This is a genomic window from Cupriavidus sp. YAF13, from assembly GCF_052113425.1.
Classification (GTDB): Bacteria; Pseudomonadota; Gammaproteobacteria; order Burkholderiales; family Burkholderiaceae; genus Cupriavidus.
On sequence record NZ_JBFRDD010000030.1, the window covers coordinates 1 to 56784 of the forward strand.

A 56784-nucleotide genomic window follows, 5' to 3' on the forward strand; every position below is an offset into this window, starting at 1 on the left:
GCCTTAAGGCGATACTCAGACATGGGTCCCTCTTTTCCGCTCTTTTCGTGAAATCCCGAGGCGCCCCATACGGCCTTGGCACACCTTCACGGCTCGCTTCGCATCGCGCTGAGGTGTTTCCCGCCCCTAGGCGGGAAACACGGCCGACCCAGTGGGGATCAAAACCAGTGGGGGTCAAAACACGATTTGGTGTAGCCGTGATTGCCGCCCCCAGGCGGCAATCACCCACCCGCGATGCGCAGCGAGCCGTCTGGGTTTTCATCTCCCGTTATGGGGCGCCTCGTCGGAAGGCAAAAGGAGCGGAAACGAGGGGGCCATGTTTGAGCATCGCCTTAAGGCGATGTGAGTTTGGCCCCCGGCCGCTCTTTTTGTCTTCCGACGAGGAGGCTTTCGCCCCATCCGGGTCGCTTCTTTGCCTACTTTCTTGGCGAGACAAGAAAGTAGGTCGCCGCCCCGAAGGGGAGGTGAAACTGCAGTTGCCCTTGACGTTAAGCAGTTGCAGCTGAAGTTGCAGTTGCAGTTCAAAGACCACAACCGCCCCCTCTCTCCCCTTACCGAACAATAGGCTTATAGCGAATCCGCTTAGGCTTAGCCCCCTCCTCACCCAGGCGCCGCTTCTTGTCCGCCTCATATTCCTGGTAATTGCCGGGGAAGAATTCCACATGCGACTCGCCTTCGAAGGCCAGGATGTGGGTGGCGATCCGGTCCAGGAACCAGCGATCGTGGGAGATCACCATCACGCAACCGGCGAACTCCAGCAGCGCGTCTTCCAGCGCGCGCAGCGTTTCCACGTCGAGGTCATTGGACGGTTCATCGAGCAGCAGCACATTGCCGCCGGAGATCAACGTCTTGGCCAGGTGCAGGCGTCCGCGCTCGCCGCCCGAGAGCGTGCCCACGTGCTTCTGCTGGTCCGAGCCCTTGAAGTTGAAGCGGCCGATGTAAGCACGCGACGGCGTTTCGTAGCGGCCGACCGTCAGCACGTCGGCGCCGCCGGAGATCTCTTCGAACACGGTCTTGCTGCCGTCGAGCGCATCGCGGCTCTGGTCCACGTAGGCCATCTTCACGGTCGGGCCGACCTTGATCTCGCCGCTGTCCGGCTGTTCCTTGCCGGTGAGCATGCGGAAGAAGGTCGACTTGCCGGCGCCGTTGGGGCCTATGATGCCGACGATGGCGCCGGGCGGCACCTTGAAGCTGAGGTCGTCGATCAGCAGGCGGTCGCCATAGGCCTTGCTCACGCCGTTGAACTCGATCACCTCGTTGCCCAGGCGCTCACCCGCGGGGATGAAGATTTCCTGGGTTTCGTTGCGCTTCTGGTATTCCTGGCTATTCAGTTCGTCAAAGCGCGCGAGACGTGCCTTGGACTTGGCCTGACGCCCCTTGGGGTTCTGCCGCACCCATTCCAGTTCCTTGTGCAACGCCTTCTGGCGGGCCGACTCGCTCGACTCTTCCTGCTTCAGGCGGGCTTCTTTCTGATCCAGCCAGGAGCTGTAGTTGCCCTTCCAGGGAATGCCGTGGCCACGGTCCAGTTCCAGGATCCACTCGGCCGCGTTGTCGAGGAAGTAGCGATCGTGGGTCACCGCCACCACGGTGCCGGGGAAGCGCGTGAGGAACTGCTCCAGCCATTCCACCGATTCCGCATCCAGGTGGTTGGTGGGTTCGTCGAGCAGCAGCATGTCGGGGCGCGACAGCAGCAGGCGGCACAGTGCCACGCGGCGCTTCTCGCCACCCGACAGGTTGCCCACCTTGGCGTCCCAGGCCGGCAGGCGCAGCGCATCAGCCGCGATCTCCAGCTGCAGCTCGGCGTTGTTGCCGTCGCTGGCCGCCAGGATGGCTTCGTACTTGGCCTGCTCCGCGGCCAGCGCGTCGAAATCCGCGTCCGGCTCGGCATAGGCCGCATAGATCTCGTCGAGCTTCTTGCGGGCTTCGAACACGCCGCCCAGCGCGGCTTCCACCGACTCGCGCACGGTTTGCTCGGGATCGAGCTGCGGCTCCTGCGGCAGGTAGCCAATGTTCAGGTTGGGCATGGGCGTGGCTTCGCCCTCGATTTCCTTGTCGAGGCCCGCCATGATCTTCAGGACGGTCGACTTGCCCGAGCCGTTCAGGCCCAGCACGCCGATCTTGGCGCCCGGGAAGAAGGACAGGGAAATGTCCTTGAGAATGTGACGCTTGGGCGGGACGATCTTGCCCACGCGGTTCATGGTGAAAACGTACTGTGCCATGCGGATCCGGGTGAAATTGGGGGGAATCGGCCAAGTGTAGCAAAGCCGGTCAGCACAAGGCCCGTCAGCACGCCTTCCTGGCGCGTGGCACGGCGCCCGGCGTGACGGCTGCGCGCTTGCGCGCACGGGTCAGGCTGGAGGTCAGGCGGCGGTAAGCGATGTCCGTATGCCGCTGCATGACCACGCGCGCCAGCTCCGGATCCTTGCGGCGCAGTGCCGCCAGGACTTCGCGATGCTCGGCGATGGCCTGGGCCCAGACCTCCGGCGTCTCGAAGTGGCTGTTCAGCTGATCGAACAGCGGCCCGAGGCGCAAGTCGAAGAGCCGGCGCACCACGCCCACCAGCACGCTGTTGCCGGTGGCTTGCGCCACCCGCACATGGAACAAGCGGTCCGCATCGAGCGGCTTGATGCCGGCGGCGGCTTCGGCGGCCATCTGCGCGATGGCCTCCTCGATCGCATCGAACTGGGCCTTGCGCCCGCTCCGGGCCGCCAGCGCGGCGACCTCGCCTTCCACCAGGGCTCGTGCGCGGATCAGCTCGAGCGGCCCTTCCTCGCCGGACAGGTCGAAGCCCGCGTCGACGGATGACGGCGGCTCGCACACATAGATGCCGGAGCCCATGCGCACTTCGATATAGCCCTCAACCTCGAGCGCGATCAACGCCTCGCGCAGCGATGGGCGGCTCACGCCGAGCTGCACCGACAAATCCCGCTCCGCTGGCAGGCGCGAGCCCGCCGGAAATTCGCCGGCCTGGATCAGCGTGCGCAACTGTGCGCTGATCTGGCGGTACAGGCGTTGCGGTTCGATCGAATGGATAGGCATGTGCAGCCCGAGCGAGCGTCTGGCGAAATTGGATTGACCATTTGTCCAGCCGGCTGGAGTCTAGGCAGCGCGCCAGCGAATGTCCAGGCGGATTCATCGCGCGCTGCAGCATGCCCGGCGGCATCGGTAAAGACCACTAATTGGTAATACCAGTTTACCTGTCCGGACTCGTGAACTAGACTCCGCTCACTCGGCATGCATGCGGCAAGGCAGTGCAATCGGTCGTGGGCATCCGTATCTGCAGCGCACAAGAAAGCGGGCATCAGCACACGTAGCGCTTACGCGCCAGCCGTCGCTACGCGGCCCCCGCAATGACGCAGGAGACCCGAGTGAACGACGACAAGCCGACGCCCCTCACGCGTCGCAGCCAGGCCTGGTTTGGCCGCCTCGACCGCGATGGCTTCATCTATCGCTCGTGGCTCAAGAACCGCGGCATTCCTCACGACCAGTTCGATGGCCGTCCGGTCATCGGCATCTGCAACACCTACTCCGAACTCACACCCTGCAACTCGCATTTCCGCACACTGGCCGAACAGGTCAAGATCGGCGTGTGGGAAGCCGGCGGCTTCCCGCTTGAATTCCCGGTGATGTCGCTGGGCGAGACCATGCTGCGCCCCACCGCCATGCTGTTCCGGAACCTGGCCAGCATGGACGTGGAAGAATCGATTCGCGGCAACCCGATCGATGGCGTGGTGCTGCTGATGGGCTGCGACAAGACCACGCCCGCGCTGATGATGGGCGCGGCCTCGTGCGACCTGCCCACCATCGGCGTCTCCGGCGGCCCCATGCTGAGCGGCAAGTTCCGCGGCGGCGAACTGGGCTCCGGCACCGATGTGTGGAAGATGTCGGAGGAAGTGCGGGCCGGCCAGATGTCGCAGGAGGACTTCTTCGAGGCCGAGAGCTGCATGCACCGCTCGCACGGCCACTGCATGACGATGGGCACCGCGTCGACCATGGCCAGCATGGTGGAAGCGCTGGGCATGAGCTTGCCCGGCAACGCGGCGATTCCCGCCGTGGATGGCCGCCGCAATGTGCTGGCACGCGCGTCGGGGCGCCGCATCGTGGAGATGGTGAAGGACAACTTGGTGATGTCGAAGATCCTGACCCGCGATGCGTTCGAGAACGCCATCCGCGTCAACGCGGCCATCGGCGGCTCGACCAATGCCGTGATCCACCTGCTGGCCATCGCCGGGCGCATCGGCGTCGAGCTCAAGCTGCAAGACTGGGATGCGCTGGGCCACGAGCTGCCGTGCCTGCTCGACCTGCAGCCATCCGGGCGCCACCTGATGGAAGACTTCTACTACGCGGGCGGCCTGCCCGCGGTGATCCGCGAGCTGGAATCGGTGCTTGCGCGCGACACGCTCACCGTCAACGGCAAGACGTTGTGGGACAACTGCAAGGACGCGCCCAACTGGAACCGCGAAGTCATCCACGCCTTCGGCGCGCCCTTCAAGGCCAACGCCGGCATCGCTGTGCTGCGCGGCAACCTGTGCCCCGATGGCGCGGTGATCAAGCCGTCGGCCGCCACGCCGGCACTGCTCAAGCACACCGGCCGCGCCGTGGTATTCGAGAACAGCGAGCACATGCACAAGCGGCTCGACGATGAATCGCTCGACGTCGACGAGACCTGCGTGCTGGTGCTGAAGAACTGCGGCCCGCGCGGCTACCCCGGCATGGCCGAAGCCGGCAATATGCCGCTGCCGCCCAAGGTGCTGCGCAAGGGCATCACCGACATGGTCCGTGTATCGGATGCACGCATGAGCGGCACGGCCTACGGCACGGTGGTGTTGCATGTGGCGCCCGAGGCAGCGGCCGGCGGCCCGCTGGCACTGGTGAAGGACGGCGACATGGTGGAGCTCGACGTGGCCGCGCGCAAGCTGCACCTGCATGTCGATGAGGCGGAGCTGCAGCGCCGCCGCGCCGCGTGGCAGGCGCCCGCGCTGCCGATGGAACGCGGCTGGACGCGCCTGTATGTCGAGCATGTGCAGCAGGCCAACCTGGGCGCCGACATGGATTTCCTGGTGGGCAAGAGCGGCGCCGCGGTGCCCAAGGACAACCACTGAGACACGCTGCCGACCCACGAATCACTACGGCAATCCAATCGCGACGAACTGCCGCCCCCGGCACGAACGGGCATAAGCGGCTCACGGAGACACCACGCATGGCATCGGTCCAGATTCGCGGCATCCAGAAATACTTCGGCAGCACGCAGGTCATCCGCGGCGTGGACATCGATATTGCCGATGGCCAGTTCACCGTGCTGGTGGGGCCATCGGGCTGCGGCAAGTCCACGCTGCTGCGCATGATCGCCGGACTGGAGGAGATCACCACCGGCGAGATCGCCATCGGTAACCGCGTGGTCAACCGCCTGCCGCCAAAGGAGCGCGATATCGCCATGGTGTTCCAGAACTATGCGCTATACCCGCATATGACGGTCTACGACAACATGGCCTTCTCGCTCAAGCTCGCCAAGGGCGACAAGGACGAGATCCGGCGCAAAGTGGCCAAGGCATCCGCCATCCTCGGCCTGGACAGTTTGCTGGAACGCTACCCGCGCCAGCTCTCGGGCGGCCAGCGCCAGCGCGTGGCCATGGGCCGCGCCATCGTGCGCGATCCGCAGGTGTTCCTGTTCGACGAGCCGCTCTCCAACCTGGACGCCAAGCTGCGCGTGCAGATGCGCGCGGAGATCAAGGAACTGCACCAGCGCCTGCGCACCACCTCGGTCTATGTCACGCACGACCAGATCGAGGCCATGACCATGGGCGACCTGATCGTGGTGATGCGCGACGGCCGCGTGGAGCAGCGCGGCAAGCCGCTGGAGCTTTACGACCATCCCGACAACCTCTTCGTGGCTGGCTTTATCGGCTCCCCGGCGATGAACTTCCTGCCCGGCGTGCTGCGCCGCAGCGGCGGCGATCCCGCAGTCGAGTTTCCAGATGGCACGCGCCTGCCGGCGCCTGCGCGCTTCGATGCCGCTGCCGGCACCGACGGCCAGCGCGTGATCTACGGCGTGCGGCCCGAGCACCTGATCCTGGGCACGCCGGGCCAGGGCCTGCAAACGCGCGTGTCAGTGGTCGAGCCCACCGGCGCCAACACCGAGATCTATTCCCGCTTCTGCGAGGCGGAGTTCATCTCGATCTTCCGCGAGCGCCATGACTTCGCCGCGGGCGACATCCTGAACCTGGTGCCCGACCACCAGCACACGCATCTGTTCGATGCCGACTCGGGCCAGACGCTATTGCAGCGCGGCCCGGCGGCACCGGCGGACGATCCGGGAAGCAGGCATGACCAGCACGGGGCGGAGCCCCTGACCACGGAGGAGACAAAGCGATGAGCACACCGAGCAACTTCACGAGACGCGATTTCCTGGTGTCCACGGCGGCCGTTGCCGCCACCACGGCGATCGGCGGCCATGCCTTCGCCGCGCCGGCTGCACTGCAGTACAAGCCGGAGGCCGGCGCCAAGCTGCGCGTGCTGCGCTGGAAGCGTTTCGTGCAGGGCGACGAGGACCTGTGGAACGCCAACACGAAGAAGTTCACCGAGCTGACCGGCGTCGAGGTACGCGTCGACAACGAAGGCTGGGAAGACGTGCGGCCCAAGGCCGCCGTCGCGGCCAGCGTCGGCAGCGGGCCGGACGTCATCGTTGGCTGGTTCGATGACCCGCAGCAGTACCCCGACAAGCTGGTCGACCTGACCGACCTGGCCACCTACCTGGGCAGCAAATACGGCGGCTGGTACGACGTGTGCCGCAAGTACGGCACGCACAACGGCAAGTGGATCGGCCTGCCGCTGGGCGTGGTCGGCAATGCGCTGGTCTATCGCGAAAGCCACGTCAAAGCCGCTGGCTTCGACACCATCCCCAAGGACCTTGCCGGCTTCCTCAAGCTGTGCCAGGGCCTCAAGGCCAAGAACACGCCCTGCGGATTCGCGCTCGGCAAGGCCGTGGGCGACGGCAACAACTGGGCACACTGGCTGCTGTGGTCGCACGGCGGCATGCTGGTCGACACCAAGGGCAAGGTGGTGGTCAACTCGCCCGAGACGTGGGCCGCGCTGGAATATGCCAAACAGCTCTACGCCACCTTCGTGCCCGGCACGCTGTCGTGGCAGGACCCGTCCAACAACAAGGCCTTCCTCGACGGCCAGATCAGCCTGACTGCCAACGGCATCTCGGTCTACTACGCGGCCAAGAATTCGAAGGAGCCCAAGCTGCAGGAAATGGCGCGCGACATCCAGCACGCGCACTTCCCCATCGGCACGCCCGGCAGGCCCACCGAGCTGATGCAGATCACGCAGATGATGCTGTTCAGGTATTCCAAGTTCCCGAATGCGGCCAAGGCCTACCTGCAGTTCATGATGGAGCCGGAGCAGTACAACCCGTGGATGGAAGCCGCCATCGGTTACGTCAGCCAGCCGCTCAAGGCCTATGAGGCCAACCCGATCTGGACGGCCGACCCCAAGCACACCGTGTATCGCGACTCCGCCGCGCTGATGCTCGACAACGGCCACGCCGGGCCRCTGGGCACGGCCTCCGCCGCGGCCATGGCGGACTACATCGTGGTCGACATGGTGGCCGAAGCGGCCAGCGGCTCCAAGACACCGAAGGAAGCGGCGGCGCGCGCGGCGGAGCGGGCGCAGCGGTACTACAAGACGTAGTGGCCAATTAATGGCCAACTAATGGCCAACTAATGGCCAACGCCTGAAGCGAGATGAGGGCGCGGCGGCACCGCCGCGCCCGCCGAGCCGAACCCTGCGAGGTGCGCCATGCGAGGTGAACCATGATTTCCCGCCTGTTGAACAACCGCCATGCGCTGGGGCTGCTGTTCATGCTGCCCACCGCGCTCTTGCTGCTGGTTTTCCTGACGTACCCGCTCGGCCTCGGCGTATGGCTCGGCTTCACCAACACCAAGATCGGCGGCACCGGCGAATGGATCGGGCTGTCCAACTACAGCTACCTGGCGGGCGACTCGCTGACGCAGCTGGCACTGTTCAATACGATCTTCTACACCGTGGTGGCCAGCGTGGTGAAATTCGCGCTGGGCCTGTGGCTGGCGCTGCTGCTCAACAAGAACCTGCCGTTCAAATCCTTCTTCCGCGCCATTGTGCTGCTGCCATGGATCGTGCCGACCGCGCTGTCGGCACTGGCATTCTGGTGGATCTACGACGCGCAGTTCTCCATCATCAGCTGGACGCTGGTCAAGCTAGGGCTGATCGATCGCTATATCGACTTCCTGGGCGACCCATGGCTGGCGCGCTTGTCTACCATCGCGGCCAATGTCTGGCGCGGCATTCCCTTTGTCGCCATCTCGCTGCTGGCTGGCTTGCAGACGATCTCGCCCACGTTGTACGAGGCCGCATCCATCGACGGCGTGACGCCATGGCAGCAGTTCCGCTATGTCACGCTGCCGCTGCTGACGCCGATCATCGCGGTGGTGATGACCTTCTCGGTGCTGTTCACGTTCACCGACTTCCAGCTGATCTATGTGCTCACGCGCGGCGGCCCGCTCAACGCCACGCACCTGATGGCCACGCTGTCGTTCCAGCGCGCGATTCCCGGCGGCTCGCTGGGCGAAGGCGCGGCGATCGCCACGATGATGGTGCCCTTCCTTCTGGCCGCCATCCTGTTCTCATACTTCGGCCTGCAGCGGCGCGGCTGGCAACAGGGAGGCGACAAATGAAAGCGACGGCCGCAGCGGAGCAGCAAGACACCGCGCAGGGGATGGACTACCTGCAATCGATGCCGCGGCGCTGGGTGACCATCTACATCCCGCTAGGCATCTTCGTCTTCGTGCTGCTGTTCCCCTTCTACTGGATGGCGATCACTGCCTTCAAGCCGGACGGCGAACTCCTGATGCGCAGCGCCAACCCGTTCTGGGTGATGGCGCCCACGCTCGCCCACTTCAAGAAGCTGCTGTTCGACACCCCCTACCCGGAGTGGCTGCTCAATACCGTGATCGTCTCCACGATCTCCACCTTTGCCTCGCTGGCCGCCAGCGTGCTGGCCGCGTATGCCATCGAGCGGCTGCGCTTCCAGGGCGCGAAACAGGTAGGCCTGGCCATCTTCCTGGCCTACCTGATCCCGCCCTCGATCCTGTTCATCCCGCTGGCATCGATCGTGTTCCAGCTCGGCCTGTTCGATACGCGCTGGGCGCTGATCCTCACCTACCCCACCTTCCTGATCCCGTTCTGCACCTGGCTGCTGATGGGCTACTTCCGCTCCATTCCCTACGAGCTGGAAGAATGCGCGCTGATCGACGGCGCCACGCGCTGGGAGATCCTGGTCAAGATCATCCTGCCGCTGGCCGTGCCGGGGCTGATCTCGGCCGGCATCTTTGCCTTCACGCTCTCGTGGAACGAGTTCATCTACGCGCTGACCTTCATCTCCTCGTCGGAGGTGAAGACGGTGCCGGTGGGAATCGTCACCGAACTGATCGAAGGCGACGTCTACCACTGGGGCGCGCTGATGGCGGGTGCCTTGCTGGGTTCGCTGCCGGTGGCGCTGGTGTACTCGTTCTTTGTGGAGTACTACGTGTCGGGCATGACGGGCGCGGTGAAGGAATAGCCGGAATAGCCGCATGGCGGCAGCCAGGACGCGTGGGGCCATGGCAGGCTAAAATGCGAAGTTATCCTGCCGTGAGCCCGCGCGCCCGGCAATGTCGCATTCGAACCACTCCGCCTCCAAGCCCGATCCCATGAGCAAACCCGCCCGCACCCTCACCTTCAAGTGCAAGAAGTGCACCAAGCCAGTCACGCTATTCCTGCAGAAGGTGTCCGCCTGCTCGCACATCACGCCGTACCAGGGCTTTTGCAAGTGCGGTGAAATGGTGCGCCACGCCACCGGCGACAAGGACGCCGTGGAGTCCTTCGTCAGCTCGGTCGACGGCAGCTGGGCCCACCATCACCACCATCACCATTGAGCACCCGTAGCACCCCCGCGCCCACCAGCGAGACGTGGCGCCCCGGCGTGAAGGATCCGCTGCGCTTTCTCGCCGCATATCCCGACGGCGTGCTCGACCAGGTGCGCCAGATGGTGGCCGCCAATCGCCTGGGCGAGCACCTGGCGAAGAAATATCCCGCGCGGCACACCGTACAGACCGACCGCGCGCTGTACGACTTCACCGCCGAGCTGAAGCAGGAATTCCTGCGCACCGCGCCGCCGATCCATAAAGTCGCGTTCGACGCCAAGATCGACGTGGTCCATCGCGCGCTCGGGCTGCACACCGCCATCTCGCGCGTGCAAGGCGGCAAGCTCAAGGCCAAGAAGGAAATCCGCGTGGCGTCGCTGTTCAAGGAAGCACCGCCCGAGTTCCTGCGCATGATCGTGGTGCACGAGCTCGCTCACCTGAAGGAAAGCGATCACAACAAGGCGTTCTACCGCCTGTGCGAATACATGGAGCCGGCGTACCACCAGCTGGAGTTCGATACGCGCCTGTTTTTGGCGTGGCGCGAACTGGAGCCTGCGCAGGGCTAAGCCAGGCTCCCTCACGCGCAGCCTGCTGGCTTTGCCTGCGTCGCCAGGCGATGCAAGCCGGCGAAGACCCGGGCGAAGATCGATCCGAGCGGCCTGGCGGCCGTCTCATTCCGCGCACGTCAATCCGGCGCTTCCGCCCCCGCCAAAATACCGAAAACGCCAAGACGCGCAGAAAGTCTATATTTTCGATTCTATTGTATTTACAATCGGCCCAGATCAATGCCTGCAGCATCTTGTGGCCGCACTGGGTCCGCGGCGGTACGTAGCAAGGCGCGCAGCTTTCCACAAACAAAGACAAGAAGGCTATGGCAACGCTGATTCCCGCGCTTGGCTCGGTCACGTCGCGCATGACAGGTGGGGAAAGACGCTTCGCGGAGCGGCTCGAAGCCAAGCTGGAAGACGACTATCTGTGCTGGTACGACGTCGCCATCGGCGAGAAGACCCGCCACCCTGACTTCATCGTCTTCCACCCTAGCCGGGGCCTGCTGGTGCTTGAGGTCAAGGACTGGAAGCTCAGCACGATCCAGCGCATGGACCAGCGCACCGCCGCCTTGATCACCGAGCGCGGCGTGGTGCATGAAATGAATCCGCTGGAGCAAGCGCGGCAGTTCATGTTCTATGTGCTGGACCTGCTGCAGCGGGATCCGCAGCTTGTCTGGCCCACCGGTTCGCTCAAGGGCAAGCCATTCTTTCCGTATGGCGCAGGCATCGTCCTCGCCAACATCACGCGTGCGCAGTTCGAGCAGACCAACCTTGGCGAGGTACTGCCCGCGCACCTGGTGATCTGCAAGGATGAGATGGCGCCCGAGGCGGAACCGGAAGCGTTCCAGAAACGCCTCTGGGAGATGTTCCCGGTCAAGTTCACGTTCAAGCTGTCGCTGCCGCAGATCGACCGTATCCGCTGGCATCTTTTCCCGCAGATACGCATGCCGGAACAGCGCGCGCTGTTCCCGGAAGACACACACGATCCGCAGGACATTCCCGACATCCTCCGGGTGATGGACCTCCAGCAGGAACAACTCGCCCGAAGCCTGGGCGAAGGCCATCGCGTCATTCACGGTGTAGCCGGGTCCGGCAAGACGCTGATACTCGGCTACCGGGCCGAATACCTCGCCAGGGCGGCAACGCGGCCCATCCTGGTGCTCTGCTTCAACAAGACGCTGGCGGCCAAGCTATCCGCGACGATGGCGGAGAAAGGCATTGAAGACAAAGTGCATGTGCACAACTTCCATGCCTGGTGCTCGCGGCAGTTGCAGGCATTCAACATTGATCTGCCCAAGGGCAGGGCCGACGACGCACTCTTCGAGTCCTTTGTGTCGCGGGTCATTAAAGGTGTCGAGCGCAAGGCCATTCCCGGTGGTCAGTACGATGCGGTGCTCATCGACGAAGGTCACGACTTCCGGCCGGAATGGTTCAAGCTCATCGTGCAGATGGTCAATCCGGATAGCAACTCGTTGCTCGTTCTGTACGACGACGCACAATCCATCTATGGCGGCGCAAAGAAGCGCAAATTCAGCTTCGCCAGCGTCGGCGTGCAGGCAAAAGGCCGCACCACCATCCTGAAGATCAACTACCGCAATACACAGGAGATCCTGGCGCTGGCGCGCGCCTTCGCCGACGACCTGCTACGGCCGAATGACAACGGCGAGGACGAAGCGCCAACCGTACAGCCGATCGGGGCGGGCCGGCGCGGACAAAAACCGCTACTGATCGCGCTACCCACCATCGAAGCTGAAGCGGAGCGCATTGCGCAGGTCCTGCTTGAAGAAAATCGCACGGGGACGGCGTGGGCGGAGATGGCGATCATCTATCGGCATTGGGAAACGGCAGGCCAGGTCACCAGCGTACTCGCGCGCAAGGGCGTTCCATTCGAATGCCCGCAGATCACCAAACGCTTTACGCCGGGTGGGGACAGCGTCAAGGTGGTGACCATGCACAGCAGCAAGGGACTGGAGTTTCCTCTGGTCTGCATTCCAGGTGTCGGCGCGCCGCACAAGAAAGAAGAACCCATCGAGGACGAGGCCCGCCTGCTTTACGTCGCCATGACGCGCGCCACACGCCAGCTGGTGATGACGCATGGCGAGACATCGCACTTCTCTGCGCGGCTGCGGGCGGCATTGGACAAACTGGCTTGATCGCAGGCAAGCCGCCGGCGATCATGTGACGGCGGCTTGGACGGCCGTGCTACTTCGCCACCACCCGCCAGACCACATTGCCAACATCGTCCGCCACCAGCAACGCGCCGCGCTTGTCGATGGCAACGCCCACCGGCCGGCCTTGCGCGTCGCCGTCCTGCGTCAGAAAGCCGGTCAGCACGTCGAGCGGCTCGCCGGCCGGCTTGCCGTTGGCGAACGGCACGAAGATCACCTTGTAGCCGCTGCGCGGATTGCGGTTCCACGAGCCGTGCTGGCCGACGAACATGCCGTTCCTGAAGCGCGAAGGCAGCGCGTTGCCTTGCGCCGATGCCAGGCCGAGTGACGCGGTATGCGGGCCGACGGCGTAATCGGGCGCAATGGCCTTGGCCACCATCTCCGGCCGCAGCGGCTTCACACGCGCATCTACATGCTGGCCGTAGTAGCTGAAGGGCCAGCCGTAGAAGGCGCCGTCTTTGACCGAAGTGATGTAGTCCGGCACGAGATCGCTGCCGATCTCGTCGCGCTCGTTCACCGCGGTCCATAACGCGCCACTGTCGGGATCCCAGGCCATGCCGTTGGGATTGCGCAGGCCGCTGGCAAACACGCGGTGCGCGCCGGTCTTGGGATCGACCTCCCAGATGGCGGCCCGCCCCTCTTCCTTGTCGAGGCCATTCTCGCCGACGTTGCTGTTGGAGCCGACTGTGACGTAGAGCTTGCTGCCGTCCTTGCTGGCGATGATGTTCTTGGTCCAGTGGTGATTGAAGGCGCCGGCCGGCAGGTCCACCACCTTCACGCCGGGCGCGGTGATCTCGGTCTGCCCCGGTTGATACGGGAAGCGCAGCACCGCATCGGTGTCCGCCACGTAGAAATCATTGCCCACCAGCACCATGCCGAAAGGCGAATGCAAGTCCTTGAGAAATACGGAGCGCGCGTCCGCGACGCCATAGCCATTGGTGTCGCGCAGCAGCGTGATGCGATTGGCGCTGGGCACGCCGGCGCCCGCGCGCTTCATCGCCCGCTTCATCACCCAGCCCCTGATGCCCATGCCATCTTCCGGCTTCGGCGGCGCATTGGTCTCGGCGACCAGCACGTCGCCATTGGGCAGTACGTAGAGCCAGCGTGGATGGTCCAGCTTGTCCGCGAAAGCCACGGCGACGAGGCCATCCGCTGCCGTTGGCTTGGCGCCGTCGGCCCAGCCAATGGCGGGCGCAATGCGCACCGTCGGCAGCAAGGTCTTGATTGGCGCCGGCAACGCCGGGTTGAAGCCCGTACCGGCGGACACTGGCAGGGTCGCGGTGTCGCCGCATGCCGTGAGGCCGGCCGCCATCGGCAGGCAAAGCGCCAGGACAGTTAGAAGAACAGTTAGACGCTGCACCGGCATGATCGGCTCTCCGCGGTAACACGCTTGATCGCTTGCTAAAGGCGTCGCTGCGCCCTGCTGCGTCCACTATAGGACGCGCGCCCGGCAGCTGCTGTCAGCAGACTGGAATCGCGCTGTAGGACAGAGGCGATACGCGGCAGGCACAAGCCGGGTGAGCTGGAGGGACGGCTTCAGGCGGGGAACCCCGCCCGGGAGGGACCGGCGCCGGCCTGTGGCCGGCGCCGTCTATTCGTCGTGGCCGCTCAATCGCAAGCGTAGCGGAACGCATCATCCAGGTTCAGCGGGAGCACCAGTGTACGAAGGTGCGCTGCCTGGGCCGAAGCGCACAGCGCGGCGCGCGTCGATGCGGTCTTGTATTTCGACGCGTACTCCACGTTGAATACCGCCTTGCCCTGTGCCGTGAACGGCTTGTAGCTCGCGCACTCGTTGTATTGGAAGCACTGCTCGTTCACCGCGAAATCAAAGTCAGTCGCCAGCTGCGAAACCTGGTCCACATCATTCTTCAAGCCCACGGCCAGGCCGCGCGCATGTGCCTGCGCCGCCAGGAAGCGGTTGTAGTCCAGCTGCGTGGCCTCCGTCAGCGGAAAACCGGGCTGATTGGTATAGCCATCCACGTTGTCCGTGTCCACGCCATCGCAGCCCTTGGTCTTCGCCAGATCCATGCGCGCCTGCATGATCTGGCGCACGTTGGCCGAGCGCGTATCGAGCCAACGCTCGCCCGCCCAGCCCGACAACGCGTTGCCCATATCCGCCGCGGCAAACTGTTTGAAATCCGGCCGCCAGTTCTCCGAGCTACCCGCCGAGAAATAGCAGACCACACGCTTGCCCTGCGCCTTCAGAGCATGGATGGTCGCCTGCGGCGTATCCACCAGGTCGATGTCGAAGACCTGCGCCGGGTAGCTCGTGTTGACCGTACCCGTCAGCTGCAATTGCCATGTATCGGCCGCCGTCGGCACCCAGCGCGAGACTGCCAGCGTTTGCGCCGGCGGCGTCAGGGCCGCAGACGATGCATTCACCGCCGGCACGGACTTGACGGAAGCATCCGACTCCGCCGACGAGCCATCCCCTCCGCAGGCCGACAGACAGGCGATCGAGGCCATCCATGCCATGCGTGCGAGTTTCCGATTCACGGATGTGTTCCTTTTGGTTTGCTGCGATCGGGGTGACGAAACCGGGAGAGCCAGGGCTCTGTAAGGTTGTCGGCGGGGGTGGGTAGACCTTGCAGGGTTTCGCGACAAGGTAAGGTATTCGGGTTGGATGACAGGCGCAAGGCGGGCCCAGGAACCGTTGTATTCGAGGCAACGCGAAAGGTGTCCGGCCCAAAAAAACAAAACGGGCTACGCGAATTGCGTAGCCCGTTCTTAAATTCTGGTGCCGGCTGCAGGACTCGAACCCGCCACCTGATGATTACAAATCAACTGCTCTACCTGATGAGCTAAGCCGGCATGTTTGGTGCAGACCGCGATTCTACTGCATGCGGCGCAAATTGACGATGCCTTCCTGTGCTTACTTCACTACCTTCAGCGAAGGTTTCTTGGCGCCAATGCGCGACACGGGCGGGGGCGTGGGTTCGTCGTCGCCGCTGTGGTCTTCGTTGGCTTCCGCGGTGACCAACGGCTCGCTTTCCACCGAGGACAGCTTGGGCGGCGGGTTGTTCTCGCGCTCGGTTGCTGCCTGGGTCTCGGGCACGCTGCGTTCCACGGGGAAGGCCATGCCCTGGCCGTTTTCGCGCGCGTAGATGGCGAGCACGTTTTCGATGGGCACGTCGATCTTGCGCGAGATGCCGCCAAAGCGGGCGCTGAAGCCGATCCACTCGTTGCCCATGTCCAGGCCGCTGGTGGCGTCGAAGCTGACGTTAAGCACGATCTCGTTGTTCTTGACGAACTCGCGCGGCACGCTGGTGTTGGCGTCGACGAAGACGGCGATGTACGGCGTGAAGCCGTTATCCGTGCACCACTCGTAGATGGCGCGGATCAGGTAGGGCTTGGTGGAGGTTTCAGGCATTGTGCTTCCAGTGGCGCAGTCCGGCGGCCCGAGGCGAGCTTGTCGCTTCGGGCCGGAGCCGGTTTAGCGGCGCATCACCTTTTCAGACGGGGTGAGCGCTTCGATGTAGGCCGGGCGGCTGAAGATGCGTTCGGCGTACTTGAGCAGCGGCGCGGCGTTCTTCGACAGTTCGATACCGTAGTGGTCCAGGCGCCACAGCAGCGGGGCGATGGCAACGTCGAGCATCGAGAACTCTTCGCCAAGCATGTACTTGTTCTTGACGAAGATCGGCGCGAGCTGGGTCAGACGGTCGCGGATGGCGGAGCGGGCGCGCTCGTGGTTCTTCTCGGCGGCCTTGCCCTTTTCGTTTTCGAGGGCGTAGACGTGCGTGAAGAGTTCCTTTTCGAAGTTGAACAGGAACAGGCGGGCGCGGGCGCGCTGCACCGGGTCGGCCGGCATCAGCTGCGGGTGCGGGAAGCGCTCGTCGATGTACTCGTTGATGATGTTCGACTCGTACAGGATCAGGTCGCGCTCGACCAGGATGGGCACCTGGCCGTAGGGGTTCATGACCGAAATGTCTTCCGGCTTGTTGAACAGGTCGACGTCACGGATCTCGAAATCCATGCCCTTTTCGAACAGGACGAGGCGGCAACGTTGGGAGAACGGGCAGGTGGTGCCCGAATACAACACCATCATGGTTGGATTCCTTTGATGCGGGGTCGATTGGCTGGATCGGTATTCTGGCAGAACCGATATAGAGAAAGCAAATTAGAGATGCTTGAAGCACATTTAAGTGCATTCGGCGCGCATTAAAGGCGGCTTTGGCGCACATTTATCCAGCATTGCGCCTGCAGCCTATAAAGCAAAAGGGCTGGCGCGGGGTTGCTCTGCACAACACCCGCCCCAGCCCTTCTCCCCCATCAGACCCGCGGGTCTTCCAGGCTTTACCGCGTTTTACTTGATGTCTTTCCAGTACGAAGCGTTCAGGCGCCAGGCGAAGATGGTGAACACACCGAGGAACATCAACACCCAGACGCCCAGGCGCTTGCGCTGGTTCTGCGCGGGTTCCGCCATCCAGTCCAGGAAGCCGACCAGGTCGCTCGTGGCCTGGTCGTACTCGAGCGTGCTCATCTTGCCCGGAGTGAGCTGCTCGAAGCCGGCAAACTTGTGCACCTTCTCGCCGTGCTCTTCCACCTCGACGAACTTGGCGGCGCGCTGGCCTTGCAGCTCCCACAGCACGTGCGGCATGCCGACGCTCGGGAACACCAGGTTGTTCCAGCCCGTGGCGCGGTTGTCGTCACGGTAGAAGGTACGCAGGTAGGTGTACAGCCAGTCGTCGCCGCGGGCGCGGGCGATCACCGACAGGTCCGGCGGCGTGGCGCCAAAGAAAGCCTTGGCATCCTTCGGCGGCATGGCGATAGTCATCATGTCGCCCACCTTCTCGCCGGAGAACAGCAGGTTCTGGCGGATCTGGTCGTCGGTCAGGCCGATGTCCTTGAGGCGGTTGTACCGCATCATGGACGCGCCGTGGCAGTTCAGGCAGTAGTTGACGAACAGCTTGGCGCCGCGCTGCAGCGAGGAAAGATCGCTGGTTTGCACGGGCGCCGGCTCGAGGGGGTAGCCCCCTTCGTTGGCCATGGCGGGCGCGGCGGCAAAGCAGGCGCCGGCCAGCGCGAGAATCGAAAGCAGCTTTTTCATCTTTTGTCCTTGTGCTCTTGTCGGGGTAAGTCCGGGCTCAGTGCGGGTGGAACGTGACACGTTCCGGCACTTGCTTGAACTGGCCGACTCGGCTCCACAGCGGCATGGTCAGGAAGAAGGCGAAGTACAGCAGGGTTCCCAGCTGCGACACCTTTTCACCCACCGGCGACGGCGGCTGTACGCCAAGGTAGCCCAGCACGATGAACACCACCACGAACACGACAAGAATGCTCTTGTGGAAGGACGGGCGATAGCGGATCGATTTCACCGGCGAGTGGTCCAGCCACGGCAGGAAGAACAGGATCACGACCGAGCCGCCCATCACCAGCACGCCCCAGAACTTGGCGTCGATGAAGTAGAAGCCCACGGCCAGGATCACGGCGATGGCAAGCGCGCCAACCTTGATGCGGGCGTCCTTGCTACGCAGGAACACCAGGCCAAGCAGCACCGCGAAGAACACCCACAGGATCGGCAGGAAGTTCGAGGTGGTGGCGCGCAGCATCGAGTAGAACGGCGTGAAGTACCAGACCGGCGCGATATGCGGCGGGGTCTTGAGCGGATCGGCCGGGACGAAGTTGTTCGACTCCAGGAAGTAACCGCCCATCTCCGGGAAGAAGAAGATCACCGCGGAGAAGATCATCAGGAAGCCGCCCACGCCCATCAGGTCGTGCACCGAGTAGTACGGGTGGAAGGGGATGCCGTCCAGCGGCACGCCGTTCTCGTCCTTCTTGGCCTTGATCTCGACGCCATCCGGGTTGTTCGAGCCCACTTCGTGCAGCGCGATGATGTGCGCGACCACCAGGCCCAGCAGCACCAGCGGCACGGCGATGACGTGGAAGGAGAAGAAGCGGTTCAGGGTCGCGTCGCTCACCACATAGTCGCCGCGGATGAACAGCGACAGGTCGCCGCCGATCACGGGGATGGCCGAGAACAGGTTCACGATCACCTGGGCACCCCAGTACGACATCTGGCCCCAGGGCAGCAGGTAGCCCATGAAGGCTTCTGCCATCAGGCACAGGAAGATCAGGCAGCCGAAGACCCAGACCAGCTCACGCGGCTTGCGGTACGAACCGTACAGCAGGCCACGGAACATATGCAGGTACACCACCACGAAGAAGGCCGAAGCGCCGGTGGAGTGCATGTAGCGCACCAGCCAGCCCCAGGGCACCTCGCGCATGATGTACTCCACGCTGGCGTAAGCCACGGGAATGCCGGCGGCGTTGAGCGTGCCGTCCGGCTTGTAGTTCATCACCAGGAAGATGCCGGTGACGATCTGGATGACCAGCACCAGCAGGGCGAGCGAGCCGAAGAAGTACCAGAAGTTGAAGTTCTTCGGTGCGTAGTACTTGGAAAGATGATCTTCCCAAAGTTGGGTTGCGGGGAAGCGTGCGTCGATCCAGCCAAGCAGGCCGGTCGTCTTTACTTGTTTTTCGGCCGCCATGGTCAAGCGTCTCCTTTTTCATCCTTGCCGATCACGATCTTGGTGTCGGACAGGAACTGGTACGGGGGTACGTCGAGGTTTTGCGGAGCCGGCTTGTTCTTGAACACGCGGCCAGCGAGGTCGAACGTCGAGCCGTGGCAGGGACAGAGGAAACCGGGATCGGAGCCGAGCTGGGGATTGGAGCCGGAGCCGAAGGGGCCGGAGGGCGAGCAGCCCAGGTGGGAGCAGATGCCCACCACGACCAGCAAATCTTTGTGTTCTGCGCGGGAACGGGTTTCGTTCTTGCAGTACTCGGGCGTCTTCATGGTGAAGGGAACGTCCGAGTTGGGGTCGGCGACTTCGGCATCGGTTTTCTTCAGCGACGCGAGCATTTCCTCGGTGCGCTTCAGGATCCAGACTGGTTTGCCGCGCCATTCAACGGTCATCATCTCGCCCGATTTCAGGGCACTGATGTCGGCTTCTACCGGGGCTCCGGCGGCCTTTGCCTTCTCTGACGGCGCAAACGTACTGACGAACGGAACCGCTACCGCCACGCCTCCGATGCCGCCAGCGACTGACGTCGCAATCAACCAATTGCGGCGACCCTTATCCACGTTCTTCACGTTTTGCTGGTCACTCATTCCAAACCCCAGGGGATGTCAAATTAGATTTTGCGTCAACCGTAAATTGTACCTTAGGCACATGTGGCATTGAAAGGCGCACGGTGATTGCGCGACGTACGATAATCGGCCACAAAAAGGACGATGTGGCCTGTACGCTTGCGTTACAGGCGGTGATGGGGCAGGCTTTTATCCTGACGACCGTTCAACGAAAGCAACACTGGGAGAAAAGCATGGGGATGATGTCGGAGTTCAAGGCCTTCGCAATGCGAGGCAATGTGGTCGACCTGGCAGTCGGTGTGATTATCGGCGCCGCGTTCGGCAAGATTGTCGATTCCGTGGTGAATGACCTGATCATGCCGGTGGTGGGCCGCATTATTGGCAAACTCGACTTCTCTAACCTTTTCGTGGTGCTATCCGAGCCGCCGGCGGGCGTGCCGCACACGCTCGACGCGCTTAAGAAAGCCGGCGTTCCCGTATTTGCCTATGGGAATTTCCTGACTATTCTGGTCAATTTCATCATTCTGGCTTTCATCATCTTCATGATGGTGCGCGCCATCATGAAGATGCGCGCCGCCGAACCGGCGCCGGCGCCGGCCGCCACGCCCGAGGACGTGGTACTGCTGCGCGAGATCCGCGACAGCCTGAAGGCACGCCAGCCCTGAGGCAATGCCAGGCGGGGCCGGCCACCGCACCGGGCTCGCGGCATCAGCCCGGAATCAAACTGGGTTGGGAATATCGATAAAGGTATGGCGCAGGCCGAATTGCTGCGCCAGGTGTTCGCCTAGCGACTGGATGCCATAGCGCTCGGTGGCGTGATGCCCCGCCGCCAGGTAGGCCACGCCGCTCTCGCGCGCCAGATGGGTGGTCTGTTCCGAGACCTCGCCGCTCAGGTAGGCATCCACGCCGGCTGCCACCGCCGCGTCGAAGTAGCCCTGGGCGCCGCCGGTGCACCAGCCCACGGTGCGGATCATCTGCTCGGGGTCGCCGATGGCAAGCGGCTCGCGGTTGAGCACGCCACCCACATGGGCGGCCAGCGCGGCTAGCGGCATGGATTGCGGCAAGGTGCCGGTCCAGCCGAGCTGGCCGTCGCCGAAGCGCCCGGTGGGGGTGAAGCCGAGCTGCAAGCCCAGCTGGGCGTTGTTGCCGAACTCGGGATGGTCGTCGAGCGGCAGGTGATAGGCGAGCAGGTTCACGTCGGCGCCCAGCAACCGCTTCAAACGCGCGTGCTTTTGCCCGATCACGCGGGCATCCTCGTTTTTCCAGAAGTAGCCGTGATGGACCAGGATGGCATCGGCGCCGGCCTCGATGGCGGCTTCGACCAGGGCCAGGCTCGCGGTTACGCCGGTGGCGATGTGCTCCACCTCGGGGCGGCCTTGCACTTGCCATCCGTTCGGGCAATAGTCTTTGTATCGAGGCACTTGAAGCAGGTCGTTCAAGTACAATTCAAGATCTTTTGTTTTCATATCCTGCCCAAAATCCAATATGTTGCGCCGCTTTTGGCTGTTCTTTGCTCAGGCTGTCACCGTTGTGCTGGCAGTGTGGTTCGTCGTGGCCACGCTCAAACCCGAATGGCTGCAGCGCGGCCGGGTGGCCGTGCAATCCGGTTCGCCCATCGTTGCGCTGAAGGAAGTCGTCCCCAATGTGGCCGGCTCCTCCGCGCCGGGCTCCTACAGCGAGGCGGCCCAGCAGGCGATGCCGGCGGTGGTCAACATCTTCACCAGCAAGAACGGCAATAAGCAAACACCCAATCCACAGGCAGAAGACCCCTGGTTCCGCTTCTTCTTTGGCGATCGCCTGCCGGAGCGCCAGGAGCCGGTGTCCAGCCTTGGCTCGGGCGTCATCGTCAGCGCGGAAGGCTACATTCTAACCAACCATCACGTGGTGGACGGCGCCGATGAGATCGAGGTCGCCCTGACCGATGGCCGCAAGGCCAACGCCAAGGTCGTGGGCTCGGACCCGGAAACCGACCTGGCCGTGCTSAAGRTCACGCTCAAGGACCTSCCGGCGATCACGCTGGGGCGTATCGAGAACGTCAAGGTAGGCGACGTGGTGCTGGCCATCGGCAACCCCTTCGGCGTCGGCCAGACCGTCACCATGGGCATTGTCTCGGCGCTGGGCCGCAGCCACCTGGGCATCAACACCTTTGAGAACTTCATCCAGACCGACGCGGCGATCAACCCAGGTAACTCTGGCGGCGCACTGGTCGACGCGCAGGGCAACCTGCTGGGCGTCAACACGGCCATTTATTCACGCTCCGGCGGCTCGCTGGGCATCGGCTTCGCCATTCCTGTGTCCACGGCCAAGCAAGTGATGGAATCCATCATCTCGACCGGCTCCGTGACGCGCGGCTGGATCGGCGTGGAGCCGCAGGACATGACCCCCGAGATCGCCGAGTCATTCGGCCTCGAGGCCAAGGAAGGCGCACTGATCGCGGCCGTGGTCCAGGGCGGCCCGGCGGACAAGGCCGGCGTGAAGCCAGGCGACGTGCTGGTCTCGGTGGGTGGACAGAGCATTACTGACACCACCGCCCTGCTCAACGCCATCGCCCAGCTCAAGCCAGGCGCCGAGGCAAAAATGAAGGTTGTGCGCCGAGGCAAGCCCACGGAGCTGACGGTGATGATCGGCAAGCGGCCACCGCCGCCGCGCCGGGCCCTGCCGCTGGATGAGGAAGAGTAAGCGGAGAGCGGGTCAAGCCTTCAGATCCCACCCTGCCGTCGCCGCAAGCCACCCCACCCCGCCCCTTTGTGGCGGGGTTTTTGTTTTTAGGGCCCGACGCGACGCGTATCAAGGCGGGGGAACGTACCTGGTGCTGCGCTAAGAGCGCCCGGAAGGGGCATCCTGCCAATGCGACTGCGAAGTCGCCGGGCACAGGAGAGTGCGTTGGGAAGCTGTAGCCACCACAAGCCGGGAAGGCCGATGGCAATGGCGAGCCTGATCGCTCCGGGCCTCGCCATGCGTAGGGTGCGGGGATTGACAGGAGCATCCTTACGCACCGCTTAGGTAACATCGAGGCAATGCACCATGACTTATCAGCGCCGGGTGTGATCCGGGATCCCGCATTGCGCGCCGTCCTCGATACTGCGCGCACAAAACAAAATGCCGGCATCCTTGCGGATGCCGGCATTTTGCATTCAAGCCAATCTAAAGCGAGCTTGCGCCCGCGTTAAATTAGAACTTGTGGCGAACGCCAACGGTAGCGCCGAACTGGTTTGCACCAGCTTGCACGTTGGTGGTCGTCGAGGTGTTGAAACCATCAACGCCCAGCGACGAACCGTTCTTGTTCTTCACGTACGACAGCGAGGTGTACAGGTCGGTGCGCTTCGACAGAGCGTAGTCAGCCGTAGCAACGAACTGCCACGGATCTGCGCTGGTGTTGCGGAAGTCGTGGTAGTACACCGAACCCGTCAGCGAGAACGCCGGGGTCAGCTGGTAGCCCAGGCCAGCCCAGTACAGGTTGGCTGCCGAGTTAGCCGTCGGTGCGCCAGTGATGGTCGCGCCGTTGAAGCCGTGAGCGTAGCGATAGCCAGCGTACACCTTGGCCGGGCCGAAGGCGTAGGTACCAGCAACAGCTGCGCGGCGGGTCAGCTGCGAGCCACCAACGCCAGCAGCGTTGTCAACGTTGTTCGATTGGTCATACACAGCACCAACCGAGAACGGGCCTGCAGCATAGCTCAGGGCTGCGCTGTATTCGCGGCCGTTCGAGAACTTGCCAGCGGTTTCTTGGCCGTTGTTGGTGAACGAGTACAGAGCCGACGCGGTCAGGCCGCCGAACGTGCCAACGTACTTGACGGCGTTGTCGGCACGCGAAGCGAATTCAGCTGCGGTCGAGGTGATCGAGTAGCGAGTCGAAATCGCCATCGGATCATAGATCAGGCCGAAGTCATACATCAGGGTCTGTTGACGACCCAGGGTGACGGTGCCCCACTGATTCTGCAGGCCGACATACGCGCCACGATTGAACAGGCGGTTGGAGTCGCTAGCACTGCCGGTGTCGGTGTTGAAGCCGCTTTCCAAGACGAAAATGCCCTTCAGGCCACCGCCCAGATCTTCAACGCCACGCAGGCCCCAACGCGAACCCGATTGGTTGCCCGAGGTCATGCGGTACAGCTTGTCGCCGGCAGCATTTGCCTTGTTGTTGAACGACAGACCAGCGTCAACCACGCCGTACAGGGTCACGCTCGATTGGGCATACGCACCACCAGCGGCCAGGGCAGCTACAGCGGCTGCAAACAGTTTCATCTTCATATCGACACTTTCCTTGTCAACTGATTGGGAAATCTTGGCTTGCCCAAGTGCTTGGGCGACGCATTTACCTTCACGTCTGTTGCGTATTATGGGTCAGCGCCCCCGGCCGCTAGAAGGCTTTTTCATCGTTAACCATGGTTACGGACACATTTTGTTGTGATGTCGCAACAGCATAGACGACATTTTTCACCATTTTGGTGCAAAAGTTACGGCACCAAGCCTTGTTCTCGCCATTCGGCCCGACCTTAATCCGGCTGGGCTTCGCTGGCTGCGGCGTCCGCTGCAACGGGCTTTGTGGTGAATCGCGCCATGATCAGCCCCAGTTCATACAGCGCAACCAAAGGCACCGCCAGCAACAGCTGGGACAGCACATCGGGGGGCGTCACCACGGCGGCAATCACGAAGGCGCCGACGATCACATAGGGGCGAATCTGCTTGAGCTTCTCCAGCTCGACCACCCCGAAGCGCACCAGCACGATCACGACCACCGGCACCTCGAAGGTAATGCCGAAGGCCAGGAACATGGTCATGGCGAAGCTGAGGTATTTGTCGATGTCGGTCGACATCTCGGCCCCCAGCGGGGCGTTGTAGTGCGCCATGAAATGGAACACCGTGGGAAACACGAGGAAATAAGCAAACGCCACGCCGCAGATAAACAGGATGTAGCTGCTGCTCACCAGCGGCACGATCAATCGCTTCTCATGCTGGTACAAGCCGGGCGCGACGAACTGCCATATCTGGTAGAGCACCCAGGGCAGCGCTATCAGGAAGGCTACCAGCAGCGTCACCTTCATCGGCACGAAGAAGGAGCCGGTGACGTCGGTGACGATCATCCTGCCGCCCTTGGGCAGCGACTCCATCAGCGGCCTGGCAAACAAGTTGTAAATGTTCGGCGCCCAGTAGACCAGGCTGACGAACACCAGGATCACGCCCGATGCGGCCTTGACGATACGCGAGCGCAACTCCACCAGGTGAGAGATGAAGGTTTCCTGCGGACCATCATCTTGCGGGTCTTGGGGATCTTGGGAACGAGAGTCGCTCATGGCGTGGACCGCTCAGCCGGGATGGCTGGCATCGAAGAATCAGTGGCGATACAACGGCACGGCGCGCAAGTCGGAACGCACGACAGCGTTGGCCGGCCGGATACCGGCGTGTGGACAAGCCCCTTCATGCTCACTCGAAGAAAGAGCGAGCGGGACCGGTGGCGGGACGGTGGCGCTTGACGCGCGCGGCGCCGGATTGCGCCCAAACGCGTACATTGTGCTGGCGCTTGTACCACAGGGGCTGCGCGCCTTGCTTGACGCGCCAGCTCTTGCGGCCGTTGTGGGGCTTGTGCGCCGCGTCCCAGGAAGGCACGTAGCCGCCGGCGGGGCTTGCCCCTGCCTGCGTGCTGGAATCGGTGCCGGTCAGCGCATCGTTCAGGGCCTGGCCGTGCTCGTGCACTTCCTTGTGGATGGTGCGCTCGACATCGCGCGCGGCATCCTCGAACTCCGTGCGCATCTTGCGCAGTTCGTCGAGCTCGACCTCGCGGCTGACTTCTGCCTTCACATCATTGATATAGCGCTGCGCGCGGCCGACCAGTGCGCCGACCGTGCGCGCCACCTTCGGCAGCCGCTCGGGACCGATCACCACCAGCGCCACCGCGCCGATCAGTGCAAGCTTGGAAATGCCGAGATCGATCATGCGAGGTTCGAGAGGATGAGGCCGTGACAACGGCCGCCCCGGCCAGCGCGCAGATCGTCACGCAGGCTAGCGTGGCAAAGCGAACGTGGCCGGCAAGGCATTGCTGCCAGGAGGAAAGACATCGGGCGTGCTGACAAGGATGGAATCGCGCTTACTGCTGGCGCGACTTTTCCTTGGCTTCGACGTCGATGGTGGTGGTGTCGCGCAACTCCTTGGCGGGCGCGTCCGGCGCGTCAGCGGGGTTCCCGTTGGCATCCTTCATGCCGTCCTTGAAGCCCTTCACGGCGCCACCGAGGTCCTGGCCGATATTGCGCAGCTTCTTGGTGCCAAAGACCAGCATGACGATCACCAGCACGATGAGCCAGTGCCAAATGCTAAACGAACCCATTTTCTGCTCCTGATGAAGCCTGGGGCGGCGCCTTGCCACCCCGGCTTGTTGTTCCGTCACTGAAGGCCATGCCGGGCGACGGTTGCCGGCACGGCATCTGACCGAAGGCCACGCGGCCCGCGGTCCTGCATGGGCTGGCTGCCAGGCTGGCTTGAAGCCAGTCTTAAGGCAGCGGCACCTTCCACTGGCTGCGCGGGCCGCCAAGCACGTGCAGATGGAGGTGGTACACCTCCTGTCCGCCATCCGGGCCGGTATTGATTACCGTCCGAAAACCATTGCCACAGCCTTCCGCGCGCGCCAACTCCGGCACTTTCAACATCATTTTAGCAAGCACCGCGCCTTCGCCGGGTCCGCAATCGGCCAGCGAATCGACATGCACCTTGGGAACGAGCAGGAAGTGTACCGGGGCTTTCGGGTGGATATCATGGAAAGCCAGCATTTCGTCGTCTTCATACACCTTGCGCGACGGCAGCTGGCCGGCCACGATCCGGCAGAAGAGGCAATTGTGCGGTGAATTCATGAAAATTTCATTGCGCGCAGCAAATCAGGCTGCGATTTCGCCGCGAACCCGCCGGGATCCCGTCACAAACATCAGAAACGCTGATCCGGGTACATCGGCTTGCTGTCGTTCAGGTAGAGCCAGCCCTTGACGATACGATACAACATCCACAGGGACAGCACGCCCCATACCGCAAAGGCCAGCGGTATCAAGAACACCGTGGCAAACAGCACGCCGCCCAGAACGGCCCACGCCACCGACCACCAGAAGGAACGGATCTGCCAGGCAAAGTGGGAGGCGTAGAGGGTGCCCCGGGTGTCGTCGCGCTTGACGTACCCGACCACGATGGCGATCAGCGCGGTGATGCCGCCGGTCAGCCAGAAAATGGCGTACAGGGCATAAAGGATGTGCGTCAGCTTGCGCAGGCTAGCGAGCCGGTCGTTGTCAGCGGTGATCACATCCCCCATCGTCGTTGCTCCTGAAAGCGGCTCGTAGTTGCGGGTTGCCGGCGGGGCCGGCGCGGCCATTCAACTGCCGTCGGCCTTGCGCTGGGCTTTTTCCTCAAGGCCGGACAGGCCTTCGCGGCGAGCCAGCTCGTTGACCACGTCGGCCGGCTTCAGGCCAAAACGGGCGAGCAGCACCATGCTGTGGAACCAGAGATCGGCCACCTCGTACACCACCTTGCCGACCGCCTCCGGACCCAAGCCGGCAGCACGCGCATCCTTGGCGGCCATCACGGTCTCGGTGGCTTCCTCGCCGATCTTCTTCAGGATGGCGTCGTCACCCTTGTGGAACAGGCGTGCCACGTAAGACTTGTCAGGGTCGCCGCCGTTCTCCGGCTTGCGCGACTCCAGCACGGCGGCCAGGCGCGCCAGCACGTCCGCGCTGCTCAAGTGTTGTTCGCTCATGGCTTGGCCGCGTAGATAGTGGACGGATCCTTGAGCACAGGCTCGACGGTCTGCCAGTCGCCGCTCTCGGCGTCGCCCTCGAACTTCTGGAAAAAGCAGGAGTGGCGCCCGGTGTGGCAGGCGATGCCGTCGTTCTGGGTAACCTTGAGCAGGACCACGTCTTCATCGCAATCCAGGCGCATCTCGTGCACCTTCTGCACGTGGCCGGATTCCTCGCCCTTGTGCCACAGGCGCTTGCGCGAGCGAGACCAGAACACGGCCTCGCCGATCTCCGCAGTGCGCTGCAGCGCTTCGCGGTTCATGAACGCGAACATCAGCACGTCGTTCGAGCCGACTTCCTGGACGATCACCGGCACCAGGCCGTTGTCGTCCCACTTAACCTTGTTGAGCCACTTCTTTGCCATGTCGGTTCGCCGTGTTCAGATTCGCACCGGAATGCCCTCGCGGGCCATGAATGCCTTTGCTTCGCCAACGGTGTGCTCGCCGTAGTGGAAGATGCTGGCGGCCAGCACCGCGTCGGCGTGCCCCAGCTTGATGCCGTCGGCCAGGTCCTTCAGGCCGCCCACGCCACCCGAGGCGATCACCGGCACGGACACCGCGTCGCTGACAGCCCGCGTGAGCTCGAGGTCGAAGCCGCTCTTGGTGCCGTCGCGGTCCATGCTGGTTAGCAGCAGTTCGCCGGCGCCGCGCGCGGCCATCTCGCGCGCCCATGCCACGGCGTCCAGGCCAGTGGCCTTGCGCCCGCCGTGGGTGAAGACTTCCCAGCGCGCCGGCTCGCCGGGCGCGGAACTGCGTTTGGCGTCGATCGCGACCACAATGCACTGCGACCCGTAGCGCGCGGTGGCGTCCGACACCAGTTGCGGGTTCGCAATGGCCGAGGAGTTGACGCTGATCTTGTCCGCGCCGGCATTGAGCAGGCGCCGCACATCTTCCACGGCGCGCACGCCGCCACCCACCGTCAGCGGGATGAAGACCTGGGAGGCCACCGCCTCGATGATGTGCAGGATCAGGTCGCGGCCGTCGCTGGTCGCGGTGATGTCAAGAAAAGTGATTTCATCGGCACCCTGCTCGTCATAACGGCGGGCGATCTCGACCGGGTCGCCCGCGTCGCGTAATTCGACGAAGTTGACACCCTTGACCACCCGCCCGTTGGTCACGTCGAGGCAGGGGATGATACGTTTGGCTAGCATGAGATTCCTTGCCCGCCACGGCGCTGCGCGCATGCGCGGCGCCGGTGGCTGCAATTGTCGCGCGCGAGGCGCGTTGTCTTACTGCTCGGCGCCGAGCTTGTCGGCAAGCGCCTGGGCTTCGGCGAAATTGAGGTCGCCCGAATAGATCGCGCGGCCGCAGATGACGCCCTCGACACCATCCTTTTGCACACTGCACAGGCGTTCGATATCGGCCAGGTTGGACAGCCCGCCGCTGGCGATCACCGGAATCGTCGCCGACTGTGCCAGCTTGACGGTGGCATCGATATTGATGCCCTGCAGCATGCCGTCGCGGCCGATGTCGGTGTAGATGATGGCTTCCACGCCGTAATCCTCGTACTTGCGCGCGAGATCGGCGACTTCGTGGCCGGTCAGCTTGCTCCAGCCGTCGGTGGCAACCTTGCCTTCGCGAGCGTCCAGGCCGACGATGATATGGCCGCCGAACGCCGTGCAAGCATCCTTGAGGAACCCGGGATTCTTGACCGCGGCCGTGCCGATGATCACGTACGACAGGCCGCCGTCGAGCCAGCGCTCGATGGTGTTCAGGTCGCGGATGCCGCCGCCGAGCTGGATCGGGATCTCATCGCCCACCTCGGCGATGATGGCCTTGATGGCAGCTTCATTGCGGGGCTTGCCCACGAACGCACCATTGAGGTCGACCAGGTGCAGGCGCCGTGCGCCCTGCTCCACCCAGTGACGTGCCATGGCGGCGGGATCTTCGGAAAAGACGGTGGCCTGGTCCATGTCGCCTTGTTTAAGGCGTACACATTGACCGTCCTTCAGGTCGATGGCCGGAATGAGCAACATAAGTGTGACGAGCGTGATTGAGTGAAAGAGAAAATTGAGCTAGCCACCGTGGCCGGCCAACTCGGTCCCGAAAAAGCCGCTATCGAGGTTCAGGGATTCCAATGCACGAAGTTCCGGTACAGCTGCAAGCCCATGGCGGCGCTCTTTTCCGGGTGGAACTGCGTGGCAAAAATATTATCGCGCGCTACCGCGCTCGTAAATAAGACACCGTAGTCGGTTTCGCCGGCGATATGCGCCGGATCCTGCGCATGCACGTAGTAACTATGCACGAAATAGAACCAGCTTTCATCGGGGATGCCAGCCCACAGCGGATGGGAGCGCGCTTGCCGCACCCGGTTCCAGCCCATCTGCGGCACCTTGTAACGTGAGCCATCCGGCTGGGTCATGCCTTCCAGCTCGAAGCGGATCACCTCGCCGGGCAACAGTCCCAGGCAAGGCGTGCTGCCGTCCTGCGCCCTACTTTCCTTGCTGAAGTCGAACAGCATCTGTTCGCCAACGCACACCCCCATCATCGGCTTGCTGGCGGCGGCCTCGATCACCGCCTGCTGCAAGCCGGACGCGCCCAGCGCGCCCATGCAGTCGGGCATCGCCCCCTGGCCGGGCAGCACCACGCGGTCCGCCGCGCGGATCGCCTCGGGCTGGTCCACCACCTGCACGTCCGCCTCGGGCGCCGCCGCACGCAGGGCCTGCGCCACCGAGCGCAGGTTGCCCATGCCGTAATCCACAATTGCTATGGTAGTCATGATTTCAAAACAGGCAACAATGTCTTAAGCCCGTCCACAATGAATTCCACGGCCAGCGCCGATAGGATCAGTCCCATCAGGCGCGTGCCGATATTGATGCCAGTGCGGCCGATCACGCGCGCGATCGGGTCCGCCGCGCGGAATACTATATATACCACTGCGCCAAGCGCGATCCCAATTCCGACCAAAATCAGCAACTGGTACCAGTGCTGGGTCTTGCCGGCATAGACGATGACCGTGCTGATCGAGCCGGGCCCGGTCAGCAAGGGCAGCGCCAGCGGCACCACCGCGATGCTGGCCTTGGCTTCCGCCTCGTCCTCTTCCTCGGGCGTCGCCTTGGTACGGCCGGTCTGGGCGTTCAGCATGTTCATCGCCATCATGATCATGATGAGGCCACCGCCGACCTGGAGCGAGGCCACCGAGATATTGAAGAACTCAATGATCTGCTGGCCCAGCAAGGCGGAAATGCCCACTACCGTCGCCACCGAGATCGACGCGATCTTGATGGTATGCCGCTTTTCTTCTTCGGTCTGCTGGGTGGTCAGGCTGATGAAGAACGGGATGGCCCCGATCGGGTTGATCAGCGCCAGCAGCGAGATGAACGACTTAAGCGTATCCATCGGGTTGGGCTAATGTCGCGCTAATGCCGCGTTGGTGCCGCATCGGCACCACATTGATCGGAAATTTGCCGCCGGCGGCGCAGAACGCGCCGCCATGCGAGGCTGGTGGACGCCGCTAAGGCTCAGCCGACGAGGGTGCCCTTGGTCGACGGAATCGTGTTGCCGGCGCGCGGATCCATTTCCACCGCCATGCGCAGCGCGCGGCCGAAGGCCTTGAACACGGTTTCGCATTGATGGTGGGCATTGATGCCGCGCAGGTTGTCGATATGCAGCGTCACCGCGGCATGGTTGACGAACCCGCGGAAGAACTCGATGGTCAGGTCCACGTCGAAGCTGCCCACCCGCGCGCGGGTAAACGGCACGTGGAACTCCAGGCCCGGGCGGCCGGAGAAGTCGATCACGACGCGCGACAGGCATTCGTCCAGCGGCACATAGCTGTGGCCGTAGCGGGTGATGCCCTTCTTGTCGCCAATGGCCTTGGCAACGGCCTGGCCGAGCGCGATGCCGACGTCTTCCACCGTGTGGTGGTCATCGATATGGGTGTCGCCGCTGGCTTCGACCTCGAGGTCGAACATGCCATGGCGGGCGATCTGGTCCAGCATGTGGTCGAGGAACGGCACGCCGGACGCCAGTTTCTGGCGGCCGGTGCCATCGAGATTCAGCGAAACGCGAATTTGCGTTTCCGAAGTATTGCGGGTGACCTCTGCAACACGCATGGTGTTAATCCTGCAACGCCGCCTGGAAGGCAGCGAGAAATTGCGCGTTCTCTTCGGGAGTGCTGACCGTGACGCGCAGACAGTTGGCCAGCAATGGGTGCATTTTACCCACGTTCTTGATCAAAACCTTGCGCGCGAGCACCCCGTCGAACACACGGGCGGAATCGTCGACGCGCACCAGCAGGAAATTGGCGGCGCTCGGGTAGACCGTCACGCCCGGCAAGGCAGCCAGGGCGCTGGCCACGGTGGCGCGCTCGGCGCGCAGTTGTGCAGCCTGCTGGTCCAGCACGTCGACATGCTCCAGCACGAACAGCGCGGTGGCTTCGGTCAGCACATTGACGTTGTACGGCGGGCGCACCTTGTCGATCTGCGAGAGCCAGGCCGGCGCGCCGGCCAGGTAGCCCAGCCGGATGCCGGCCAGGCCCAGCTTGGACACGGTACGCATCACCAGCAGGTTGCCGAACTCGGCCAGGCGCGGCATCCAGGTGTCCTGGGCGAATGGCTGATAGGCCTCGTCGACCACCACCAGGCTCTGGCAGGCCTCGCCCTGGGCGGCGCGCACGATGGCTTCCATGTCATCCGCATCGAACAGGTTGCCGGTGGGATTGTTGGGGTAGGCCAGGTAAATGATGGTCGGCTGGTGCTCTGCCATGGCCGCGAGCATGGCAGCCCGGTCAAGCGTGAAATCCGCCTTGAGCGGCACGCCGACGAATTCCAGCCCGGCAAACTGGGCGGACATGGCGTACATGACGAAGCCCGGCACCGGTGCCAGCACCTTGGCGCCCGGCTTGGCGGCGGCCAGCGACAACATGCTGATGATCTCGTCCGAGCCGTTGCCCAGCAGCACGTCCATGCCCGCGGGCACGTCCATGACCATCTTCAGGCGCGCGCGCAGCACTTCGCTGCTCGGCACCGGATAACGGTTCAGCGCCACCTCGGCCAGCCGCGCGGCCAGCTTGGCGCGCAGGGCGTCGGGCAGCTGGTAGGGGTTCTCCATCGCGTCCAGCTTCACCAGACCGTGCGAATCCGGCACATGGTAGGCGCCCATGGCGCGTACGTCGTCACGGATGATGCGTTCGATCAGGGAAGTTTGCACTACGGACATTGGATTACCTCTTTGGTCGGTGGTTGTCGGTGCTGATTGCTGCAATCCGGCCGGGCGCCGAAAAAACCGGAACCCGGCCGCTATGCCTCAGTTACGCCTGAGGCGATACTCGGCGCTGCGGGCGTGGGCCTGCAAACCCTCGCCGTAGGCCAGCTCGGCGGCGATCTGGCCCAGCATCTGGGCGCCCTGCTCGCTCACTTCGATCAGGCTGGAGCGCTTCTGGAAGTCGTACACGCCCAGCGGCGACGAGAAACGCGCGGTGCGCGAGGTCGGCAGCACGTGGTTGGGCCCGGCACAGTAGTCGCCCAGCGACTCGCTGGTATAGCGGCCCAGGAAGATCGCGCCGGCGTGGCGGATCTTCTCGGCCCAGTGGCGCGGGTTCTCGGCAGAAATCTCCAGGTGCTCCGGCGCGATCGCGTTGGCGATCTCGCAGGCCTCGTCCATGTCGCGTACCCGGATCAGCGCGCCGCGCCCGGACAGCGAAGCACGGATGACGTCGCGGCGAGGCATGGAGTCAAGCTGGCGGTGGATGCTTTCTTCCACCTGGGCCAGGTAATTCGAGTCCGGGCACAGCAGGATGGATTGCGCGAGCTCATCGTGCTCGGCCTGCGAGAACAGGTCCATCGCCACCCAGTCCGGATCGGTGGTGCCGTCGCAGATCACCAGGATCTCGGACGGGCCGGCGATCATGTCGATGCCGACGGTGCCGAACACGCGGCGCTTGGCCGCCGCCACGTAGGCGTTGCCCGGGCCGACGATCTTGTCGACCTGGGGCAGCGAGCCCGTGCCGTAAGCCAGCGCGCCAACCGCCTGCGCGCCGCCAATGGTGAACACGCGGTCCACGCCGGCGATCTGCGCCGCGGCCAGCACCAGTTCATTGCGCACGCCGCCCGGCGTAGGCACGACCATGATGACTTCCTTGACGCCGGCCACGCGCGCGGGGATGGCGTTCATCAGCACGGACGACGGATACGCCGCCTTGCCACCCGGCACATAGATGCCAACGCGGTCCAGCGGGGTCACCTTCTGTCCCAGCACGGTGCCGTCGGACTCGGTGTATTCCCAGCTGTGGCTGCCGCACTCGATCTTCTGCTTCTCGTGGTAGGCGCGCACGCGCGCCGCCGCGGTTTCCAGGGCGGCGCGGCGCTTGGGCTCGAGCTCGTCGAGCGCGGCTTCGAGCTTGGCCGGCGAGATCTCCAGCGCGGCCATGGAGCTGGCTTCGACGCGGTCGAAGCGCTGCGTGTACTCTAGCACCGCGGCGTCGCCGCGTGCTTTCACATCGGCAAGGATCTGCGCCACGGCGCGATCGATGGCATCGTCTTCACCGGCTTCGAACGCCAGCACCTTGCGCAGCTCGGCGGCAAAGCCCTGCTCGGTCGAATCCAGCCGGCGGATTTCGAGGTTTTCCATAGAATTTTCGTTCATGACTCCATTCCCCAGGCTCTCTCGCGCGCGGCCTCAGGCCAGCGCGGCGGAGGCCCGTTCAAACGCGTCGAGAATCGGGGCAAGCCGCTCACGCTTGAGTTTGAGGGCAGCCTGGTTGACCACCAGGCGCGACGATATCTGCACGATCTCTTCCACTTCGACCAGGTTGTTGGCGCGCAAGGTCCCGCCGGTGCTGACCAGGTCGACGATGGCGTCGGCCAGGCCCACCAGCGGCCCGAGTTCCATCGAGCCGTACAGCTTGATCAGGTCCACGTGCACGCCCTTCTTGGCGAAGTGCTCGCGCGCGGTCTGCACATATTTGGTAGCCACGGCCAGCCGCGCGCCCTGGCGCACCGCGCTGGCGTAGTCGAAGCCCGCCGAGGTCGCAACCGACATGCGGCATTTGGCGATATTCAGGTCGATCGGCGCGTAGAGCCCGGCCATACCGTGTTCCATCAGCACGTCCTTGCCGGCCACGCCGAAGTCGGCCGCGCCGTATTGCACGTAGGTCGGCACATCGGAGGCGCGCACGATGATGACGCGCACGTCCGGATCGGAGGTGGGCAGGATCAGCTTGCGCGAGGTTTCCGGATCCTCGGTGACATGGATGCCGGCCGCCTCGAGCAGCGGCATGGTTTCGGTGAAGATCCGGCCCTTGGAGAGGGCCAGCGTCAACTGGGTCGGGGAGGGGCTCATCTGCGTCCTTTTATCTTTTCGTGCGCTCAGGCGATGCGGCGGATCTTGGCGCCCACGGCCGACAGCTTGTCTTCCATGCGGTCATAGCCACGGTCAAGGTGATAGATGCGGTCGATCACGGTTTCGCCCTCGGCCACCAGGCCGGCGATCACCAGGCTGGCGGAGGCGCGCAGGTCGGTCGCCATCACCTTGGCGCCCGACAGCCGGGGCACGCCGGTGACCACCGCGGTATTGCCTTCGACCGTGATGTCGGCACCCAGCCGGCTCAGCTCCTGCACGTGCATGAAGCGGTTCTCGAAGATCGTTTCGGTAATGCGGGCCACGCCGCCGGCCACACTGTTCAGCGCCATGAACTGCGCCTGCATGTCGGTCGGGAAAGCCGGGTATTCGGAGGTACGGAAGCTCACCGACTGCGGGCGCTGGGCCATCGTCAGGCGGATCCAGTCTTCGCCGGCCTCGATGGCGGCGCCGGCTTCGCGCAGCTTGTCGAGCACCGTGTCCAGGATGTGCGGCGACACGCCGCGCAGCACCACATCGCCCAGCGTCGCGGCGGCCGCGCACAGGAAGGTGCCGGCCTCGATGCGGTCGGCGATCACGGCATGGCTGGCGCCATGCAGGCGATCCACGCCCTGGATGACAAGACGGTCGGTGCCGATGCCCTCGATGCGAGCCCCCATCTTGACCAGCAGGTTGGCCAGGTCGGTCACTTCGGGCTCACGCGCGGCGTTCTCGAGCACGGTCTCGCCGTCGGCCAGCGTGGCGGCCATCAGCAGGTTCTCGGTGCCGGTCACGGTGATCATGTCGGTCACAACGCGCGCGCCCTTCAGGCGCTTGGCGCGAGCATGGATGAAGCCGTGCTCGATGCTGATCTCGGCGCCCATGGCCTGCAGGCCCTTGATGTGCTGGTCGACCGGGCGCGCGCCAATGGCGCAGCCGCCGGGCAACGATACGCGCGCTTCGCCAAAGCGTGCCACCAGCGGACCCAGCACCAGGATGGATGCGCGCATGGTCTTGACCAGCTCGTAGGGAGCCTCGGGCGAGTTGACTTCGGCGCCGTTGAGCGTCACGCGCGTGCCGTCCTGCTCGGCCTTCATGCCCATCTGGCGCAGCAGCTTGAGCGTGGTACCCACGTCCTGCAGCCTGGGAACGTTGTCGAGCGAGATGGTGTCGGCGCTAAGCAGCCCCGCGCACAGGATCGGCAGCGCGGCGTTCTTGGCGCCGGATACGCGGATCTCGCCTCGCAGCGGGCCATTGCCCTGGATCTCGAGTTTGTCCATGTTCTTTCAATTCCGGCCGGCCGCCCGCTGGCGTCCGGCATGTTTCATTACGGTCCGTGGCGGTGCGTCAAGGCGCGCCGCCGCAGCATCTGATACCCGTGGGCCGCCGCGCGCGTGGCGCGGACCCTGATTGTCATGTCCGGCCTGTCGGGCGGCCAGCTTGTTGGTCCGTATTTATTCGTGCGAGTCCGCCTTGTTCCGGCGCTTAGCTTACTGCTTGCCCTCGCCCGCCTGCGCCTGCCATTCGGCCGGCGTCAGCGTCTTCATCGACAGGGCGTGGATCTCGGCGCGCATGCGGTCGCCCAGCGCGGCATAGACCTGCTGGTGCCGCTGGATCAGGCGCTTGCCGTCAAACTGGGCGCTGACGATGGTGGCAAAGAAGTGCTGGCCGTCGCCCTCCACTTCCAGGTGTTCGCAGGACAGCCCTTGGGCGATGTAGTCACTGACTTGTTGGGGTGTAGGCAGCATGGTGGTCTTTTCGCGTTGATTCGCTTGCGGTTCCGGATCCAGATAGATGGGCTCTTGGCGTTCTGCTTTTTCTTGTGGGTAGCGTTCAGTGGCGCAGCTTGTAGCCGCTCTTGAGCAGCTGCAGCGCGACCGTGGCAAGCACCACGAAGGCCGTACCCACGACTGCGAGGCTGAAGGCCGGCGCCACGTCGGAGACGCCAAAAAAGCCATAGCGGAAGCCGTCGATCATGTAGAAGAACGGATTGGCGTGCGACACCGCCTGCCAGAAAGGAGGCAGCGAGTGGATCGAATAAAACACGCCGGACAAGAAGGTAGCCGGCATGATCAGGAAGTTCTGGAAGGCCGCGAGCTGGTCGAATTTCTCGGCCCAGATCCCGGCGATCAGCCCCAGCGTGCCAAGGATCGCCGCCCCCAGCACGGCAAACACCAGGATCCACGCAATGTTGGCGAAATGCAGGTTGGCGAACCAGGCCGTCACCAGCAACACGCCCAGGCCCACGGCCAGGCCGCGCACGATGGACGCCACCACATAGGCGCCGAACATTTCCCAGTGCGACAGCGGCGGCAGCATGATGAACACCAGGTTGCCGGTGATTTTGGACTGGATCAGCGACGACGAACTATTGGCGAAGGCGTTCTGCAGCACGCTCATCATCACCAGCCCCGGCACCAAGAACGCGGTATAGCTGATCTGGTCGTACACCTTCACCCGGTTCTCAAGCACGTGGCCGAAGATCAACAGGTACAGGATCGCGGTGAGCACCGGCGCCGCCACGGTCTGGAAGCTGACCTTCCAGAAACGCAGCACTTCCTTGTAGAGCAGCGTGCGAAAGCCTACCAGCCCTCCCACCGCCATCGGCGCAAGGTGGGTGTTGATGGCGTCTCGCGTAGCGTCGAATTCGGTCGGCATCTTCATGCTGCAGCCCCTATCGCCGTATCCGGCAGCGCGCCAGGCATATGGCCTTCGCGCCGCATGATCTGCACGAACACGTCCTCCAGGTCTGCCTTGTTGATTTCCATGTCTTCGATCTCGCAGCCGGCCTCGCGGCAGGCGGCCAGGATCGGCTCCACCGCCGGGTAGCCCGACAGCCGCAGCCGCACCGCGCGTTCGCCCGGGTTGGAGGAAGGCATGCGCAGCGGCTCAAGCGTGGCCGGCAAGGTACCACGGGAAAATGTCAGCGCCAGCTGCAGCCCGGCGAACTGGCTCAGCAGGTTGCTGGTGCGGTCCAGCGCCACCACCTCGCCGAACTTGAGCATGGCGATGCGGTCACACAGCGCCTCGGCCTCTTCCAGGTAGTGCGTGGTCAGGATGATGGTGTGGCCCTCGCGATTCAGGCGCGAAATGAACTTCCACAGCGTTTGGCGCAACTCCACGTCAACCCCGGCGGTGGGCTCGTCGAGCACGATGACCGGCGGCCGGTGCACCAGCGCCTGGGCCACCAGCACGCGGCGCTTCATGCCGCCGGAGAGCTGGCGCATGTTGGCGTCGGCCTTGTTGGTGAGATCGAGGTTGGCCATGATCTCGTCGATCCAGTCGTCATTGCGGGTCAGGCCGAAGTAGCCGGACTGCAGGCGCAGCGTCTCGCGCACCGTGAAGAAGGGATCGAAGACCAGTTCCTGCGGCACCACGCCCAACATGCGCCGCGCCAGCCGGTAATCGGCCACCACGTCGTGGCCGAGCACACTGACGCTGCCGGAATCGGCACGGTTCAGGCCCGCCAGGATGGAGATCAGCGTGGTCTTGCCTGCACCGTTGGGGCCGAGCAGGCCGAAGAATTCTCCTCGCTCGACGGTGAAGCTGACGCCCTTGAGCGCCTGCAGATTGCGGTAGCGCTTGCGAACGTCTTTGAGTTCGATGGCTTTCATGGCCGGATACTGTTTGGCAGGCGCGTAGGGCTCTGGTGGGCTCGCACGCCGGCCTCCTTGAAATGGCGGGGACCGCCTGGGTGCTTCGACCGTGTCTTGTCCGTGCCTTATATGCCGGAACGGTCGAACAACCCGGAATTATAGGGGATGCGGGAGCTGTCCCGCTTTGAGCGCGAGGCGTGGCGTGAGCCATCGCCCGGGCATCGCGGTAGCAAGCGCAGATCAGCAGCTTGCCACGGATGCCGGTTCAATGTCGGTGGGAAACGGTGTCTTGCGCGCCCCGCGCGCCCGTGGCGCCTGCCTGGGCGCCGAGTTGCAGCAGGGAATCGACGCCGTACAGCGCGGCCAGCTCAGCCAGCTGGGCCGGTACGCCGACGAACACGAGCGACTGGCCGCGGCTGGCGGCATCGCGCTGCCAGGCCAGCAGCACCGCGACGGCGGCGGAGTCGACCTGGGTCAGCTTGCCGCAGTCCACCTGGGCTTCGCCCTGGGCCAGGCGTGCCAGGCCGTCACGCAGCACGGTGGCGGCGTTGCGGTTGGTCAGCGAGGTGTCGAGCGAAAGCATCTGGCAGCGGTCCGGGGATGCGGGTCTGGAAAAAAGCACTCCCGCGGGTGCGGGAGCGCTCATTGTAGAACACTTCGGTCAGCCATGCTGGGCCGCAGCCTGCCGCTCAGGCAGGCTCGCAGGCTCAGTTCTTGGCGTTGGCGAGCTGGCGGTTGCGGTCCTGCAGCGTCTTGATCACGCCATCCACGCCCTGCTGGCCCACGATGGTGTTGAAACTGCCCTTGTAGGCCTCGGTCAGCCAGGCGCCCAGCACGTTGATGTCATAGACCTTCCAGCCTTGCGGGGTCTTCTCGAGGCGGTAATCGAGCTGGATCGGCTCGCCCTTGTTGATGACCTGGGTGCGAATGGTGGCATCGGTATCGTCCGGGCTGCCGCGGTACGGGCGGAACTGCACGCTCTGGTCGCGAATCTGCGCGATGGCGCCCGAATAGGTGCGGATCAGCAGGGTCTTGAACTCGTCGGTGATCTGCTTTTGCTGCTCGGGCGTGGCCTTGGACCAGTTGCGGCCCATGGCAATCTGCGTGGTCTTCTGGAAATTCGCGTTGGGCAGGATCTTCTGCTCCACCAGCGCCGAGATCTTGCCAATGTTCCCGGCCTGCATGTCCTTGTCCGCCTTGACCGAAGTCATCACGTCGCCGACCACCGCCTTGACCAGCCCGTCGGGCGTGCTGGCATCCTGCGATTGGGCGTGGGCGGCGCCGGAAAAGGCAACCACGGTAAGAAAAGGTAGCAACAGTCGCTTCAGCATATTTCGTCCTTATCAATTCGATAACGCAGGGACACCGAGGTACGGCATCCTAGCGTCCCGGCACCAAGGCCGGCAATAGTCATGCGCCGAGTTGGAGTTCGGGCAAGGCCTGGGAGTTCGCGGTGCCGGAGCTTCCGGCACCACATTTTCATACTTTGTTGCACCACTCACAGCGGAGACACGAGCTGCGGCAGATCCCACTCAGCGCAAGCGGAAATTGCCGATATTGCCGGGCATCTGCACGGGTGGCGTGGGCAGCGCCTGGTTTTCCTGTGTGGCGTCCGGCGGCGGGCTGGTCGGCACGGTATCGTCGCTCTCCGGCGGGTTGCCGTCATAGATCTGGTACTCGCGGCGCTGCAGGTACGCGTCGCGCATGAAGGCGTACTTGTCGAGCGCTGCCATCTCGATCAGGCTCGTGGCGCCGAGCAGCGAAGCCCGGGTGTTGACGACACGCACCCCGAACAGCGAGTTGCGCAGCCACACGGGCTCGATATACGCCGATGGATCGATCTGGCGGTCGACCAGCATGCCAGTGGTATCGCGCACCGTGCTAGGCCCGAACAGCGGCAGCACCAGGTACGGACCGGCCGGCACACCCCATACGCCCAAGGTCTGGCCGAAGTCTTCCTTGTACTTCGGCAAGCCCGCCGGCGTGGCGATGTCGATCAGCCCGCCGATGCCCAGCACGCTGTTGATGGCCACGCGCATGGTGTCTTCCGCGGCGCGGGTGGGCTTGCCCTGAAGCAGGTTGTTGACGGCCGAGTAGACATCGCTGACGTTGGAGAAAGCGTTGTCGATCGCGGTGCGGATCGGCGACGGAACGTAATCTGCGTACACCTGGGCTACCGGGCGCAGCACGGTCCTGTCGACGGCGTCGTTGACCTTGAAGACTTCCCGGTTGAAGGGCTCGATAGGATCCTTCGGGTTGGCGGTCGGGCCAGTGGCGCAACCTGCCGCCAGCCATGCAACCGATGCTGCCAGCAAGCAGTTTCGTCCCACGCGCCAGCGCGCGGCAGCACGCCTGCCGGTCATTTCACCACCCCCGCTGCGCCGCTGGCGGCTCCAGCGGCAGCGCCGCCGGCATTGTTGCCACCCGCCCCCGCATCGGCGGCCTTGTTATACAGGAACTGCCCGATCAGGTTTTCCAGCACCACGGCCGACTGCGTCATGGTGATGCGCGAGCCCTCCGCCAGCATGGCGGTGTCGCCACCCGCCTCAAGGCCCAGGTACTGCTCCCCGAGCAAGCCCGAGGTCAGGATCTTGGCCGAGGTGTCCTTGGGAAACTGGTAGCGCTTTTCCAGGTTGAGCGTCACGGTCGCCTGGTAGGTCTTGTCGTCGAAGCGGATATCCGCCACGCGGCCCACCACCACGCCGGCGCTCTTCACCGGGGCGCGCGGCTTCAGGCCGCCGATGTTATCGAAGCGCGCCTGCACCGAGTAGGTGTCCTGGAACGACAGGGCGCTCATGTTGCCGGCCTTGAGCGCCAGGAACAGCAGCGCCACGAAACCCGCCACCACAAACAGCCCAACCCAGAAATCGAGTGTATTTCTTTTCATCTGCGTCTCTTCTTCAAGTACTCCGGCTCCGGCGACCGCACCGGCCAAGTCAGCTGAACATCAGCGCAGTCAGCAGGAAATCCAGCGCCAGCACCGCCAGCGAGGCAATCACCACGGTGCGCGTGGTGGCACGCGACACGCCTTCCGGCGTCGGCTTGGCCTGATAGCCCTGGTACAGCGCTATAAACGTCACCGCGACGCCAAAAATGAAGCTCTTTATGACGCCGTTGAGCACGTCATTGCGAACATCCACCCCGTTTTGCATCTGCGACCAGAACGCGCCCGCGTCCACGCCGATCATCTGCACCCCGACCACATAGCCGCCCAGGATGCCAACGGCGCTGAAAATCGCCGCCAGCACCGGCATGGCGACCACGCCAGCCCAGAAGCGCGGCGCGATCACGCGCTGCAGCGGATTGACCGCCATCATTTCCATGGCGGTGAGTTGCTCACCCGCCTTCATCAGGCCGATCTCGGCGGTCAGTGACGTGCCGGCGCGGCCGGCGAACAGCAGCGCCGTCACCACCGGGCCCAGTTCGCGCACCAGCGACAGCGCCACCAGCAGCCCCAGCGCCTGCTCGGAGCCGTAGCGATTTAGCGTGTAATAGCCCTGCAAACCCAGCACGAAGCCGACAAACAGGCCTGAAACCGCAATGATCACCAGCGACAGGTTGCCGACAAAGAAAATCTGGTCGCTCACCAGCCGGAAGCGGCGCAGCAGCGCCGGAGACATCGCCAGTACCGTGAAAAACATGCGCGTGGCATGACCCAGGCCGCTGACCGACTGCCGCACCGCGGAGCCGATGCTCGTGAAAAATCCCATCATCGTCCGGCCCCGCTCACGAAGTCCTCGGCCAGCGACGGCCCCGGATAGTGGAACGGGACCGGGCCGTCAGGCTCGGCATGGACGAACTGGTGCACGAAGGGATCCGTCGAGGCACGCAGGGCCTCGGGCTCGCCTTCGGCGGCAATGCGGCCATTGGCAATGAAATAGACGTAGTCGGCGATGAGAAAGGTCTCGTTGACGTCGTGCGACACGATGATGGTAGTGGCCCCCAGCGCGTCGTTCAGGCTGCGGATCAGGCGCGCGGTCAGGCCCAGCGAGATCGGGTCGAGGCCGGCAAAAGGCTCGTCGTACATCAGCAGGGCTGGATCGAGCGCGATCGCGCGGGCCAGCGCCACCCGGCGCGCCATGCCGCCGGAGATCTCCGCCGGCATCAGCTCGCGCGCGCCGCGCAGGCCGACGGCATTGAGCTTCATCAGCACCAGGTCGCGGATCATCGACTCGGGCAAGTCGGTATGTTCACGCAACGGGAAGGCAACGTTATCGAACACGGAGAGATCGGTAAACAACGCGCCAAACTGGAACAGCATGCCCATCTGCCGCCGCACGGCGTACAGGTCATTGCGGTCGAGGGCCGGGATATTGGCGCCGTTGAAGAGCACCTGGCCGCTCTGCGGCCTGACCTGGCCGCCGATCAGGCGCATCACGGTGGTCTTGCCGCAGCCGGAGCCGCCCATGACGGCCACCACCTTGCCACGCGGGAAGCGCATGCTAAGGCCCGACAGGATTGGCTTGCCGCCCGCCGCATAGGCGAAATCGACAGATTGGAGCTCGACGAGGTTTGAGGCGGAATCGGTCACGTTGGCACCGTGTTAGGCAGTCCGCCATTATAAGGGCTACTACCTAGCGCTGCCCGAGGCAGTGTGGCGCAATCCACATCCACTCAACGCAAATAATTGTTTCGTCACATTTGAGTTGCGGACTTCGGACATCTCTGCCAAAAAAGAGAGACTTAAGGCTCAGTTGGCCCACCAGTTTGCCGCAAGATGACCTGCCACTGGATCGACTCCGACCGGATCGCCGTCGCAAAGGCTTCCGGCGAATCGCGCAACGGCGTCAGGCCCGCCGCCAGCAGGCGATCCCGCACCTCGCGCTCACCCATGACGCCGTCCAGCTCGCTGGCGATCCGCGCCACGATGACATGCGGGGTCTTGGCCGGGGCAATGACGCCGTACCAGGCTCCCGCGCCATAGCCATCCACCCCCGACTCCTGCAGCGTGGGCACCGTGGGCGCCAGTTGCGAACGCGCCACACCAGTCACGCCGAGCAGGCGCAAATTGCCGCTCTTGACCTGGGCCTGCACGGAAGCAAACGCGCAGAAGCAAGCGCTGACGCGCCCGGCCAGCATCTCCTGCACCACCGCCGCCTCGCCCTTGGCCGTAACCAGCGGCACCCCGTTCGGCACACCATGCACAGCGTATTGGGCATAAAGATGCGAGGGGCTGCCGGCCTGGCCGGAGCCGTAGCTGTAGGATCCCGGACTGGCATTGACCGCAGCGAGCCATTGCTGCGGCGTGCGCATCGGCAGGCGCGCATCGATCACCAGGAACAGCGGCATGGTCGCGACCCGCGCCACCGGCGTGAAGTCGCGCACTACGTCATAAGGCACCGGCTCCAGGCCCGGCTGGATCAGCATGGTGGCCTGGTGGAACAGCAAGGTATGCCCGTCGGAACTGGCCTTGGCCACCACGTCTCCCGCCGTGGTGCCGCCCGCACCGGGCCGGTTGTCGACGTCGACCGGCACGCCCAGACGTACCGCCAGGCGCTCGGCCAGCAGGCGCGCCACGGCATCCGGCACGCCGCCGGCCGGAAAAGGCACGATCAGGCGAATGGGGCGGACGGGAAACGATATCGGGCGCGCAAACGCTGCCGACGCCGGGGTAGCCGGCATGGAGGCCGGCCGGGCCAGGCCGGGCCCGCTCGCGGCAAGCAGCAGGGCAGCGAGGCACAGCGGCTGCCAGACGTGCAGAAACAACTGCAGACAAGCCGGCATGGCAGCGGGGTGAAGCAACTTCGCCTTACCTCGCCAAAGCCGCGAAACAATGCGCACTTCGGACATCAATTCCTCCGGGCCACTGGCATCGCCGTGGCGTCTTGATCGGCTGAAAAGGGATTAGCGAGGCAGTCTTTGTGTACTTTGTTTTAATTGTCAGGTCATTCTACGAAGAATGCCCAGCACCGCACAGACCACGTTAACCATAGCCGGGACAACCCTGTAAGCACGGCTGGGCGCGGGTCTCCGGACATCCAGGGCGCCCCTGGCCCGACGCCGCCTATAATCGCCCGTCATGCGTGAATACACTCCTAGGCCCATGCTGGCCACCGACCTGCCCGCCGTGCTGGAAATCCAGGCCCAGTGCTATCGCGGCATGCTGCTCGAGTCCGCTGCGGCCCTCGGCAGCCGCCTGGCGCTGTCGCCCGCCACTTGCTGGGTGGCCGCCGGCCCGGATGGCGAGCTGGCAGCCTATCTGTTTACCCACATGTGGCCCCAGGACAGCCTGCCGGCACTCGACGGCGTGCTGGAGCGGCATTGGGTCCGCGATGGTGAGCCGGCCAGCATGCTGACCTGGTTCGTGCACGATATGGCGGTGGCGCCCGCCGGTCAGGGCCGCGGCCTGGCGCCAATGCTCTACGCCGCGGCCCATGCGGCCGCGCTCGATGCCGGATTGCGCTCATCGCGGCTGGTCGCCGTGCAATCGGCTGCGGCATGGTGGCGCAGACTCGGGTACGCGAATCTGACGCCTGCCAGCGCTGCCCTGTCCGCCAAACTGTCGGCTTACGGCGACGACGCCGTGCTGATGGGCCGTACGCTGCAGCCAGGCTGAGCGCGCCGCTATAAAAAAAACCGCCCGGCTTGCGCGGGGCGGGTCTTGTGGCGCGAGCAACGCGTCACGGCATCAGCAAAGCCATGGCACAGATCAGCGCGGCAGCTCGGAATGCCCCATCAGGAAGGCATCGACCGAACGCGCGGCCTGGCGGCCTTCGCGGATCGCCCACACCACCAGCGACTGGCCGCGGCGTACGTCGCCAGCGGCGAACACCTTGGGCACGTTGGTGTGATAAGCGCGATCGCCTTCGGTGCTGGCACGGGCGTTCTTGCGCGCATCGGTATCCACGCCGAAAGCGGAGAGCAGCGAGCCCACCGGGTTGGTGAAGCCCATGGCCAGCAGCACGAGGTCCGCCTTAAGGATGAACTCGCTGTCCGGCACTTCCTGCATCTTGCCGTCCTTCCATTCGACGCGGCAGGCCTTGAGCGCGGTGATCTTGCCGTTCTCACCAATGAACTCCTTGGTGGCAACCGACCAGTCGCGGTTGCAGCCTTCGTCGTGCGAGGACGAGGTGCGCAGCTTGATCGGCCAGTACGGCCACACCAGCGCCTTGTTCTCTTCTTCCGGCGGCTGCGGCAGCAGCTCGAACTGGATGATCGATTCCGCGCCGTGGCGGTTCGACGTACCCACGCAGTCGGAGCCGGTATCGCCGCCACCGATCACGATCACGTGCTTGCCATCGGCGCGCAGCGCGTTGGGCTCGTCGCCGGCCACTTCCTTGTTCTGCGGGATCAGGAATTCCAGCGCGTAATGGATGCCGTCGAGGTCGCGCCCCGGGACCGGCAGGTCGCGCGGCACTTCGGAGCCACCCGCCAGCACCACGGCGTCGAACTGGTCTTGCAGAGCCTGCGCCGAGATGGTTTCACGCGCATAGTTCTTGATGCCCGCCGGCAGTTCGCCGTCGGTCACCATCACGCCGGCACGGAAGGTCACGCCCTCGGCCTGCATCTGTTCCATGCGGCGGTCGATCAGCCACTTCTCAAGCTTGAAGTCGGGGATGCCATAGCGCAGCAGGCCACCGATGCGGTCGTTCTTCTCGAACACGGTCACGTCGTGCCCGGCGCGCGCCAGCTGCTGGGCGACGGCCATGCCGGCGGGGCCGGAGCCGACCACGGCAACGGTCTTACCGGTCTTGTGCTTGGGCGGCTGCGGGGCAACCCAGCCTTCTTCCCAGGCCTTGTCGATGATGGCGTGCTCGATCGACTTGATGCCGACCGGTGCTTCATTGATGCCCAGCGTACAGGCAGCTTCGCACGGTGCCGGGCAGATGCGGCCGGTAAATTCGGGGAAGTTGTTGGTCTGGTGCAGCACCTCGATCGCCGACTTCCAGTCCTGGCGATACACCAGGTCGTTGAAGTCAGGGATGATGTTGTTGACCGGGCAACCGTTATTGCAGAACGGGATACCGCAGTCCATGCAGCGCGCGCCCTGGATCTTCGCTTCGCTGTCGGACAGCGCGAATACGAATTCCTTGTAGTGCTTCACGCGCTTGGTTACGGGCTCGTAACCTTCGTTCTGGCGCGGAAATTCGAGAAAGCCAGTCGCCTTACCCATGTTGCGTCCTTGGTCATGCTGAGCGGCACCGGCGCATGCGCCGGCCCCGCTGTGAGGTCAGTATCTTGTGAGGCCGGCGCGAATCCGCGACAGCGCTCATGCTTGGTCGGGCTCGCTGCCCTGCCCTTGGGGCTCAGGCGGCGATGGCTTCCCGGTCGCTGTCTTTCGCTTCCTGCTCCTTGGCGTACATCTCGCCCAGTGCGCGCTTGTACTCGGTCGGGAAGACCTTGACGAACTTGCGGCGTGCCGTGGTCCAATCGGCCAGCAATGCCTTGGCGCGCTCTGAGCCCGTGAAGCGGAAATGCTGCTCGATCAAGCCCTTGAGGATGATTTCGTCAAGCTGGCGCTGCCCGTCCATCTTGTGCCAGGAAGCGGGCGACTGGCCCTTCTCCTGGTCGGCCGCGGCCAGCACCGTTTCCAGTGCCACCATCGAAGTGTTGCAGCGCTTGTCGAACAGGCCGTCCTCGTCGTAGACATAGGCCATGCCGCCCGACATGCCGGCCGCGAAGTTGCGCCCGGTGCCGCCCAGCACCACCACGGTGCCGCCGGTCATGTACTCGCAGCCATGGTCGCCCGTGCCTTCCACCACCGCGGCCGCGCCGGAGTTGCGCACCGCGAAGCGCTCGCCTGCCACGCCGTTGAAGAAGGCTTCGCCGGCAATCGCGCCGTACAGCACGGTGTTGCCCACGATGATGTTGCGTGTCGGGTCGCCGCGGAACTCATGCGGAGCGCGCACGATCACGCGGCCGCCGGACAGGCCCTTGCCCACGTAGTCGTTGCCGTCGCCCACCAGGTCCAGCGTGATGCCGTGCGCCAGGAACGCGCCGAAGGACTGGCCGGCGGTGCCTTGCAACTGGATGTGGATGGTGTCGTCAGGCAGGCCTTCATGGCCGTACTGCTTGGCCACCACGCCCGAGAGCATCGCGCCGACGGTACGGTTGACGTTCTTCACCGGCTGGATGAACGACACGCGCTCACCCTTGTCGATGGCCAGGCGAGCCTTGGCGATCAGCACGTGGTCCAGCGCCTTGCCGGCTTCCAGCGACAGGCCATGGTCCTGCACGTCGGTGTGGAAGCGCGGCAGCTCGGCGGGGAACGGAGCCTGGTAGAACACGCGGGTGAAATCGAGGCCGCGCGCCTTCCAGTGCTCGATGCCGGGCTTGGTGTCGAGCAGGTCGGCGCGGCCGATCAGCTCGTCGAACGTGCGGATGCCCAGTTGCGCCATGATCTCGCGGGCTTCTTCGGCGATGAAGAAGAAGAAGTTCACCACGTGCTCAGGCTTGCCCTGGAATTTCGCGCGCAGCGCCGGATCCTGCGTGGCCACGCCCACCGGGCAGGTGTTCAGGTGGCACTTGCGCATCATGATGCAGCCTTCGGCCACCAGCGGTGCGGTAGCGAAGCCGAACTCGTCGGCGCCCAGCAGCGCACCGATGACAACGTCGCGGCCGGTCTTCATCTGGCCGTCGGCCTGCACGCGGATACGGTTGCGCAAGCCGTTGAGCATCAGCGTCTGCTGCGTCTCGGCCAGGCCCAGCTCCCACGGCGTGCCGGCGTGCTTGATCGACGACAGCGGCGAAGCGCCGGTGCCGCCGTCATGGCCGGCGATCACCACGTGATCGGCCTTGGCCTTGGCCACACCCGCGGCCACGGTGCCCACGCCCACTTCGGACACGAGCTTGACCGAGATATCGGAGGCCGGGTTGACGTTCTTCAGGTCGTGGATCAGCTGCGCCAGATCCTCGATCGAGTAGATGTCATGGTGCGGAGGCGGCGAGATCAAGCCCACGCCCGGCACCGAGTAACGCAGCTTGCCGATGTAGTCGGAGACCTTGTGGCCGGGCAGCTGGCCGCCTTCGCCGGGCTTGGCGCCCTGTGCCATCTTGATCTGGATCTGGTCGGCGGACGCCAGGTATTCGGCGGTCACGCCGAAACGGCCCGAGGCCACCTGCTTGATCTTCGAGCGCAGCGAGTCGCCAGCCTGCAGTTCCTGGTCGCGCACCACGGCTTCGGTGCCCAGCAGGCCCTGCAGCGTGTCGCCTTGCTTGATGGGGATGCCGCGCAGCTCGTTGCGGTAGCGGTTCGCGTCCTCGCCACCTTCACCAGTGTTGGACTTGCCGCCGATGCGGTTCATCGCGACCGCCAGCGTGGCGTGGGCTTCGGTGGAGATCGAGCCCAGCGACATGGCGCCGGTGGCAAAGCGCTTGACGATCTCCTTGGCCGGTTCCACTTCTTCCAGCGCAATGGCGCGGGCCGGATCGACCTTGAACTCGAACAGGCCGCGCAGCGTCATGTGACGGCGGCTCTGGTCGTTGATGATATTGGCGTATTCCTTGTACGTCTGGTATGCGCCCTTGCCGTCGTCGGCGCGCACGGCGTGCTGCAGCTTGGCCACCGAATCCGGGGTCCACATATGCGCTTCGCCGCGAACGCGGTAGGCGTACTCGCCGCCGGTCTCCAGCATGGTGTCCAGCACCGGGTTGTCGCCGAAGGCGTCCTGGTGCAGGCGCAGCGCTTCCTCGGCCACCTCGAAGATGCCGATGCCTTCGACGTTCGTTGCGGTGCCGTGGAAGTACTTCTGCACCAGCTCGCGCGACAGGCCGATGGCTTCGAAGATCTGCGCACCGGTGTACGACATGTAGGTGGAGATGCCCATCTTGGACATCACCTTCTGCAGGCCCTTGCCGATCGCCTTGACGAAGTTCTTGACCGCCTTCTCGGGCGACAGGTCGCCGGACAGGCCTTGTGCCATGTCGCCCAGCGTTTCCATCGCCAGGTACGGGTGCACGGCTTCGGCGCCATAGCCGGCCAGCAGCGCAAAGTGATGCACCTCGCGCGCCGTGCCGGTTTCCACCACCAGGCCGGCCGAGGTACGCAGGCCCTTGTCCACCAGGTGGTGGTGGATGGCGGACGTTGCCAGCAGCGCGGGGATGGCCACGTGCTCCGCATCGACGCGGCGGTCCGACACGATCAGGATGTTGTAGCCCGAGCGCACGGCATCCACGGCTTCCGCGCACAGCGAGGCCAGGCGGGCTTCGATGCCTTCCTTGCCCCAAGCCTGCGGGTAGCAGATGTTCAGTTCATACGAACGGAACTTGCCGCCGGTGTAGTGCTCGATATTGCGGATCTTGGCGATGTCCTTGAAGTCCAGCACGGGCTGGGACACTTCGAGGCGCATCGGCGGGTTGATGTTGTTCAGCTCGAGCAGGTTGGGCTTGGGTCCGATGAAGGACACCAGCGACATCACCATGTTCTCGCGGATCGGGTCGATCGGCGGGTTGGTGACCTGGGCGAAGAGCTGCTTGAAGTAGTGGTACAGCGTCTTGTTCTTGGACGACAGCACGGCCAGCGGGCTGTCATTGCCCATCGAGCCGGTGGCTTCCTCGCCGGCCAGCGCCATCGGCGCCATCAGGAACTTGACGTCTTCCTGCGTATAGCCGAAGGCTTGCTGGCGATCCAGCAGGCGGGCGTCCGGCTTCTTCTCGGCAGCCACGTCCTCGGGCTTGGCATCCAGCTCGTCGAGCTTGATGCGCACGGCGTCGATCCAGCTCTTGTAGGGCTTGGCGTTGGCCAGGTTGTCCTTGAGTTCCTTGTCGTCGATGATGCGGCCTTGCTCCATGTCGATCAGGAACATCTTGCCCGGCTGGAGGCGCCATTTCTGCACGATGCGCGACTCGGGGAACGGCAGCACGCCGGCTTCCGAAGCCAGCACCACGATGTCGTCCTCGGTCACGTAGAAACGTGCCGGGCGCAGGCCGTTACGGTCCAGCGTGGCGCCGATCTGGCGGCCATCGGTGAAGCAGATCGCGGCAGGGCCGTCCCACGGCTCCATCATGGCAGCGTGGTATTCGTAGAAGGCACGGCGGTTGTCGTCCATCATGGTGTGCTGTTCCCAGGCTTCCGGGATCATCATCATCATGGCGTGGACGAGCGGGTAGCCGGCCATCGTCAGCAGTTCGAGGCAGTTGTCGAACGATGCCGTGTCCGACTGGCCGGGATAGATCAGCGGCCACAGCTTGGGCAGGTCGTCGCCCAGCACCGGCGACGAGATCGCGCCGGTCCGCGCGTTGACCCAGTTCACGTTGCCCTTGACCGTGTTGATTTCACCGTTGTGGGCGACCATGCGGTACGGGTGGGCCAGTTCCCAGGCCGGGAAGGTGTTGGTGGAGAAGCGCTGGTGCACCAGGGCCAGGGCCGAGACGGCGCGCGGGTCCTGCAGGTCCAGGTAGTACTCGCCGACTTGCGTTGCCAGCAGCAGGCCCTTGTACACGACCGTGCGCGCCGACATCGACGGCACGAAATATTCCTTGCCGTGCTTGAGCTTGAGCGCCTGGATGGCGTGGCTGGCGGTCTTGCGGATCACGTAGAGCTTACGTTCCAGCGCGTCCGTGGTCATGATGTCGCGGCCACGACCAATGAAGATCTGGCGGATTACCGGCTCGGTGGTGCGCACCGTCGGCGACATCGGCATGGCGGCGTCCACCGGCACGTCGCGCCAGCCCAGCACGACCTGGCCTTCCAGGCGCACGGTGCGCTCGAGTTCTTGCTCGCAGGCCAGGCGGGAGGCGTGCTCCTTCGGCAGGAAGATCATGCCCACGCCGTACTCGCCGGACGGCGGCAGGGTCACGCCCTGCTTGGCCATGTCTTCGCGGTAGAACTGGTCCGGGATCTGGATCAGGATACCGGCACCGTCGCCCATCAGCGCATCGGCGCCGACCGCGCCGCGGTGATCCAGGTTTTCCAGGATCTTCAGCCCTTGCTGGACGATCTCATGGCTCTTCTTGCCCTTGATATGGGCAACCATGCCAACGCCGCAGGCGTCTTTTTCATTGGCGGGGTCGTACATGCCCTGGGCTTGCGGACGCGAGGCAGGCGCGTGCGTGGCGGCGGCAGACTCTGCGGCCTGCGCTTGGGCCATCGTTTGCTTTGATTGGGATTGCGATTGGTCCACGGGCTTGATTCCGGTGAGGGCTGCGAGCCAGCAAGGCAGACCGGAACGGGGACCGCACTCTTCCACCGGGGCCGGTTGAAAACCGGGGACGGGGAACCAGAGAGACAGCGGGGCCGCAGCGGCGTACACAGGCGTGACGCGCCGCACAATGAATGTGGGTGGAGGAACTATAAAAGAATCGTACGCGTCCCGCAAAATTTTTAAATGGGGTCAGATCATATTTAGTCTCGCACCACAACAGGGATGGTCTTTATTTGGGGACAGATAAAAAATGGTGCATCGCGGGGCGTGCATTATTGATCTCGCCGCAGTCAAGCGCGCAACGCTTCACACGCACGGCCCGAGGCTAGATCGTGTCCGGCTCGGACTCCCTGTCCATTGCGGACCGGCCCGCCGGGCGGCCCTTGGGCAACGGCTGCACGCGCCGCCCACCCTGTCGCTCCAGTTGGGCAAGGAAGGCCGCGTCACCCAGAGGCCAGCCGCTATGCGCATGGCTGCGAAGCGTGGCCAGGGTCATCGACGACAGCCCCTCCGCAGTGACCGCGCGGTAGTTGGATTGCCGCTCGAACGGCGTATTGCCTAGCGCCCAGTACGCAGAGTGATCGCTCACAAAGGGGCTGGCCTCGATGCCGGCATGGTGGCGATAGCTGCTCCATCGATCCCCTTCGGCCGAGATCACCTCGCCGGCACGCACGGCGTTGCCCTCCACGTACTGCATGGCCGGCAGCATCCAGGCGGCAGGATCGAACACCGCCGAGCGAAAGCGGCCATCCCACAGCGTGCCGGTACGGCCCGCGACCCGGTTGAAATAGCGCGCGTAGCGGCGCCCCACCGCTTGCATGGTGAGACTGAGCGAATCGGCATGCCGGGGGGTCGCCACGAGATGGACATGATTCGGCCGCAGGGCGTAGGCGTGGATAGCCAGGTCGTGCTCCCGCGCGGCCATGCGCAGGCAGTCCAGGTAGTGGAGATAGTCATCGGCGCCATGGAAGACGGGCTGACGATTGTTGCCGCGTTGCAACACCAGTGCCGGCAGCGAAGCCGGGGAGAAACGAGGAAGTCGGGCCATGATGGGCGAGGAGGTTCGGCGATACGTGCTTGCCGGTCGGATGGCATCAAACGAATGCGATGTCCGATGATAGCCTAGCCGCAGCCTGATCCGTCCCCAATTTTCCCGCTGGCCGTGTTGGCCTAGCTGCCCTAACTGCCCTCGTCGACCGCAAAGATGCGGCGGTGCTCCCGGATCGCATAGCGGTCGGTCATGCCGGCGATGTAGTGCGAGATCAGCCGGGACGGGTCGCGGCCTTGCCCCGCCTGGTACTGCGGCGGCAACAGGCGCGGATCCGCCATGAACACATCGAACAGGTCGGTGATGATGCGCTGGGCCTTGGCGGACATGCGCATCACCAGGTAATGGCGATAGAGATGGCGGAACAGGAAACGCTTGAGCGCCGCCGCCTCCTCTCGCACCGGCGCGCTGAAGGCCACCAGCGGGCCTGCAGCCCGCACGGCCTCGATATTGCGCGGGTTGGCTGCGGCGATGTTCTGGCTGGTGGTTTCGATCAGATCGACGATCAGCGTGTTGATCATGCGGCGCACGGTCTCGTTGATCACACGCCGCCCGTTGATACCGGGAAACGCTGCCATCGCCTCGGCGCGGTGGCGGCCCCACATCGGCACTTCGTCCATCTGCTCAAGCGTGAGCAGCCCGGAGCGCAGGCCGTCGTCGATATCGTGGTTGTTGTAGGCGATTTCGTCGGCCAGGTTGGCCAGCTGGGCCTCCAGCGAGGGCTGCGTCCCCTCCAGAAAGCGCCGGCCCAGCTCGCCAAGCGCAGAGGCATTGACGCGCGAGCAATGCTTGAGCACGCCCTCACGCGTCTCGAACGTCAGGTTGAGCCCGTTGAAGCCGCCATAGCGCTCCTCCAGCTCATCCACCACCAGCAGGCTCTGCAGGTTGTGCTCGAAGCCCCCGTGGTTCTTCATGCAGTTGTTCAGCGCATCCTGGCCGGCATGGCCAAAGGGCGTGTGGCCGAGGTCGTGCGCCAGCGAGATGGCTTCGACCAGGTCCTCGTTCAAGCGCAGGTTGCGGGCGATGGAGCGGGCGATCTGCGCCACTTCCAGGCTATGGGTGAGTCGGGTGCGGAACAGGTCACCTTCATGATTGACGAAGACCTGGGTCTTGTACTCGAGCCGCCGGAAGGCTGTGCTGTGGATGACGCGGTCGCGGTCGCGCTGGAATTCCGTGCGCGAGGACGAGGCCGGTTCGGCATGCACCCGCCCAAGGGTCTGCGCGGAGCGGGCGGCATAGGGAGCAAGATGGCTTTCGAGGTCGGTCATGCGGCAATCCGGTCAGGCGTCCGGCCGGGTGGCGGTGCGCCGCCCGGCCGGCGTTGCAAGGCACAACCGATCGCCTCAGGCGACCGGCGCCTCGGTAGGCGGCCTGAGCACCGCGTGCTGCAAGGTAGCGCGCAGGTCAGGGTCTGGCACGGTGGTGATGAAGGCTTCGCCCAGTTTCCTGAGCAGGATGAACTTGATGCTGCCGGCTTCTGCCTTCTTGTCCACTTTCATCAGTTCGATGTAGCGGTCGGTGCCCAGTTCCGGCGCGACCACCGGCAGCATGGCGGCGCGGATAAGGTGCACCACGCGCGCGCGCGTTTCGGTGTCGATGAAGCCGAGCCGGTGCGACAGGTCTGCCGCCATCACCATACCGCAACCCACGGCCTCGCCGTGCAGCCACTCGCCGTAGCCCATGCCAGCCTCGATCGCGTGGCCGAAGGTGTGGCCAAAATTAAGCATGGCGCGCAGGCCGCCCTCGCGCTCGTCCTGGGCCACCACGGCGGCCTTGATCTCGCATGAGCGCTTGACCGCCAGTGCCATGATGTCCGGGTCGCAGGCGTTGAGCGCGCGGATATTGCGCTCGATCCAGCCGAAATACTCGGCATCGGCCATGGCGCCATGCTTGATCACCTCGGCCAGGCCCGCCGCGAGCTCGCGCTCCGGCAGCGTGCGCAGGGTGTCGATGTCGGCAATCACCGCATTAGGCTGGTGGAAGGCGCCGATCATGTTCTTGCCGAGCGGGTGATTGATGCCAGTCTTGCCGCCCACCGACGAATCCACCTGCGAGAGCAGGGTTGTGGGCACCTGCACGAACGGCACGCCGCGCATGTAGCAGGCAGCGGCAAACCCGGTCATGTCGCCCACCACGCCGCCGCCCAGGGCGATCAGCGTGGTCTTGCGGTCGGCGCCCGCACTGAGCAGCGCGTCGAAGATCAGGTTGAGCGTTTCCCACTGCTTGAAGGCCTCGCCGTCGGGCAAGGTCACGGTGCGCACCGTCTTGCCGAGCGCCGCCAGGCTAGCCTGGACGCGGGCGGCGTACAACGGCCCTACGGTCTCATTGGTGACGATGACGGCGTGCTGGCCACGCACATGGGGGCGGAACAAGTCGGTCTGGTCGAGCAGGCCGGTGCCGATATGGATGGGGTAGCTGCGCTCCCCGAGGCTGACTTCAAGGGTGATCATTGTGATTCTGGTCCTGCGCCGGGAGGTTGTCCGCGCACTCGCCGTCGGCCCCTTCGGGTTCTTCGGCGGCAACGGTGAAACCGGCCATTTCAAGTTGCATCAACACCATATTAGCAAGCTGCGCTACCGAAGGCTTGCCGGTTTCGATGATGAAATCCGCCACCTCGCGGTAAAGCGGGTCGCGCTCGCCATAGAGCGTTTCCAGGCGTCCCTTGGGGTCTTCGGTCTGCAGCAGCGGGCGATTGCGGTCGTGGCGGGTGCGCAGCCACAGGTCGTGCGGGCTGGCGCGCAGGTAGACCACGGTGCCGCGCGCCTTCAGGTGAGCGCGATTCTCCGGGCGCAGCACGGCGCCGCCGCCGGTGGCCAGCACGATGCCGCGGCGCTGGGTGAGCTCGTCGATCGCCTGCGCCTCGCGGTCGCGAAAGCCCGCTTCGCCCTCGTGCTCGAAGATGATCGGGATACGCACGCCGCAACGCGCCTCGAGTTCGTGATCCGAATCGAAGAACGGGTAATTCAGGCGCCGGGCCACGGTGCGGCCGACGGTGGTCTTGCCGGCCCCCATCAGGCCGACAAAGAAAAGGTTCGGGCGGGTGACTGTCACTGGCGTGTCGGGCGGGAGCCGGGTCTCTGGCCGGCCCTCGCGGTGGAAAACTGCATCATCTTCTTATGTTGGGACGATCCGGGCAAGTGGCGAGGCGCAATCGGCACAAGGAAATCCGCCTTGCGCGCCTGCCACATGCACCCCCGCCCAATCTCTCTAGCCCGCCTGGACAATAAAAAAAGCCGCATCGGAACGATGCGGCCTGTCAGTCTACTGCATCCGGCGCGAGCGGGCGCTATTTCAGCGACACGCTGTCGTTGAGCACGCGCGGCGTCAGGAACACCAGCAGCTCGGTCCGGTTGTTGACCTTGGCGTTGTCCTTGAACAGGTTGCCGAGGATCGGGATATCCCCCAGAAATGGCACCTTGTTCACATTGGTGGACTCGGTCTGGCTATAGATGCCGCCAATCACCACGGTGCCACCGTTCTCCACCAGCACCTGCGTCTGCACGTGCTTGGTGTCGATGGCGAAGCCCGAGGTGGTCTGAATGCCCACGCTGTCCTTGTTGACGTCGACATCCAGCAGCACATTGCCTTCCGGCGTGATCTGCGGCGTGACTTCCAGCTTCAGGTTGGCCTTGCGGAACTGCACCGAGGTGGCGCCACTGGAGGTGGCTGCCTGGTAGGGCAACTCCGTGCCTTGCTCGATCAGCGCCTTGATATTGTTGGCGGTCACCACGCGCGGGCTGGAGATGATCTTGCCCCGCCCGTCCGCTTCCAGCGCGGACAGCTCGAGCGCCAGGAAACGGCCGGCCGTGTTGCTGAACAGGCTGACCGCGACCGAGCCCGGGTTGACACCGTTGATCGCCGCAGCCGGCAGGCTCAGCGCCGGGCCGTTGTCCCAGGTTGCGTTCTGCGTCACCGGGCTGACCACATTGGTGTAGGTGTTGCCGTAGCCGGCGCCCGCCGTCTTGGAGGCAAAGCCCAGCTTGACGCCCAGGTTGCGGCTGAAGGTATCGTTGGCCTCGACGATGCGCGCCTCGATGATGACCTGGCGCACCGGGATGTCGATCTTGCCGAGGAAGCTCTGCACCTCTTCGAGCTTGGTCGCGATATCGGACACGAACAGCTGGTTGGTACGGGGATCCGCCGTCAGCGAGCCGCGCTTGGACAGCATGCGGGTATTGCTGGCCGCCGCGCCGCCTATGCCGCCCACCGCCGGGACCGCGCCCACGCTGCCCAGCGCGCCCGCGCCGCCGACGCCCGTCGCGGCCAGCCCG

55 protein-coding genes and 1 tRNA gene (1 of these 56 only partly in view) are annotated in these 56784 nt (G+C 64.3%); 11 read left to right on the forward strand and 45 right to left on the reverse strand.

The window, feature by feature from the left end; translation table 11 throughout:
* Positions 1 to 551: 551 nt before the first annotated feature.
* Positions 552 to 2219, reverse strand: coding sequence for an energy-dependent translational throttle protein EttA (gene ettA, locus AB4061_RS22840; RefSeq protein WP_441637794.1), 1668 nt, complete (start codon positions 2217 to 2219; stop codon positions 552 to 554).
* 64 nt (positions 2220 to 2283) lie between these two features.
* Positions 2284 to 3039 (reverse strand): FadR/GntR family transcriptional regulator, encoded by a 756-nt coding sequence (locus tag AB4061_RS22845; protein ID WP_441637796.1) that lies wholly within the window; start codon positions 3037 to 3039, stop codon positions 2284 to 2286.
* 329 nt (positions 3040 to 3368) lie between these two features.
* Here AB4061_RS22845 and AB4061_RS22850 point away from each other — a divergent pair, with 329 nt between their 5' ends.
* The 8 genes from AB4061_RS22850 (at position 3369) to AB4061_RS22885 (ending at position 12642) form a co-directional block, all read left to right on the forward strand.
* Positions 3369 to 5102: an IlvD/Edd family dehydratase gene (locus AB4061_RS22850; RefSeq protein WP_441637798.1), complete on the forward strand. Its 1734-nt coding sequence runs from the start codon at positions 3369 to 3371 to the stop codon at positions 5100 to 5102.
* 98 nt (positions 5103 to 5200) lie between these two features.
* A complete protein-coding gene (locus AB4061_RS22855) occupies positions 5201 to 6373 on the forward strand; it encodes an ABC transporter ATP-binding protein (RefSeq protein WP_441637800.1) in 1173 nt (390 codons plus the stop codon).
* Complete coding sequence (locus AB4061_RS22860) at positions 6370 to 7692, forward strand: ABC transporter substrate-binding protein (RefSeq protein WP_441637802.1); 1323 nt, start codon at positions 6370 to 6372, stop codon at positions 7690 to 7692. Before AB4061_RS22855 ends, AB4061_RS22860 begins: the two co-directional genes overlap by 4 nt.
* A 122-nt stretch (positions 7693 to 7814) precedes the next feature.
* Positions 7815 to 8714 (forward strand): carbohydrate ABC transporter permease, encoded by a 900-nt coding sequence (locus AB4061_RS22865; protein ID WP_441637804.1) that lies wholly within the window; start codon positions 7815 to 7817, stop codon positions 8712 to 8714.
* Entirely contained in the window at positions 8711 to 9598 is an 888-nt protein-coding gene (locus AB4061_RS22870) for a carbohydrate ABC transporter permease (RefSeq protein ID WP_441637806.1), read from the forward strand. The genes AB4061_RS22865 and AB4061_RS22870 overlap by 4 nt, the downstream gene beginning before the upstream one ends.
* 130 nt (positions 9599 to 9728) lie before the next feature.
* Positions 9729 to 9953 (forward strand): hypothetical protein, encoded by a 225-nt coding sequence (locus tag AB4061_RS22875; protein ID WP_043350086.1) that lies wholly within the window; start codon positions 9729 to 9731, stop codon positions 9951 to 9953.
* A 59-nt stretch (positions 9954 to 10012) separates the two neighbouring features.
* Positions 10013 to 10507 (forward strand): M48 metallopeptidase family protein, encoded by a 495-nt coding sequence (locus tag AB4061_RS22880; protein ID WP_043352367.1) that lies wholly within the window; start codon positions 10013 to 10015, stop codon positions 10505 to 10507.
* Between the two features lie 305 nt (positions 10508 to 10812).
* The gene (locus tag AB4061_RS22885) at positions 10813 to 12642 is read left to right on the forward strand and encodes a DEAD/DEAH box helicase (RefSeq protein WP_441637808.1); all 1830 of its coding nucleotides are present in this window, start codon (positions 10813 to 10815) and stop codon (positions 12640 to 12642) included.
* A 49-nt stretch (positions 12643 to 12691) separates the two neighbouring features.
* Here the strand turns inward: AB4061_RS22885 and AB4061_RS22890 are convergent, their stop codons facing one another.
* From AB4061_RS22890 to petA, 8 genes are all read right to left on the reverse strand, one after another.
* The gene (locus AB4061_RS22890) at positions 12692 to 14023 is read right to left on the reverse strand and encodes a PQQ-dependent sugar dehydrogenase (protein ID WP_441637810.1); all 1332 of its coding nucleotides are present in this window, start codon (positions 14021 to 14023) and stop codon (positions 12692 to 12694) included.
* 242 nt (positions 14024 to 14265) lie between these two features.
* Entirely contained in the window at positions 14266 to 15123 is an 858-nt protein-coding gene (locus AB4061_RS22895; protein ID WP_441637934.1) for an endo alpha-1,4 polygalactosaminidase, read from the reverse strand.
* A 269-nt stretch (positions 15124 to 15392) separates the two neighbouring features.
* A tRNA-Thr gene (locus tag AB4061_RS22900) sits at positions 15393 to 15468 on the reverse strand.
* Positions 15469 to 15529: 61 nt separating this feature from the next.
* Entirely contained in the window at positions 15530 to 16027 is a 498-nt protein-coding gene (locus AB4061_RS22905; protein WP_441637812.1) for a ClpXP protease specificity-enhancing factor, read from the reverse strand.
* 63 nt (positions 16028 to 16090) lie between these two features.
* Positions 16091 to 16702: a glutathione S-transferase N-terminal domain-containing protein gene (locus AB4061_RS22910; protein WP_006159674.1), complete on the reverse strand. Its 612-nt coding sequence runs from the start codon at positions 16700 to 16702 to the stop codon at positions 16091 to 16093.
* A gap of 258 nt (positions 16703 to 16960) precedes the next feature.
* Positions 16961 to 17704 (reverse strand): cytochrome c1, encoded by a 744-nt coding sequence (locus AB4061_RS22915; RefSeq protein ID WP_441637815.1) that lies wholly within the window; start codon positions 17702 to 17704, stop codon positions 16961 to 16963.
* Positions 17705 to 17741: 37 nt separating this feature from the next.
* Positions 17742 to 19145, reverse strand: coding sequence for a cytochrome b (locus tag AB4061_RS22920; protein ID WP_441637817.1), 1404 nt, complete (start codon positions 19143 to 19145; stop codon positions 17742 to 17744).
* A 2-nt stretch (positions 19146 to 19147) separates the two neighbouring features.
* Positions 19148 to 19765 (reverse strand): ubiquinol-cytochrome c reductase iron-sulfur subunit, encoded by a 618-nt coding sequence (gene petA, locus AB4061_RS22925; protein WP_267604528.1) that lies wholly within the window; start codon positions 19763 to 19765, stop codon positions 19148 to 19150.
* A 212-nt stretch (positions 19766 to 19977) separates the two neighbouring features.
* Between petA and mscL the strand changes: the two genes are divergently transcribed.
* Entirely contained in the window at positions 19978 to 20409 is a 432-nt protein-coding gene (gene mscL / locus AB4061_RS22930; protein WP_441637936.1) for a large conductance mechanosensitive channel protein MscL, read from the forward strand.
* 54 nt (positions 20410 to 20463) lie between these two features.
* On the opposite strand, the gene AB4061_RS22935 is transcribed toward mscL, so the two are convergent.
* Positions 20464 to 21210, reverse strand: coding sequence for a Nif3-like dinuclear metal center hexameric protein (locus tag AB4061_RS22935; protein ID WP_043352388.1), 747 nt, complete (start codon positions 21208 to 21210; stop codon positions 20464 to 20466).
* 19 nt (positions 21211 to 21229) lie between these two features.
* Between AB4061_RS22935 and AB4061_RS22940 the strand changes: the two genes are divergently transcribed.
* Complete coding sequence (locus AB4061_RS22940; RefSeq protein ID WP_441637820.1) at positions 21230 to 22423, forward strand: Do family serine endopeptidase; 1194 nt, start codon at positions 21230 to 21232, stop codon at positions 22421 to 22423.
* Between the two features lie 492 nt (positions 22424 to 22915).
* Here the strand turns inward: AB4061_RS22940 and AB4061_RS22945 are convergent, their stop codons facing one another.
* From AB4061_RS22945 to AB4061_RS23075, 27 genes are all read right to left on the reverse strand, one after another.
* Positions 22916 to 23992 carry a porin gene (locus AB4061_RS22945; protein ID WP_441637822.1) on the reverse strand — a complete coding sequence of 359 codons (1077 nt, stop codon included), beginning with the start codon at positions 23990 to 23992 and terminating at the stop codon, positions 22916 to 22918.
* A 245-nt stretch (positions 23993 to 24237) separates the two neighbouring features.
* Positions 24238 to 25035: a twin-arginine translocase subunit TatC gene (gene tatC / locus AB4061_RS22950; protein WP_441637823.1), complete on the reverse strand. Its 798-nt coding sequence runs from the start codon at positions 25033 to 25035 to the stop codon at positions 24238 to 24240.
* Between the two features lie 130 nt (positions 25036 to 25165).
* Complete coding sequence (gene tatB / locus AB4061_RS22955; RefSeq protein ID WP_441637825.1) at positions 25166 to 25675, reverse strand: Sec-independent protein translocase protein TatB; 510 nt, start codon at positions 25673 to 25675, stop codon at positions 25166 to 25168.
* A 151-nt stretch (positions 25676 to 25826) separates the two neighbouring features.
* Positions 25827 to 26063 (reverse strand): Sec-independent protein translocase subunit TatA, encoded by a 237-nt coding sequence (gene tatA / locus AB4061_RS22960; RefSeq protein WP_043350196.1) that lies wholly within the window; start codon positions 26061 to 26063, stop codon positions 25827 to 25829.
* A 163-nt stretch (positions 26064 to 26226) separates the two neighbouring features.
* Positions 26227 to 26583: a histidine triad nucleotide-binding protein gene (locus tag AB4061_RS22965; protein ID WP_441637827.1), complete on the reverse strand. Its 357-nt coding sequence runs from the start codon at positions 26581 to 26583 to the stop codon at positions 26227 to 26229.
* Positions 26584 to 26654: 71 nt separating this feature from the next.
* Positions 26655 to 27029 (reverse strand): DUF4870 family protein, encoded by a 375-nt coding sequence (locus AB4061_RS22970; RefSeq protein ID WP_441637938.1) that lies wholly within the window; start codon positions 27027 to 27029, stop codon positions 26655 to 26657.
* 60 nt (positions 27030 to 27089) lie between these two features.
* Positions 27090 to 27470 (reverse strand): phosphoribosyl-ATP diphosphatase, encoded by a 381-nt coding sequence (locus AB4061_RS22975; protein ID WP_253931149.1) that lies wholly within the window; start codon positions 27468 to 27470, stop codon positions 27090 to 27092.
* Entirely contained in the window at positions 27467 to 27874 is a 408-nt protein-coding gene (gene hisI / locus AB4061_RS22980) for a phosphoribosyl-AMP cyclohydrolase (protein WP_043350207.1), read from the reverse strand. Before hisI ends, AB4061_RS22975 begins: the two co-directional genes overlap by 4 nt.
* 15 nt (positions 27875 to 27889) lie before the next feature.
* A complete protein-coding gene (gene hisF / locus AB4061_RS22985) occupies positions 27890 to 28660 on the reverse strand; it encodes an imidazole glycerol phosphate synthase subunit HisF (protein ID WP_174424913.1) in 771 nt (256 codons plus the stop codon).
* A 78-nt stretch (positions 28661 to 28738) separates the two neighbouring features.
* Positions 28739 to 29485 (reverse strand): 1-(5-phosphoribosyl)-5-[(5-phosphoribosylamino)methylideneamino]imidazole-4-carboxamide isomerase, encoded by a 747-nt coding sequence (hisA, locus tag AB4061_RS22990; RefSeq protein WP_006159658.1) that lies wholly within the window; start codon positions 29483 to 29485, stop codon positions 28739 to 28741.
* An 89-nt stretch (positions 29486 to 29574) separates the two neighbouring features.
* The gene (gene hisH / locus AB4061_RS22995) at positions 29575 to 30228 is read right to left on the reverse strand and encodes an imidazole glycerol phosphate synthase subunit HisH (protein ID WP_441637830.1); all 654 of its coding nucleotides are present in this window, start codon (positions 30226 to 30228) and stop codon (positions 29575 to 29577) included.
* Entirely contained in the window at positions 30225 to 30848 is a 624-nt protein-coding gene (locus AB4061_RS23000) for a YchE family NAAT transporter (protein ID WP_035870676.1), read from the reverse strand. The genes hisH and AB4061_RS23000 overlap by 4 nt, the downstream gene beginning before the upstream one ends.
* A 122-nt stretch (positions 30849 to 30970) precedes the next feature.
* Entirely contained in the window at positions 30971 to 31564 is a 594-nt protein-coding gene (gene hisB / locus AB4061_RS23005; protein WP_006159655.1) for an imidazoleglycerol-phosphate dehydratase HisB, read from the reverse strand.
* 4 nt (positions 31565 to 31568) lie between these two features.
* Positions 31569 to 32669, reverse strand: a complete 1101-nt coding sequence (gene hisC / locus AB4061_RS23010; RefSeq protein WP_441637833.1) for a histidinol-phosphate transaminase — start codon at positions 32667 to 32669, stop codon at positions 31569 to 31571.
* Positions 32670 to 32756: 87 nt separating this feature from the next.
* Positions 32757 to 34094 (reverse strand): histidinol dehydrogenase, encoded by a 1338-nt coding sequence (hisD, locus tag AB4061_RS23015; RefSeq protein ID WP_441637835.1) that lies wholly within the window; start codon positions 34092 to 34094, stop codon positions 32757 to 32759.
* 33 nt (positions 34095 to 34127) lie between these two features.
* Positions 34128 to 34790 (reverse strand): ATP phosphoribosyltransferase, encoded by a 663-nt coding sequence (gene hisG, locus AB4061_RS23020; protein WP_150985708.1) that lies wholly within the window; start codon positions 34788 to 34790, stop codon positions 34128 to 34130.
* Positions 34791 to 34816: 26 nt separating this feature from the next.
* Positions 34817 to 36067, reverse strand: a complete 1251-nt coding sequence (murA, locus tag AB4061_RS23025) for a UDP-N-acetylglucosamine 1-carboxyvinyltransferase (RefSeq protein WP_441637837.1) — start codon at positions 36065 to 36067, stop codon at positions 34817 to 34819.
* Between the two features lie 210 nt (positions 36068 to 36277).
* A complete protein-coding gene (locus AB4061_RS23030) occupies positions 36278 to 36535 on the reverse strand; it encodes a BolA family protein (RefSeq protein WP_043352389.1) in 258 nt (85 codons plus the stop codon).
* A gap of 85 nt (positions 36536 to 36620) precedes the next feature.
* Positions 36621 to 37391, reverse strand: a complete 771-nt coding sequence (locus AB4061_RS23035) for an ABC transporter permease (protein ID WP_416050396.1) — start codon at positions 37389 to 37391, stop codon at positions 36621 to 36623.
* Positions 37392 to 37447: 56 nt separating this feature from the next.
* Entirely contained in the window at positions 37448 to 38401 is a 954-nt protein-coding gene (locus AB4061_RS23040) for an ABC transporter ATP-binding protein (protein ID WP_441637839.1), read from the reverse strand.
* Between the two features lie 247 nt (positions 38402 to 38648).
* A complete protein-coding gene (locus tag AB4061_RS23045; RefSeq protein ID WP_441637841.1) occupies positions 38649 to 38966 on the reverse strand; it encodes an STAS domain-containing protein in 318 nt (105 codons plus the stop codon).
* Between the two features lie 124 nt (positions 38967 to 39090).
* On the reverse strand, positions 39091 to 39714 hold the full coding sequence (locus AB4061_RS23050) for an MlaC/ttg2D family ABC transporter substrate-binding protein (RefSeq protein WP_441637844.1): 624 nt from the start codon (positions 39712 to 39714) through the stop codon (positions 39091 to 39093).
* 201 nt (positions 39715 to 39915) lie between these two features.
* Positions 39916 to 40746 (reverse strand): MlaA family lipoprotein, encoded by an 831-nt coding sequence (locus tag AB4061_RS23055; RefSeq protein ID WP_441637846.1) that lies wholly within the window; start codon positions 40744 to 40746, stop codon positions 39916 to 39918.
* The gene (mlaD, locus tag AB4061_RS23060; RefSeq protein ID WP_043352390.1) at positions 40743 to 41270 is read right to left on the reverse strand and encodes an outer membrane lipid asymmetry maintenance protein MlaD; all 528 of its coding nucleotides are present in this window, start codon (positions 41268 to 41270) and stop codon (positions 40743 to 40745) included. Before mlaD ends, AB4061_RS23055 begins: the two co-directional genes overlap by 4 nt.
* A 49-nt stretch (positions 41271 to 41319) precedes the next feature.
* Positions 41320 to 42096 (reverse strand): lipid asymmetry maintenance ABC transporter permease subunit MlaE, encoded by a 777-nt coding sequence (gene mlaE, locus AB4061_RS23065; RefSeq protein ID WP_043350253.1) that lies wholly within the window; start codon positions 42094 to 42096, stop codon positions 41320 to 41322.
* Complete coding sequence (locus tag AB4061_RS23070; protein WP_441637849.1) at positions 42093 to 42914, reverse strand: ABC transporter ATP-binding protein; 822 nt, start codon at positions 42912 to 42914, stop codon at positions 42093 to 42095. The genes mlaE and AB4061_RS23070 overlap by 4 nt, the downstream gene beginning before the upstream one ends.
* A 152-nt stretch (positions 42915 to 43066) precedes the next feature.
* Positions 43067 to 44173: a Bug family tripartite tricarboxylate transporter substrate binding protein gene (locus AB4061_RS23075; protein ID WP_441637851.1), complete on the reverse strand. Its 1107-nt coding sequence runs from the start codon at positions 44171 to 44173 to the stop codon at positions 43067 to 43069.
* 229 nt (positions 44174 to 44402) lie between these two features.
* Here AB4061_RS23075 and AB4061_RS23080 point away from each other — a divergent pair, with 229 nt between their 5' ends.
* Positions 44403 to 44939, forward strand: coding sequence for a GNAT family N-acetyltransferase (locus tag AB4061_RS23080; RefSeq protein ID WP_441637853.1), 537 nt, complete (start codon positions 44403 to 44405; stop codon positions 44937 to 44939).
* Positions 44940 to 45032: 93 nt separating this feature from the next.
* On the opposite strand, the gene AB4061_RS23085 is transcribed toward AB4061_RS23080, so the two are convergent.
* The 7 genes from AB4061_RS23085 to pilQ form a co-directional block, all read right to left on the reverse strand.
* On the reverse strand, positions 45033 to 46496 hold the full coding sequence (locus AB4061_RS23085; RefSeq protein ID WP_441637855.1) for a glutamate synthase subunit beta: 1464 nt from the start codon (positions 46494 to 46496) through the stop codon (positions 45033 to 45035).
* Positions 46497 to 46629: 133 nt separating this feature from the next.
* Complete coding sequence (locus tag AB4061_RS23090; RefSeq protein WP_441637857.1) at positions 46630 to 51411, reverse strand: glutamate synthase-related protein; 4782 nt, start codon at positions 51409 to 51411, stop codon at positions 46630 to 46632.
* Between the two features lie 379 nt (positions 51412 to 51790).
* A complete protein-coding gene (locus tag AB4061_RS23095) occupies positions 51791 to 52513 on the reverse strand; it encodes a transposase (RefSeq protein ID WP_441637859.1) in 723 nt (240 codons plus the stop codon).
* Positions 52514 to 52644: 131 nt separating this feature from the next.
* Positions 52645 to 53781 carry a deoxyguanosinetriphosphate triphosphohydrolase gene (locus tag AB4061_RS23100; RefSeq protein ID WP_441637861.1) on the reverse strand — a complete coding sequence of 379 codons (1137 nt, stop codon included), beginning with the start codon at positions 53779 to 53781 and terminating at the stop codon, positions 52645 to 52647.
* 75 nt (positions 53782 to 53856) lie between these two features.
* Complete coding sequence (gene aroB, locus AB4061_RS23105) at positions 53857 to 54963, reverse strand: 3-dehydroquinate synthase (RefSeq protein ID WP_441637863.1); 1107 nt, start codon at positions 54961 to 54963, stop codon at positions 53857 to 53859.
* Positions 54950 to 55564, reverse strand: a complete 615-nt coding sequence (locus AB4061_RS23110; RefSeq protein ID WP_043350282.1) for a shikimate kinase — start codon at positions 55562 to 55564, stop codon at positions 54950 to 54952. Before AB4061_RS23110 ends, aroB begins: the two co-directional genes overlap by 14 nt.
* 235 nt (positions 55565 to 55799) lie before the next feature.
* Positions 55800 to 56784: the 3' end of a type IV pilus secretin PilQ gene (gene pilQ, locus AB4061_RS23115; RefSeq protein ID WP_441637865.1), read on the reverse strand. It continues 1184 nt past the right edge of the window; the window shows 985 of its 2169 coding nt (coding positions 1185–2169); the start codon falls outside the window, past its right edge — the gene reads right to left on this strand; the stop codon is at positions 55800 to 55802.

Excerpts from the sequence above, each read along its gene's own strand:
- ettA (WP_441637794.1), bottom strand. The coding sequence starts at position 2,219 with ATGGCACAGTACGTTTTCACCATGAACCGCGTGGGCAAGATCGTCCCG.
- AB4061_RS22845 (WP_441637796.1), bottom strand. The coding sequence starts at position 3,039 with ATGCCTATCCATTCGATCGAACCGCAACGCCTGTACCGCCAGATCAGC.
- AB4061_RS22855 (WP_441637800.1), top strand. The coding sequence starts at position 5,201 with ATGGCATCGGTCCAGATTCGCGGCATCCAGAAATACTTCGGCAGCACG.
- AB4061_RS22865 (WP_441637804.1), top strand. The coding sequence starts at position 7,815 with ATGATTTCCCGCCTGTTGAACAACCGCCATGCGCTGGGGCTGCTGTTC.
- AB4061_RS22870 (WP_441637806.1), top strand. The coding sequence starts at position 8,711 with ATGAAAGCGACGGCCGCAGCGGAGCAGCAAGACACCGCGCAGGGGATG.
- AB4061_RS22875 (WP_043350086.1), top strand. The coding sequence starts at position 9,729 with ATGAGCAAACCCGCCCGCACCCTCACCTTCAAGTGCAAGAAGTGCACC.
- AB4061_RS22885 (WP_441637808.1), top strand. The coding sequence starts at position 10,813 with ATGGCAACGCTGATTCCCGCGCTTGGCTCGGTCACGTCGCGCATGACA.
- AB4061_RS22890 (WP_441637810.1), bottom strand. The coding sequence starts at position 14,023 with ATGCCGGTGCAGCGTCTAACTGTTCTTCTAACTGTCCTGGCGCTTTGC.
- AB4061_RS22895 (WP_441637934.1), bottom strand. The coding sequence starts at position 15,123 with ATGGCCTCGATCGCCTGTCTGTCGGCCTGCGGAGGGGATGGCTCGTCG.
- AB4061_RS22905 (WP_441637812.1), bottom strand. The coding sequence starts at position 16,027 with ATGCCTGAAACCTCCACCAAGCCCTACCTGATCCGCGCCATCTACGAG.
- AB4061_RS22910 (WP_006159674.1), bottom strand. The coding sequence starts at position 16,702 with ATGATGGTGTTGTATTCGGGCACCACCTGCCCGTTCTCCCAACGTTGC.
- AB4061_RS22915 (WP_441637815.1), bottom strand. The coding sequence starts at position 17,704 with ATGAAAAAGCTGCTTTCGATTCTCGCGCTGGCCGGCGCCTGCTTTGCC.
- AB4061_RS22920 (WP_441637817.1), bottom strand. The coding sequence starts at position 19,145 with ATGGCGGCCGAAAAACAAGTAAAGACGACCGGCCTGCTTGGCTGGATC.
- petA (WP_267604528.1), bottom strand. The coding sequence starts at position 19,765 with ATGAGTGACCAGCAAAACGTGAAGAACGTGGATAAGGGTCGCCGCAAT.
- mscL (WP_441637936.1), top strand. The coding sequence starts at position 19,978 with ATGGGGATGATGTCGGAGTTCAAGGCCTTCGCAATGCGAGGCAATGTG.
- AB4061_RS22935 (WP_043352388.1), bottom strand. The coding sequence starts at position 21,210 with ATGAAAACAAAAGATCTTGAATTGTACTTGAACGACCTGCTTCAAGTG.
- AB4061_RS22945 (WP_441637822.1), bottom strand. The coding sequence starts at position 23,992 with ATGAAGATGAAACTGTTTGCAGCCGCTGTAGCTGCCCTGGCCGCTGGT.
- tatC (WP_441637823.1), bottom strand. The coding sequence starts at position 25,035 with ATGAGCGACTCTCGTTCCCAAGATCCCCAAGACCCGCAAGATGATGGT.
- tatB (WP_441637825.1), bottom strand. The coding sequence starts at position 25,675 with ATGATCGATCTCGGCATTTCCAAGCTTGCACTGATCGGCGCGGTGGCG.
- tatA (WP_043350196.1), bottom strand. The coding sequence starts at position 26,063 with ATGGGTTCGTTTAGCATTTGGCACTGGCTCATCGTGCTGGTGATCGTC.
- AB4061_RS22965 (WP_441637827.1), bottom strand. The coding sequence starts at position 26,583 with ATGAATTCACCGCACAATTGCCTCTTCTGCCGGATCGTGGCCGGCCAG.
- AB4061_RS22970 (WP_441637938.1), bottom strand. The coding sequence starts at position 27,029 with ATGGGGGATGTGATCACCGCTGACAACGACCGGCTCGCTAGCCTGCGC.
- AB4061_RS22975 (WP_253931149.1), bottom strand. The coding sequence starts at position 27,470 with ATGAGCGAACAACACTTGAGCAGCGCGGACGTGCTGGCGCGCCTGGCC.
- hisI (WP_043350207.1), bottom strand. The coding sequence starts at position 27,874 with ATGGCAAAGAAGTGGCTCAACAAGGTTAAGTGGGACGACAACGGCCTG.
- hisF (WP_174424913.1), bottom strand. The coding sequence starts at position 28,660 with ATGCTAGCCAAACGTATCATCCCCTGCCTCGACGTGACCAACGGGCGG.
- hisA (WP_006159658.1), bottom strand. The coding sequence starts at position 29,485 with ATGTTGCTCATTCCGGCCATCGACCTGAAGGACGGTCAATGTGTACGC.
- hisH (WP_441637830.1), bottom strand. The coding sequence starts at position 30,228 with ATGACTACCATAGCAATTGTGGATTACGGCATGGGCAACCTGCGCTCG.
- AB4061_RS23000 (WP_035870676.1), bottom strand. The coding sequence starts at position 30,848 with ATGGATACGCTTAAGTCGTTCATCTCGCTGCTGGCGCTGATCAACCCG.
- hisB (WP_006159655.1), bottom strand. The coding sequence starts at position 31,564 with ATGCGTGTTGCAGAGGTCACCCGCAATACTTCGGAAACGCAAATTCGC.
- hisC (WP_441637833.1), bottom strand. The coding sequence starts at position 32,669 with ATGTCCGTAGTGCAAACTTCCCTGATCGAACGCATCATCCGTGACGAC.
- hisD (WP_441637835.1), bottom strand. The coding sequence starts at position 34,094 with ATGAACGAAAATTCTATGGAAAACCTCGAAATCCGCCGGCTGGATTCG.
- hisG (WP_150985708.1), bottom strand. The coding sequence starts at position 34,790 with ATGAGCCCCTCCCCGACCCAGTTGACGCTGGCCCTCTCCAAGGGCCGG.
- murA (WP_441637837.1), bottom strand. The coding sequence starts at position 36,067 with ATGGACAAACTCGAGATCCAGGGCAATGGCCCGCTGCGAGGCGAGATC.
- AB4061_RS23030 (WP_043352389.1), bottom strand. The coding sequence starts at position 36,535 with ATGCTGCCTACACCCCAACAAGTCAGTGACTACATCGCCCAAGGGCTG.
- AB4061_RS23035 (WP_416050396.1), bottom strand. The coding sequence starts at position 37,391 with ATGGCGGTGGGAGGGCTGGTAGGCTTTCGCACGCTGCTCTACAAGGAA.
- AB4061_RS23040 (WP_441637839.1), bottom strand. The coding sequence starts at position 38,401 with ATGAAAGCCATCGAACTCAAAGACGTTCGCAAGCGCTACCGCAATCTG.
- AB4061_RS23045 (WP_441637841.1), bottom strand. The coding sequence starts at position 38,966 with ATGCTTTCGCTCGACACCTCGCTGACCAACCGCAACGCCGCCACCGTG.
- AB4061_RS23050 (WP_441637844.1), bottom strand. The coding sequence starts at position 39,714 with ATGCTGAAGCGACTGTTGCTACCTTTTCTTACCGTGGTTGCCTTTTCC.
- AB4061_RS23055 (WP_441637846.1), bottom strand. The coding sequence starts at position 40,746 with ATGACCGGCAGGCGTGCTGCCGCGCGCTGGCGCGTGGGACGAAACTGC.
- mlaD (WP_043352390.1), bottom strand. The coding sequence starts at position 41,270 with ATGAAAAGAAATACACTCGATTTCTGGGTTGGGCTGTTTGTGGTGGCG.
- mlaE (WP_043350253.1), bottom strand. The coding sequence starts at position 42,096 with ATGATGGGATTTTTCACGAGCATCGGCTCCGCGGTGCGGCAGTCGGTC.
- AB4061_RS23075 (WP_441637851.1), bottom strand. The coding sequence starts at position 44,173 with ATGTCCGAAGTGCGCATTGTTTCGCGGCTTTGGCGAGGTAAGGCGAAG.
- AB4061_RS23080 (WP_441637853.1), top strand. The coding sequence starts at position 44,403 with ATGCGTGAATACACTCCTAGGCCCATGCTGGCCACCGACCTGCCCGCC.
- AB4061_RS23085 (WP_441637855.1), bottom strand. The coding sequence starts at position 46,496 with ATGGGTAAGGCGACTGGCTTTCTCGAATTTCCGCGCCAGAACGAAGGT.
- AB4061_RS23090 (WP_441637857.1), bottom strand. The coding sequence starts at position 51,411 with ATGGCCCAAGCGCAGGCCGCAGAGTCTGCCGCCGCCACGCACGCGCCT.
- AB4061_RS23095 (WP_441637859.1), bottom strand. The coding sequence starts at position 52,513 with ATGGCCCGACTTCCTCGTTTCTCCCCGGCTTCGCTGCCGGCACTGGTG.
- AB4061_RS23100 (WP_441637861.1), bottom strand. The coding sequence starts at position 53,781 with ATGACCGACCTCGAAAGCCATCTTGCTCCCTATGCCGCCCGCTCCGCG.
- aroB (WP_441637863.1), bottom strand. The coding sequence starts at position 54,963 with ATGATCACCCTTGAAGTCAGCCTCGGGGAGCGCAGCTACCCCATCCAT.